The organism is Phytomonospora endophytica, assembly GCF_014202425.1.
GTDB classification, from domain to species: Bacteria; Actinomycetota; Actinomycetes; order Mycobacteriales; family Micromonosporaceae; genus Phytomonospora; species Phytomonospora endophytica.
Genome location: NZ_JACHGT010000002.1, coordinates 338,849 through 394,486, shown reverse-complemented (window position 1 = coordinate 394,486; position 55,638 = coordinate 338,849). Strand labels below are relative to the sequence as shown.

56 protein-coding genes and 2 pseudogenes (1 of these 58 running past the window's edge) are annotated in these 55,638 nt (G+C 71.1%); 30 read left to right on the top strand and 28 right to left on the bottom strand.

Annotation, left to right across the window (positions count from 1 at the left end):
• The first annotated feature begins 71 nt into the window (after positions 1-71).
• The gene (locus HNR73_RS05075) at positions 72-1,256 is read left to right on the top strand and encodes a sensor histidine kinase (protein WP_184786080.1); all 1,185 of its coding nucleotides are present in this window, start codon (positions 72-74) and stop codon (positions 1,254-1,256) included.
• Positions 1,253-1,858, top strand: a complete 606-nt coding sequence (locus tag HNR73_RS05070) for a response regulator transcription factor (protein ID WP_184786079.1) — start codon at positions 1,253-1,255, stop codon at positions 1,856-1,858. The genes HNR73_RS05075 and HNR73_RS05070 overlap by 4 nt, the downstream gene beginning before the upstream one ends.
• A 73-nt stretch (positions 1,859-1,931) precedes the next feature.
• Here HNR73_RS05070 and HNR73_RS05065 read toward each other — a convergent pair whose 3' ends face one another.
• The 3 genes from HNR73_RS05065 to HNR73_RS05055 form a co-directional block, all read right to left on the bottom strand.
• The gene (locus HNR73_RS05065) at positions 1,932-3,674 is read right to left on the bottom strand and encodes a CDP-glycerol glycerophosphotransferase family protein (RefSeq protein WP_184786078.1); all 1,743 of its coding nucleotides are present in this window, start codon (positions 3,672-3,674) and stop codon (positions 1,932-1,934) included.
• A 62-nt stretch (positions 3,675-3,736) separates the two neighbouring features.
• Complete coding sequence (locus HNR73_RS05060; protein WP_184786077.1) at positions 3,737-4,444, bottom strand: SDR family NAD(P)-dependent oxidoreductase; 708 nt, start codon at positions 4,442-4,444, stop codon at positions 3,737-3,739.
• On the bottom strand, positions 4,437-5,120 hold the full coding sequence (locus tag HNR73_RS05055; protein ID WP_184786076.1) for an IspD/TarI family cytidylyltransferase: 684 nt from the start codon (positions 5,118-5,120) through the stop codon (positions 4,437-4,439). Before HNR73_RS05055 ends, HNR73_RS05060 begins: the two co-directional genes overlap by 8 nt.
• A gap of 342 nt (positions 5,121-5,462) precedes the next feature.
• Here HNR73_RS05055 and HNR73_RS05050 point away from each other — a divergent pair, with 342 nt between their 5' ends.
• Genes HNR73_RS05050 through HNR73_RS05040 form a run of 3 tightly spaced genes read left to right on the top strand, consistent with a single transcriptional unit; the run spans position 5,463 to position 8,677 of the window.
• Positions 5,463-6,203 carry an ABC transporter ATP-binding protein gene (locus tag HNR73_RS05050; RefSeq protein ID WP_203685954.1) on the top strand — a complete coding sequence of 247 codons (741 nt, stop codon included), beginning with the start codon at positions 5,463-5,465 and terminating at the stop codon, positions 6,201-6,203.
• Complete coding sequence (locus HNR73_RS05045; protein WP_203685952.1) at positions 6,200-8,257, top strand: DUF5941 domain-containing protein; 2,058 nt, start codon at positions 6,200-6,202, stop codon at positions 8,255-8,257. The genes HNR73_RS05050 and HNR73_RS05045 overlap by 4 nt, the downstream gene beginning before the upstream one ends.
• Positions 8,258-8,260: 3 nt before the next feature.
• Entirely contained in the window at positions 8,261-8,677 is a 417-nt protein-coding gene (locus HNR73_RS05040) for a thiol-disulfide oxidoreductase DCC family protein (RefSeq protein ID WP_184786073.1), read from the top strand.
• A gap of 31 nt (positions 8,678-8,708) precedes the next feature.
• Here the strand turns inward: HNR73_RS05040 and HNR73_RS05035 are convergent, their stop codons facing one another.
• From HNR73_RS05035 to HNR73_RS05025, 3 genes are all read right to left on the bottom strand, one after another.
• Positions 8,709-9,593, bottom strand: a complete 885-nt coding sequence (locus HNR73_RS05035) for an EamA family transporter (protein WP_184786072.1) — start codon at positions 9,591-9,593, stop codon at positions 8,709-8,711.
• Positions 9,594-9,659: 66 nt separating this feature from the next.
• Positions 9,660-10,538, bottom strand: a complete 879-nt coding sequence (locus HNR73_RS05030; RefSeq protein WP_239122026.1) for an HTTM domain-containing protein — start codon at positions 10,536-10,538, stop codon at positions 9,660-9,662.
• Positions 10,526-10,966, bottom strand: a complete 441-nt coding sequence (locus HNR73_RS05025; RefSeq protein ID WP_239122025.1) for a hypothetical protein — start codon at positions 10,964-10,966, stop codon at positions 10,526-10,528. The genes HNR73_RS05030 and HNR73_RS05025 overlap by 13 nt, the downstream gene beginning before the upstream one ends.
• Positions 10,967-11,066: 100 nt before the next feature.
• Between HNR73_RS05025 and HNR73_RS05020 the strand changes: the two genes are divergently transcribed.
• Genes HNR73_RS05020 through HNR73_RS05010 form a run of 3 tightly spaced genes read left to right on the top strand, consistent with a single transcriptional unit; the run spans position 11,067 to position 13,071 of the window.
• A complete protein-coding gene (locus tag HNR73_RS05020; RefSeq protein WP_184786071.1) occupies positions 11,067-11,702 on the top strand; it encodes a UdgX family uracil-DNA binding protein in 636 nt (211 codons plus the stop codon).
• Positions 11,703-11,755: 53 nt separating this feature from the next.
• The gene (locus HNR73_RS05015; protein WP_184786070.1) at positions 11,756-12,124 is read left to right on the top strand and encodes a BlaI/MecI/CopY family transcriptional regulator; all 369 of its coding nucleotides are present in this window, start codon (positions 11,756-11,758) and stop codon (positions 12,122-12,124) included.
• Positions 12,121-13,071 (top strand): M56 family metallopeptidase, encoded by a 951-nt coding sequence (locus tag HNR73_RS05010; protein ID WP_184786069.1) that lies wholly within the window; start codon positions 12,121-12,123, stop codon positions 13,069-13,071. Before HNR73_RS05015 ends, HNR73_RS05010 begins: the two co-directional genes overlap by 4 nt.
• Positions 13,072-13,161: 90 nt before the next feature.
• On the opposite strand, the gene HNR73_RS05005 is transcribed toward HNR73_RS05010, so the two are convergent.
• From HNR73_RS05005 to HNR73_RS04970, 8 genes are all read right to left on the bottom strand, one after another.
• Positions 13,162-14,256 (bottom strand): uroporphyrinogen-III synthase, encoded by a 1,095-nt coding sequence (locus HNR73_RS05005; RefSeq protein WP_184786068.1) that lies wholly within the window; start codon positions 14,254-14,256, stop codon positions 13,162-13,164.
• On the bottom strand, positions 14,253-14,585 hold the full coding sequence (nirD, locus tag HNR73_RS05000) for a nitrite reductase small subunit NirD (protein WP_239122024.1): 333 nt from the start codon (positions 14,583-14,585) through the stop codon (positions 14,253-14,255). Before nirD ends, HNR73_RS05005 begins: the two co-directional genes overlap by 4 nt.
• Complete coding sequence (gene nirB / locus HNR73_RS04995; protein WP_184786067.1) at positions 14,582-17,071, bottom strand: nitrite reductase large subunit NirB; 2,490 nt, start codon at positions 17,069-17,071, stop codon at positions 14,582-14,584. Before nirB ends, nirD begins: the two co-directional genes overlap by 4 nt.
• Positions 17,068-18,477 carry an FAD-dependent oxidoreductase gene (locus tag HNR73_RS04990; protein WP_184786066.1) on the bottom strand — a complete coding sequence of 470 codons (1,410 nt, stop codon included), beginning with the start codon at positions 18,475-18,477 and terminating at the stop codon, positions 17,068-17,070. Before HNR73_RS04990 ends, nirB begins: the two co-directional genes overlap by 4 nt.
• Positions 18,474-20,501 (bottom strand): molybdopterin oxidoreductase family protein, encoded by a 2,028-nt coding sequence (locus HNR73_RS04985; protein ID WP_184786065.1) that lies wholly within the window; start codon positions 20,499-20,501, stop codon positions 18,474-18,476. Before HNR73_RS04985 ends, HNR73_RS04990 begins: the two co-directional genes overlap by 4 nt.
• Before the next feature lie 96 nt (positions 20,502-20,597).
• Positions 20,598-21,944: an MFS transporter gene (locus tag HNR73_RS04980; protein WP_184786064.1), complete on the bottom strand. Its 1,347-nt coding sequence runs from the start codon at positions 21,942-21,944 to the stop codon at positions 20,598-20,600.
• 95 nt (positions 21,945-22,039) lie between these two features.
• The gene (locus HNR73_RS04975) at positions 22,040-22,573 is read right to left on the bottom strand and encodes a mycothiol transferase (RefSeq protein ID WP_203685950.1); all 534 of its coding nucleotides are present in this window, start codon (positions 22,571-22,573) and stop codon (positions 22,040-22,042) included.
• A gap of 450 nt (positions 22,574-23,023) precedes the next feature.
• Entirely contained in the window at positions 23,024-23,500 is a 477-nt protein-coding gene (locus HNR73_RS04970) for a MarR family winged helix-turn-helix transcriptional regulator (protein ID WP_203685948.1), read from the bottom strand.
• A gap of 63 nt (positions 23,501-23,563) precedes the next feature.
• Here HNR73_RS04970 and HNR73_RS04965 point away from each other — a divergent pair, with 63 nt between their 5' ends.
• From HNR73_RS04965 to HNR73_RS04945, 5 genes are all read left to right on the top strand, one after another.
• Positions 23,564-24,838, top strand: coding sequence for an amidohydrolase family protein (locus tag HNR73_RS04965; RefSeq protein WP_203685946.1), 1,275 nt, complete (start codon positions 23,564-23,566; stop codon positions 24,836-24,838).
• A gap of 52 nt (positions 24,839-24,890) precedes the next feature.
• Positions 24,891-25,316, top strand: a complete 426-nt coding sequence (locus HNR73_RS04960; RefSeq protein WP_184786062.1) for a winged helix-turn-helix transcriptional regulator — start codon at positions 24,891-24,893, stop codon at positions 25,314-25,316.
• 42 nt (positions 25,317-25,358) lie between these two features.
• Complete coding sequence (locus HNR73_RS04955; RefSeq protein WP_221330718.1) at positions 25,359-25,703, top strand: thioredoxin family protein; 345 nt, start codon at positions 25,359-25,361, stop codon at positions 25,701-25,703.
• On the top strand, positions 25,700-26,329 hold the full coding sequence (locus HNR73_RS04950; RefSeq protein WP_184786061.1) for an NADPH-dependent FMN reductase: 630 nt from the start codon (positions 25,700-25,702) through the stop codon (positions 26,327-26,329). Before HNR73_RS04955 ends, HNR73_RS04950 begins: the two co-directional genes overlap by 4 nt.
• A gap of 80 nt (positions 26,330-26,409) precedes the next feature.
• Entirely contained in the window at positions 26,410-26,766 is a 357-nt protein-coding gene (locus tag HNR73_RS04945) for a hypothetical protein (protein WP_184786060.1), read from the top strand.
• Here HNR73_RS04945 and HNR73_RS04940 read toward each other — a convergent pair.
• Positions 26,763-28,331, bottom strand: a complete 1,569-nt coding sequence (locus HNR73_RS04940; protein ID WP_184786059.1) for an MFS transporter — start codon at positions 28,329-28,331, stop codon at positions 26,763-26,765. The genes HNR73_RS04945 and HNR73_RS04940 overlap by 4 nt on opposite strands.
• A gap of 141 nt (positions 28,332-28,472) precedes the next feature.
• On the opposite strand from HNR73_RS04940, the gene HNR73_RS39485 reads away from it, so the two are divergent.
• Both HNR73_RS39485 and HNR73_RS04930 read left to right on the top strand, forming a co-directional pair.
• Positions 28,473-29,114, top strand: coding sequence for a TetR/AcrR family transcriptional regulator (locus HNR73_RS39485; protein WP_184786058.1), 642 nt, complete (start codon positions 28,473-28,475; stop codon positions 29,112-29,114).
• A 242-nt stretch (positions 29,115-29,356) separates the two neighbouring features.
• Positions 29,357-29,547: pseudogene (locus HNR73_RS04930) on the top strand (rRNA methyltransferase); the annotation flags it as partial.
• Positions 29,548-29,620: 73 nt separating this feature from the next.
• Here the strand turns inward: HNR73_RS04930 and HNR73_RS04925 are convergent.
• From HNR73_RS04925 to HNR73_RS04910, 4 genes are all read right to left on the bottom strand, one after another.
• Positions 29,621-30,259 (bottom strand): nucleotidyl transferase AbiEii/AbiGii toxin family protein, encoded by a 639-nt coding sequence (locus HNR73_RS04925; protein ID WP_184786057.1) that lies wholly within the window; start codon positions 30,257-30,259, stop codon positions 29,621-29,623.
• Positions 30,260-30,263: 4 nt separating this feature from the next.
• Positions 30,264-30,770: a helix-turn-helix transcriptional regulator gene (locus HNR73_RS04920; RefSeq protein ID WP_221330717.1), complete on the bottom strand. Its 507-nt coding sequence runs from the start codon at positions 30,768-30,770 to the stop codon at positions 30,264-30,266.
• A gap of 154 nt (positions 30,771-30,924) precedes the next feature.
• On the bottom strand, positions 30,925-31,176 hold the full coding sequence (locus tag HNR73_RS04915; RefSeq protein ID WP_184786056.1) for a hypothetical protein: 252 nt from the start codon (positions 31,174-31,176) through the stop codon (positions 30,925-30,927).
• Between the two features lie 84 nt (positions 31,177-31,260).
• A complete protein-coding gene (locus HNR73_RS04910; protein ID WP_184786055.1) occupies positions 31,261-32,349 on the bottom strand; it encodes a DUF4236 domain-containing protein in 1,089 nt (362 codons plus the stop codon).
• Between the two features lie 157 nt (positions 32,350-32,506).
• On the opposite strand from HNR73_RS04910, the gene HNR73_RS04905 reads away from it, so the two are divergent.
• From HNR73_RS04905 to HNR73_RS04880, 6 genes are all read left to right on the top strand, one after another.
• Complete coding sequence (locus HNR73_RS04905) at positions 32,507-33,142, top strand: TrmH family RNA methyltransferase (RefSeq protein ID WP_239122023.1); 636 nt, start codon at positions 32,507-32,509, stop codon at positions 33,140-33,142.
• A 318-nt stretch (positions 33,143-33,460) separates the two neighbouring features.
• Positions 33,461-33,619, top strand: coding sequence for a hypothetical protein (locus HNR73_RS04900; RefSeq protein WP_184786054.1), 159 nt, complete (start codon positions 33,461-33,463; stop codon positions 33,617-33,619).
• A 9-nt stretch (positions 33,620-33,628) separates the two neighbouring features.
• Complete coding sequence (locus HNR73_RS04895) at positions 33,629-34,426, top strand: PH domain-containing protein (RefSeq protein ID WP_184786053.1); 798 nt, start codon at positions 33,629-33,631, stop codon at positions 34,424-34,426.
• A gap of 175 nt (positions 34,427-34,601) precedes the next feature.
• Positions 34,602-35,144, top strand: a complete 543-nt coding sequence (locus HNR73_RS04890) for a SigE family RNA polymerase sigma factor (protein WP_184786052.1) — start codon at positions 34,602-34,604, stop codon at positions 35,142-35,144.
• A complete protein-coding gene (locus tag HNR73_RS04885) occupies positions 35,141-36,295 on the top strand; it encodes a hypothetical protein (protein ID WP_184786051.1) in 1,155 nt (384 codons plus the stop codon). Before HNR73_RS04890 ends, HNR73_RS04885 begins: the two co-directional genes overlap by 4 nt.
• Before the next feature lie 113 nt (positions 36,296-36,408).
• The gene (locus HNR73_RS04880) at positions 36,409-36,978 is read left to right on the top strand and encodes a MarC family protein (RefSeq protein WP_184786322.1); all 570 of its coding nucleotides are present in this window, start codon (positions 36,409-36,411) and stop codon (positions 36,976-36,978) included.
• A gap of 379 nt (positions 36,979-37,357) precedes the next feature.
• Here the strand turns inward: HNR73_RS04880 and HNR73_RS39480 are convergent.
• Positions 37,358-37,768, bottom strand: a pseudogene (locus HNR73_RS39480) (Fur family transcriptional regulator); the annotation flags it as partial.
• Positions 37,769-37,826: 58 nt separating this feature from the next.
• Between HNR73_RS39480 and HNR73_RS04870 the strand changes: the two are divergent.
• Together HNR73_RS04870 and HNR73_RS04865 are read left to right on the top strand one after the other, a co-directional pair.
• Entirely contained in the window at positions 37,827-38,468 is a 642-nt protein-coding gene (locus HNR73_RS04870) for a DUF2231 domain-containing protein (protein WP_184786050.1), read from the top strand.
• A gap of 1,714 nt (positions 38,469-40,182) precedes the next feature.
• Complete coding sequence (locus HNR73_RS04865; RefSeq protein ID WP_184786320.1) at positions 40,183-41,157, top strand: LacI family DNA-binding transcriptional regulator; 975 nt, start codon at positions 40,183-40,185, stop codon at positions 41,155-41,157.
• Here the strand turns inward: HNR73_RS04865 and HNR73_RS04860 are convergent.
• Positions 41,154-41,465 (bottom strand): translation initiation factor 2, encoded by a 312-nt coding sequence (locus HNR73_RS04860; RefSeq protein ID WP_184786049.1) that lies wholly within the window; start codon positions 41,463-41,465, stop codon positions 41,154-41,156. The two genes, HNR73_RS04865 and HNR73_RS04860, sit on opposite strands and share 4 nt — an antisense overlap.
• A gap of 13 nt (positions 41,466-41,478) precedes the next feature.
• Positions 41,479-43,065, bottom strand: coding sequence for a DEAD/DEAH box helicase (locus HNR73_RS04855; RefSeq protein ID WP_239122028.1), 1,587 nt, complete (start codon positions 43,063-43,065; stop codon positions 41,479-41,481).
• Between the two features lie 361 nt (positions 43,066-43,426).
• On the opposite strand from HNR73_RS04855, the gene HNR73_RS04850 reads away from it, so the two are divergent.
• Entirely contained in the window at positions 43,427-44,119 is a 693-nt protein-coding gene (locus HNR73_RS04850) for a ferritin-like fold-containing protein (protein WP_184786048.1), read from the top strand.
• A 51-nt stretch (positions 44,120-44,170) separates the two neighbouring features.
• Here the strand turns inward: HNR73_RS04850 and HNR73_RS04845 are convergent, their stop codons facing one another.
• Positions 44,171-44,398 carry a DUF3107 domain-containing protein gene (locus tag HNR73_RS04845; protein ID WP_184786047.1) on the bottom strand — a complete coding sequence of 76 codons (228 nt, stop codon included), beginning with the start codon at positions 44,396-44,398 and terminating at the stop codon, positions 44,171-44,173.
• A 57-nt stretch (positions 44,399-44,455) separates the two neighbouring features.
• The gene (locus HNR73_RS04840) at positions 44,456-45,103 is read right to left on the bottom strand and encodes a TetR/AcrR family transcriptional regulator (protein ID WP_184786046.1); all 648 of its coding nucleotides are present in this window, start codon (positions 45,101-45,103) and stop codon (positions 44,456-44,458) included.
• 207 nt (positions 45,104-45,310) lie between these two features.
• On the opposite strand from HNR73_RS04840, the gene HNR73_RS39475 reads away from it, so the two are divergent.
• The 4 genes from HNR73_RS39475 to HNR73_RS04820 all read left to right on the top strand — a co-directional run bounded on the left by HNR73_RS39475 (position 45,311) and on the right by HNR73_RS04820 (position 50,309).
• Positions 45,311-46,399 (top strand): hypothetical protein, encoded by a 1,089-nt coding sequence (locus HNR73_RS39475; RefSeq protein ID WP_184786045.1) that lies wholly within the window; start codon positions 45,311-45,313, stop codon positions 46,397-46,399.
• A complete protein-coding gene (locus HNR73_RS04830) occupies positions 46,396-47,415 on the top strand; it encodes an alpha/beta fold hydrolase (RefSeq protein WP_184786044.1) in 1,020 nt (339 codons plus the stop codon). Before HNR73_RS39475 ends, HNR73_RS04830 begins: the two co-directional genes overlap by 4 nt.
• Positions 47,357-48,187, top strand: coding sequence for a DUF3152 domain-containing protein (locus tag HNR73_RS04825; RefSeq protein ID WP_203685943.1), 831 nt, complete (start codon positions 47,357-47,359; stop codon positions 48,185-48,187). Before HNR73_RS04830 ends, HNR73_RS04825 begins: the two co-directional genes overlap by 59 nt.
• A 1,081-nt stretch (positions 48,188-49,268) precedes the next feature.
• Positions 49,269-50,309 (top strand): alpha/beta hydrolase, encoded by a 1,041-nt coding sequence (locus HNR73_RS04820; protein WP_260336935.1) that lies wholly within the window; start codon positions 49,269-49,271, stop codon positions 50,307-50,309.
• Positions 50,310-50,429: 120 nt separating this feature from the next.
• Here HNR73_RS04820 and moeZ read toward each other — a convergent pair whose 3' ends face one another.
• Entirely contained in the window at positions 50,430-51,608 is a 1,179-nt protein-coding gene (gene moeZ / locus HNR73_RS04815; protein ID WP_184786043.1) for an adenylyltransferase/sulfurtransferase MoeZ, read from the bottom strand.
• A 196-nt stretch (positions 51,609-51,804) separates the two neighbouring features.
• Between moeZ and HNR73_RS04810 the strand changes: the two genes are divergently transcribed.
• Both HNR73_RS04810 and HNR73_RS04805 read left to right on the top strand, forming a co-directional pair.
• Complete coding sequence (locus HNR73_RS04810) at positions 51,805-52,728, top strand: EamA family transporter (protein WP_184786042.1); 924 nt, start codon at positions 51,805-51,807, stop codon at positions 52,726-52,728.
• 2 nt (positions 52,729-52,730) lie between these two features.
• Positions 52,731-53,603, top strand: a complete 873-nt coding sequence (locus HNR73_RS04805; RefSeq protein WP_184786041.1) for an NAD(P)H-binding protein — start codon at positions 52,731-52,733, stop codon at positions 53,601-53,603.
• Between the two features lie 263 nt (positions 53,604-53,866).
• Here HNR73_RS04805 and ehuA read toward each other — a convergent pair whose 3' ends face one another.
• The 3 genes in view from ehuA to ehuC are tightly spaced (each overlapping or abutting the next) and all read right to left on the bottom strand, a layout consistent with a single transcriptional unit that may run on beyond the window.
• Positions 53,867-54,691 (bottom strand): ectoine/hydroxyectoine ABC transporter ATP-binding protein EhuA, encoded by an 825-nt coding sequence (gene ehuA, locus HNR73_RS04800; protein WP_184786040.1) that lies wholly within the window; start codon positions 54,689-54,691, stop codon positions 53,867-53,869.
• The gene (gene ehuD, locus HNR73_RS04795) at positions 54,681-55,340 is read right to left on the bottom strand and encodes an ectoine/hydroxyectoine ABC transporter permease subunit EhuD (protein WP_184786039.1); all 660 of its coding nucleotides are present in this window, start codon (positions 55,338-55,340) and stop codon (positions 54,681-54,683) included. The genes ehuA and ehuD overlap by 11 nt, the downstream gene beginning before the upstream one ends.
• A protein-coding gene (ehuC, locus tag HNR73_RS04790) for an ectoine/hydroxyectoine ABC transporter permease subunit EhuC (protein WP_184786038.1) crosses the window boundary here: on the bottom strand, positions 55,337-55,638 show its final stretch. It continues 427 nt past the right edge of the window; only the last 302 of its 729 coding nucleotides appear in the window; the start codon falls outside the window, past its right edge; the stop codon is at positions 55,337-55,339. Before ehuC ends, ehuD begins: the two co-directional genes overlap by 4 nt.

Here is a 55,638-nt window from a genome sequence, read left to right as displayed (position 1 = left end):
ATCTGTCATGAGGCGGCCTCCGCGCTCCCTGAGCCGTTTCCGGCGTGGCCGGGCGCTGCCACAATGGCCCGATGACCGAGCAGGACGCGGTGGCCACGGCCGGACTGGGCAAACTGCGCCGCTTCACGTGGCTGACACTCGTGGCCAGCGTCGTGCTCACCCTCGTCGGCGTCCTCGGCTGGCGCCAGTTCCGCGCCGAGACGCCGACCTGGTCGGGCGCCGTCGGGCTCGTCGCCCTGGCCGTCGTCTCCGTCGCGTGCACGATGGCGTTCCAGCGCCGGGTCGCCTTCACCCCCACCGTGCGCGCCCACCCGTCACCGCCGGTCGCGTGGCTGGCCGCCGGTGGTGTCGCCGCCGTCGTCCTCGCCGCCCTCGTCCTCGCCGTCGACCCCGGCGACGAGGCCTGGTGCGTCGCCCCGGCCTCGATGGTCACCGTCATCGCGATGTTCCTGCCACGGACCGCCCGCCGCGCGCTCATCTCCGTCGCGATCATCGTGGCCGTCGCCGTCGAGATGATCCCCGCCGTGGCCGCCGGGGACGACCCCTACACCGGGATCCTGCTCGCCCCCGGGATCGTCGCCTTCACCGTCTGGATGGTCTTCGGCCTGCTGTGGGCCTGGGACGTCGCCGAACGTCTCGACACCGCCCGCGGCCTCGCCGGGGACCTCGCCGTCGCGCGGGAACGCCTGCGCTTCGCCGCCGACCTGCACGACATCCAGGGCCACCACCTCCAGGTCATCGCCCTCAAGAGCGAACTCGCCGCCCGGCTGTCCGCCGCCGACCCCGAGCGCGCCGCCGCCGAGATGCGCGAGGTGCGCGGGATGGCCACCGACGCCATCCGCGACACCAAGGCCGTCGTGCAGGGTTACCGCCGCACCACCCTCGACGAGGAGATCGCCAACGCGGGCCGCGTCCTCGCCGCCGCCGACATCGAGGTCCGCGTCGGCGTCGACGGCGCCGAAGACCTCCCCGAACCGGCCCGGCACCTGCTGGGGCTCGTCGTGCGCGAGGCGACCACCAACGTCCTGCGCCACAGCAGCGCCCGCAGCGCCGAGGTCGACTTCACCGTCGACGGCGGCCGCGCCCGCCTGCGCGTCGGCAACGACGGCGCCGCCCCGCCCGGGTCGGCCGCCGGGACCGGACTGCGCGGCCTCGCCGAACGCCTCGACGGCGCCGGCGGGGAACTGACCTGGGAACGCGAGGGGGACCGCTTCACCGTGGCCGCCTCCCTGCCGCTGCCGATGGAGAGCCGATGATCCGCCTGCTGATCGCCGACGACGAGGACCTGCTGCGGGGCGCGCTGGCCGCGCTGCTGGAACTGGAGGACGACCTCACCGTCGTCGGTGAGGCCTCGACGTCGACGGGTGCGGTGCGGCTGGCCCGCGAGCACCGGCCCGACATCGCCGTCCTCGACCTGGAGATGCCCCCGGCCGACGGTCTCGCCGCCGCCGAGGAGATCCGCGCGGAGAACCCGGAGATCCGCGTCGTGCTGGTCACCCGCCACGCCCGGCCCGGCGTGCTGCGGCGGGCGCTGACGGCGGGCGTGAGCGGCTTCGTGCCGAAGACGACGGCCGCCGAGAGGCTCGCCGAGATCATCCGCGAGGTCGCCGGCGGGCGGCGGTACGTCGACCCCGACATCGCCGCCTCCGCGCTCACCGAGGACCGGTGCCCGCTGACCGCGCGGGAGCTGGAGGTCCTGCGCGCCGCCAGGGGCGGCGGCTCGGTGCGCGACATCGCCGCCGAGGTCCACCTCGCGCCGGGGACGGTACGCAACTACCTGTCGGCGGCCATGGCGAAGCTGGGTGTGAACTCACGCCACGCGGCGGCGCACCGGGCGTGGGAGGAGGGCTGGATCTGATGCTTCGCCCGCCCCGAGCCCCACGAAAAACCGGCCCCGCGCGAAGCGCGAGGCCGGTCCCGACGGTCGACGATCACTCGTCCCCGTCGTCGTCATCTCTTAAAGCCGCGGCCGTCTGGTGCTGTTTCGGCGCCTCGGCCGAGTCGAAGCCCGGCTTGCCGAGCAGGTCCTCGCGCACGGCGCCGAGGAAGCCCTCGACGTACGAGCCGGGGAAGTCGCCCAGGTAGTACGTCTTCATGTCCCGGCGGCGGTCGGACAGCGGGTCGCGCTTGAGCAGGTTGTCGAGCACCTCGTCGATGTTCGAGGCGTCGGAACGCACCACGTACGCGGCCTGCGACAGCGGGAAGCTCTTCCCAAAGCGCTCACCCTCGTCGAGCATGTCGGTGATCGCGAACGGCTTCTCCGAGTACAGCCAGTCGGAGGCCACCGCGGTCACGTCGGAGACCATCGCGTCGCAGGCGTTCATGCACTCGAACAGCGACATGTCCTTCGTGGTCGTCTTCCCCCACTTGTGCTCGCGGCCCGACTTGGCCGTGTCGTCGGCCAGCAACTGCTCGACGCGCGCCATCTGGCGGGCCGAGGCCGGGTTGCGGGCCGTGTAGGGGTGGGGACGGAACACGATCGTGGCACCACGCGCGATCAGTCCGCCGAGGATCTTCTCGGCGATCGACAGCGAGCAGTAGTTCGTGTCGGTGAACCAGCCCGACCAGGTCGGCGCGTAGAACACCGTCGGCGCGGTCGCGTCGGCGATCGGCGCGTTCACGATCTCCACCTCGGAGACCTGTGGCCGCCCGACGATGGTGAACTTCTCGGCCGGGATCAACACGTTGTTGTCCTTGTACCGGTCGATGCCGGCCTGGCCCGCGACGTAGATCTTGTCGAACATCGCCGTCACCGGGTTGTAGCTCGACGCCTTGTCGGAGTCGCCGTGCAGCAGCTGGATGTGCGTCAGCTGCGAGAAACGGATCGACTGGACGTTCTTCATGCCGTTGTTGACGTAGAACGCCGCCTTCAGCGAAGGCACGATCACCTGCTCCAGCTGCCCCATGCTCGGGGCGACCACGACGGGCGCCTTCGTCAGCTTCGACATCGCGCCCAGTGCGCGTCCCTCGCGGAGCACCACCATGTAAGGCACCTTCAGCGCCTCCAGGTACGGAAGCCACATGCCCACGTGGTACTCGGTGCCGGGAGGAGCCGAGTAGTGGACCATGAACTTCGGTGCGTGCTTCTCCAGCGCGTCCCACACGGCCTGGTCGCCGTTGTGGCCGTGCGTGCTCGACCGGCGCTCGCGCCAGGCGCTCAGGACCGCGCTGAAGTTCACCACCGCGACGACGCCGAGGCCCGCCAGGACCGGCCACGCCGGCCAGCCGAGACCGACGCTCACGCCGTAGAGCGCCAGCAGCCCGAAGTGGGCCAGGTAGGGCCATTTCGGCGCGAAGAACTTCTCCCGCTTCGAACGCGCGAGCTTGAGGTTGCGCGAATCGAGGCGGCCCACGTTGAGCGACTGGCGCAGCAGCGGCTCGTAGAGGGTCACCAGCAGCAGGAGCACACCGCAGCCGAGGTTGAGCAGCTCACCCGAGCCGTTCTCCGACTTCACCGCCCAGACCATGAAGGCCGCGGTGAGCAGGGCCCGGTCCGGCAGCGACTTGCCAAGGCCGTCGGCGCGGTTGTTCCACCACAGATAGGCCACGGCGAGCGCGGCCACCCCGAAGCCGAGCCATGGCCAGTCGGTGAGAGCGAAGGCGGCCAGGGCGAAGACGCCCAAACCTGCCGGGGCGAGCTTCCCGGCGACCTTCTTGATCGTGGCTTTGTCCATTATTGGGTCGTCCCGGTTGTCGTGGTGGTCAACTGTCGACGGGAAGGGGTGCGTTCGCGCCGCTACATGCGGACGACGAGGTTGCGGCTGTCGACGAAGCGGCCGACGTCGGAGGCCAGCATGTCGATGACGCCCGCGACGTGCTCGGGCTGCATGATCGTCGTCGGGTCCTCGTCGGGCGCGAGGGTCTTGCGCAGGTCCGTGGCGCAGCGTCCGGGGGAGATGCACACGACACGGGTGCCGTAGATGGCGAGCTCCTCCTTCATCACCTCGCTCATGGTGATGACCGCGGCCTTCGAGGCCGAGTAGGTCAGCCAGCCGGGACGGCCGTTCATGCCCGCGGTGGAGGCGATGTTGACGATCAGCTCGAAGGTGTTGCCGTTGTGCAGCAGCTCCTGGACGATCGTGAACGGCGCGTAGAGGTTGACGCCGATGGTGCGCTCGAAGTCGGCGAACTCGATCTGCTGGATCGACATCGGCGAGGTGTAACCGGCGTTGTTGACCAGCAGGTCGACCTTGCCGTGGGTCGCCATGACGTCCTTCATCAGCCCGACGGTCCGCGCGCGGTCGGCCAGGTCGATGTTGTAGGAGGTGACCTTCTTGCCGTGCGGGTTGTCGGCGGCGAGTTTGTCCAGGAAAGCCGAGAACGCCTCCGACTCGCGGGCGAGCAGGATGAAGTCGTCGACCTCGTTGTCGGCATAGAAGAAGCGCTCGACGGTGGCCGCGCCGATGCCTTTCGAGGCGCCGGTGACCATTAGGGACTTACTCATCGTCGTCTTCTCCTCCCAGCAAGAAGCCGGCCAGTCGTACGTCGGTGGGTGTGGTGACCTTGAAGTTGCGGTCGGTGCCGTCGATGAAGTACACGTCGTACCCGGCGACCGTGGCGAGGGTGCCGTCCTCGTTGAAGACGACGCCTTCGCGGACGGCCCACTCGTGGGCGCCGGCCAGGTCGGTCTTGCGGTACTTCTGCGGCAGCTGCACGTTGCGCAGCTTGTCGCGGTCGAGAGAGCCGGTGACCTTGCCGGTCTCGGGCTCCACCGGCGCGACGGTGAATGGGATCGGCAGCATGAAGCTGACGTTGTCGTGCGGGTCGGCGATCAGGCGGCGGATGTCGGCGGCGCTGATCAGGGGACGGGCCGTCTCGTGCAGGACGATGTGCTCGTTCTTGCAGTGCGGGAGCAGGTTCCGGACCGACTCGTGGCGCGTGGCGCCGGCCGGCACGTAGGTGACGGGCTTCTTGATCGCGTAGTCGATGACGAGCTTCTCGACGTCCTCGCGCCACCCCTCGGGGTAGTTGACGATGATCTCGTCGATCTCGTCGACGGCGTCCGCGGCCACCAGTGAGTACACGATGATCGGGATCCCGTTGACCCGGATGAACTGCTTCGGCTGGCCCGCCGCGACTCGGCTGCCGATACCGCCATTGAGAAGAACCAGGCTATACATCAATTACCCCTTGTGAACAGCGTTGCCGCGTGTGGTCTGCATATATGCGTGTTTGGCGCGGTAAGCAGCATCTGACGGTAACGCTCTCCAGTGGTCGTGGTCGACGACGACACCCGCGCCGATCCGGCCCAGGGGGCCCTGGGTCGTCCGGGAGGTGAATGGCGAATGACGCCATGGTTAGCCTACGTCGTCGAGTTGGCCACGGATGTTACCCCATTGCGACCTGCCCGCAGGCTGCGAGGCTACCTGGGGTTTCACCCCCGGGCAGCGCAAGGTGGGGACCGGAAAGGCGCATCGGTAACATGTGCCACTGATCCCCCACCGCCCCGCCGAGGAGCCCGTGTGAGCAAGCCGATCATCGAGGCGCGAGACCTCGGTATCCGGTTCGTGCGCAGCCGTAAGCGCAAGCTGAAACTGCGCGACATGATCATTCACCGCGGCGGTCGCCAGCCGAGCGCCGAATACTTCTGGCCCCTGCGCAACGTCACGTTCGGGATCGGTGAGGGCGAGGCCGTCGGCGTCATCGGCTCCAACGGCACCGGCAAGTCGACCCTCCTGCGCCTCATCTCCGGCGCCCTGGTGCCCGACGAGGGCAGCGTGCACTGCCGCGGCAAGGTCGCGCCGCTGCTCCAGCTGTCGGCGGGCTTCTCCGGCGACCTCACCGGCCGCGAGAACGTCTACATGGTCGCCGGCATGCACGGCATGACCCGCAAACAGATCCGGGACAAGTTCGACGAGATCGTCGCCTTCTCCGAGATCGAGAAGTTCATCGACACGCCCGTCACGCACTACTCCTCCGGCATGAAGGTGCGCCTCGGCTTCTCCGTGGTCACCCAGCTCGGCCACCCGATCCTGCTGGTCGACGAGGCCCTCGCCGTCGGCGACAAGCGCTTCCGCGCCAAGTGCTACAAGAAGATGGAGTCGATGCTGGCCGAAGGCCGCACCCTCTTCCTCGTCTCGCACTCCGAGGGCGACCTCAAGCGCTTCTGCACCCGCGGCCTCTACCTCGACGCCGGCCAGCTCGAAGTCGACGGCACCCTCGACGAGGCCCTCGACGCCTACAACGTGGCGACCGGCTCATGACCCGGGTGGCCTTGCTAGCCACTACCCCCGGCGCCATCTCGGTCGTCAACGGCGAACTCCTCGCCGCCCGCCTCGACCGTCAGCTCGCCTCACTCGGCGCCCGCATCGTCATCGTGGCGCGCCCGGAACTCGCCGGACCGCTGCGCGACCTCGACCGGCGCGTGATCCTCTCCGACAGCGTCGACGCCGACCTGGCCGCGCTCGCCGAGCTGGCCGCACACTCCGTCGCCGACGGCATACCCCTGGTCATCTGCGCCGCCGACCTGTTGACACCCGACTCGGCTCTGCGCGGAGTCCTCGGCGACTCGATTCCGCGTGTCGGGGCCCTCGTCGGTCCCGACGACGTCGGCGAACCGGTGCGCGTCGAGCGCGGCCGCGTCGTCGGCGTGGCGACGTCCTTCCACCAGCTCGACGAGCCCAACGCGGGCCTGCGCGGGCTGGTGCGGGTCGGCGAGCCGTTCTGCGCCGACTTCATCACCGTCCTGGAGCGGCTGCGCGAGGACGGCGTCCCGGGGCTGGCGCCGGAGGCCGACGCGATCGGCCTGGCCGCGCTGGGTTTGGCGCGCTCCGGCGAGTCGGTCACGGCATACCAGGTCAAGGGCCTGCCCTACCGCCGCGTCGACTCCGACGAGGACGCCGCGCAGGCGTGGGCGTACTCGTCGAGCGTCGACGAGAAGGCCCTGCGCTACAAGCTGGCCCGCAAGGAGCACGACGACCTCTTCGCGACCTTCTTCGTGCTGCCGCTGGCGCCGAGGGTCATGCTGCTGGCCAAGAAGCTCAAGTTCACGCCGACGGGCGTCACGTGGATCTCGATCCTCGTCGCGCTGGTCGCCGCGGGCCTGTTCGCGTGGGCGACGCGTCCGGCGCTGATCGTCGGCGCCGTACTGCTCTATGTGAGCTTCCTGCTCGACTGCGTCGACGGTGAACTCGCCCGCTACACGCAGAAGTTCAGCCGCTTCGGCGGCTGGCTGGACATGATCGCCGACCGTTTCAAGGAGTTCCTGGTCTACGCCGGGCTCGCCGTGGGCGCGGTCGCCGGTGGTCACGAGAACGCGTGGTGGCTGGCGATCGTGGCGCTGATGATGCTGTCGTGCCGTCACATGGTCGACACCTGGTACGGCACGATGCGCGACCACGACGTGCTGCGCCGGGCGACGGCGCCGTTCACGCGGGCCGCGGACCCGTTCCGGGTCGGTGAGAAGCCCGCGGAACCGGCCGACGGTCTCGCGAAGGCCGGTGGCGCCCTCGGCAAGGCCGCCACCGACTTCGGCGCCCGCAAGGGCAGCCTCAAGTACTGGTTCAAGCGGACCGCGGCCTTCCCGGTCGGGGACCGCTGGTTCGTGCTCGGTTTCTTCGCCGCGGTCTGGGACGGGCAGGTCGCGCTGGCCGCGTTCCTGATCTGCGCGACGGGCTCGGCGCTGTACATCATGGCCGGGCGCGTGCTCCAGTCGTTCTCGGTGCGGGCGCCGGTCTTCGAGGTCGCCGACAAGTCCACGCATCGCGACGACGGGCCGATCCCGCGCCTGGTGTCGCTGTTCAAGCTCCCCGGCGTGGCGCCCCTGCTGAACCTCGGCGGGGTCCTGGTGGTCCTGCTGGCGGCGGTCCTGACGACGCCGTGGACGGCGGACGCCGCTCCCTGGACGGTCGTCATCGCCTTCCTGGTGCTGCTGACCTTGGCGTTCACCGCCCGGCACGCCCACGACGGCGCGCTCGACTGGCTCGTCCCGGCGGGGATGCGTGCCGCGGAGTACCTGTTCATCCTGTTCGTCGGCCGCACCTACGGCGTGCCGCTGCCGCTGATCTTCGCGACCCTTGGCGTCCTGGCCGTGTACCACTACGACCTGGCCGCACGGATCGACAAGGCCGCGTCGCCGCTGTCGATCCGCTGGGCCGGGCTGGGCTGGGACGGCCGCGCGCTGCTGCTGACCGTCGGCGCCCTGTTCGGCCTGGTCCCGCTGTTCATGTGGATCCTGCTGGTGGGCATCGGCGCGGTCTTCGTGGTGGGTTCGGTCACCGGAACCTTGGGGCAGCGGCGTCGCCCGGCCAATACTTGACCCATGACAGCGGTGTTCCTGTACGACGGCGACTGCGCGTTCTGCTCCAGCTGCGCGCGTTTCGTCGAGAAGCGGATCCCGACCCGTGCCGACGTCGCCGCCTGGCAGTTCCGTGACATCGCGGCGCTGGGCCTGACCGAGGCCGAGGTCGACGCCGCCGTGCAGTGGGTGGAGCTCGACGACGCCGGCCGCCCGGACGGGCGCCCGGTCCTGGCCGGCCCGGCCGCGATCGCCGCGCTCCTGCGCGACGCCGGGGGCGTGTGGCGGCCGATGGGCGCGCTCCTGCGCCTGCGGCCGGTGCTGGCCGTGGCGTGGCCGCTGTACCGGTGGGTCGCGCGCAACCGCGACAAGATGCCCGGCGGAACGGCGGCGTGCGCGCTGCCGCAGGCGCAGCGCGACAGCGCGCGCGAGACGGACTGAACGGGCGGGCGCCTTCGGGCGCCCGCCTTCGTCATTCGGGCGCGCGGGAGCCGCGCGTCGCGCCGGCCGACGCGGCCACCACGCACAGGACCGCGATCCACTGCGTGAAATGCAGCGACTCCCCGAGCACGACGAGGCCGATGAGGGCCGCCATGGCCGGTTCGAGGCTCATCAGGATCCCGAACACGCGTGGCGGCATCCGGCGCAGCGCCTCCAGGTCGAGCGTGTACGGGATCACCGACGACAGCAGCGCCACACCGAGCCCGGCGACCAGGACCCACGGCTGGAGCAGCGCCGTCCCGCTGTCGGCCACGCCGAAGGGCACGGCGACCAGCGCGGCGACGGCCATGCCGAGCGCGAGGCCGTTGCCTTCGGTGGTGTGGCGGCCCAGTGCCGCGCCGAGCAGGATGTACAGGCCCCAGAACACGCCCGCGCCCAGGGCGAAGAGGAAACCGGCGAGGTTGAGGTCGCCGCGACCCTCCATCAGCAGGACCACGCCACCGGCGGCGAGGACGACCCAGACGGTGTCCAGCCAGCGCCTCGACCCGGCGAGGGCGACCGCGAGCGGCCCGAGGAACTCGATGGTCACCGCGATCCCGAGCGGGATCCGGGCCAGCGCCAGGTAGAAGGACAGGTTCATCAGCGCGAGGATCACGCCGTAGGCGAGCACGACGGTCCACGCGCGCCGGTTCATGCGCGTCCTCGGGCGCCACAGCAGCATCAGGACCGCGGCGGCGAAGAACAGCCGCAGCGCGACCGTCCCGAAGCTGCCGACCTCGCCGAACAGCTGCTTGGCCACGGCCGAGCCGAGCTGGACGCTGACGATGCCGAGCATGACCAGCGCCGTCGGCGGGACCGCGCCGAAGACCCGCTCGGCCCGCGTGCGCGCGGGGGACGTGCCGTGTTCGGTGTTCATGGGAGCCACGCCTGGATCGTCGACGACCGGGCGCGGCCGGTCACGCGGTTTTCCATGCCCGGCGGGTCAGGCCGCGCTCTTTGCGGGTTCGCGCGGCCCGCGCAGCCGCTTCGCCCACTCCACCGGCCGCACCTTTTCGAGCGGCAGGAACGCCGCCATCGCCACCAGGTGCGGCAGGAAGGAGATCGTGATCGTGCTGAACACGACCACGTGGAAGACGTAGAAGCCGCCGATCGCCCAGACCCGCCACCGCTCCTTGAGGAAGAAGATCAGCGGGCTCGCCAGCTCGAACAGCACGATTCCCCACTGTGCCGCGACCAGCAGCCCCGGCACGTCGAGCAGGAGCCGCGCGGCCCACGTCCCCCGGCGCAGGACCGCCCGGGTGAGCGTCGCGCCGGACAGCCAGGCGATCCCGCCGAAGCGGAGTTTCGCCCAGGAGGCGAGGAAGTAGGTCGCGATGACCGCGATCTGCGTGCAGCGCAGGGCCCAGCCGCCCGACTCCGAGCGGGTCGCGTCACCGTGACGGGCGCGGCCGACGGTCGGCAGGACGGCCAGCGCCACGAGGAAGCCGACGCGGTCGTGGTCGACCTTGCCGTAGCTCATCGCGATGATCATCCACTCCAGGTAGAGCAGGAACACCGGCCAGCCGAGCAGCCTCGGCGCGCGGCCCGTCGCGGCGAGCAGCGCCAGGACGATCAGCGCGACGTAGATCCCGTTGATCAGCAGCGGCGTCGGCGTCGGCAGCGGCAGGATCCGGCCGATCGCGAGGGGCTGGTAGAGCGAGCCGGGCACGGAGGCGTGACTGCGGACCCAGTTGGTGAAGACCATCAGGTCGGCGACGACGAAGAGATAACAGAGTGTGCGGAAGGCCGCGACCCGCCCGAGCGGGACCGCCTCGTAGAACCAGCCGCCGACCTTCGCGGCCACGGACCTCACGGACGCCACGTCGCCACCACCTCGTCGACGACGACGCCGGTGACGCTCCCGCCGGACAGTTCGTGATGCTCGACGACGACCTCGATCAGCACCAGCGCGGGCGCGCCCGGGTTGTGCTCGGTGTAGGCGGCGGCGATGGCCGCGACCAGCTCCGGGTCGGCCTTCAGCGCGGCCATCTGGCCCTCCACCTCGGCCCGGCGGACGCCGCTGTTGCGCTCGGTCAGTTCGAAGCGCGCGCCGGTGACGTCGACGGCGTCGACGCGGGCGATGTCGACGGGCTTGTTCGGGTCGTCGGTGGTGGAGAACATGCGGAACGGGGCGAGGGGGAACCAGTCGTCCTGTCCGTACAGGGTGCCCGCCGCCAGGGCGGCCATGCCCGCCAGGGCGACGAGGACACGGACCAGCCGGCCCGTGGGGGAGAGACGCGCGATTGCCACGAGGGAAGGCTAGCGGCTGACCGCATACCGGGTTTGCCGGACGGACCGGGAGACCTCCCCCTTGCGTTTCCGCCGCCGCCGTGCGGGTATTCCATCGGGTATGGCCGACGGAGCCGCACGATTCCTGCCCGCCGCGCGCGACCTCGACGCGTTGCGTGAGGCCGCGGCCGGCTGCCGCGGCTGCGAGCTCCACCGCGACGCCACACAGACCGTCTTCGGTGCCGGACCCGGCAACGCGCGGCTCCTGATCGTCGGCGAGCAGCCCGGCGACAGTGAGGACAAGCGCGGCAGGCCCTTCGTCGGCCCGGCGGGCGGGCTGCTCGACCGGGCACTCCTCGCCGCCGGCATCGACCGCGACGACGTGTGGCTCACCAACGCCGTCAAGCACTTCAAGTTCAAGGTCGCCGCGGACAGCCGCCGGCGCCTGCACGACAAGCCCGACCGCTCCGAGGTCGCCGCGTGCAAGCCGTGGCTGCTCGCCGAGATCGCCGCCGTCGAACCCGAACTCGTCGTCTGCCTCGGCGCCACCGCCGCCCAGGACCTGCTCGGCGGCGACTTCCGCGTCACGAAGCGGCGCGGGGAGATCCTCACCATGGAGAAGCCGAAAGGGCTGCGCGTCATGGCGACGGTGCACCCGTCGGCGGTCCTGCGCACGCCCGGCGACCGGCGTGAGGAGGCCTTCGACGCGCTCGTCGCCGACCTCTCCATCGCCGCGCGGGAGTTGTCGGCGGCCTGACTAACATCAAGCTGACGACGACGACCGGGGTTGAGGAGAGGTGGCGGAGACCAGTGCGCGGCTTCGGCGAGCTTGAGGCGGTGATCATGGAACGGCTGTGGGCCGCCGAGGGGTGGCGTACGGTCCGTGAGGTGCTCACCGAGCTGCTGGAACAGCGCCAGCTCGCCTACACCACGGTCATGACGGTGCTGGACAACCTGCACAAGAAGGGCTGGCTGCGCAAGGAGTCGGCGGGCAAGGCCAACCGCTACACGCCGGTCATGACGAAAGAGGAGTACGGCGCCGCGCAGATGCGCCGCGCCCTGTCCGACAGCGGCGACCCGGCCGTGGCGCTGCTGAAGTTCGTCGGGCAGATGTCGCCGGAGGAGGCCGCCGGACTGCGCGCGGCCCTCGACGCCCACGAAGGGCGCGACGCCCGGTGACCGCCGCGCTGATCCTCATCGCCTACTCGCTGGCGCTGACCACGCTGGCCCCCAGGATCCTGCGCGACCCCGCCCGGCTCGCCCGCGCGCCACGGCTCGGCGTCGCCGTCTGGTACTCCGTGGTCGCCTCGGCCGCGCTCGGTCTCGCCGCCGCCGCCGCGCTGCTCGTCGCCACGCCCGAGCACAGCTGGGAGAAGCTGTGCCACCTCGTGCGACTGTGCGTCGAGGCGCTCCAGGGCGCCCACGACTGGTTCGGCATGATCGCCGCCCTGGCCGCGGTCGCCGGTGCCACGGTCGCGGCCGTCCGCCTCACCATCGCCGCCTACCGCACCGTCGCCGCGTCCGCGCGCGGGCGACTGCGCCAGGCCCGGCTCGTCGGCCGCGCCGGACGCCGCCTGCCCGGCACCGACGCCACGATCGTCGACGACCAGGTCGCCGCCGCCTACCTCGTACCGGGCCGCCACGCCACCATCGTCGTGACGAGCGCCGCTGTCGACGCCCTCAGCGGGCCCGAACTCGCCGCCGTCATCGCCCACGAGCGGGGGCACCACTCCGGCCGGCACCACCTGCTCGTCGACGGGATGCGCGTCCTCACCCGCGCCTTCCCCCGCAGCCGCATGCTGGCCCGCGCGCACGGACAGGTCGCCCTGCTCGTCGAGATCTGCGCCGACGACGCCGCCGCCGTCCGCCACGACCGCCTCGACCTGGCCCGCGCACTCGTCACGATGGCCGAGGCGGCCTCGGCCTCACCCGCCGGAGCGCTCGCCGCCACCGGCGGCGACGCGGCCACCCGCGTCCGGCGGCTGCTGACCCCGCCCCGTCCGCTGCGGCGGGGGACGGCTCTCGTGGCCGCGGCCCTGCTCGGGGTGCTGGTCGTCGCGCCGGTCGTCATGGCGGTGGTCGCGACGGTGTGGCCGGCGCTGATGGACTGCCCGGGGCTGGGGTAGGCGGCCCGGTTCGAGGTCGGGCCCTCACGCGGTCATCTCGGCGTCCTTGCGGGCCCGCTTGGAGGGGCGGCTCGGTTCGGAATCGGGCCCTCACCCCACATTGATCCGGTACCCCCGCTTGATCACCGTCCGCACACACTCCCGCAGCCCCAGCCCATCCCGCAGCCGGTTCACCGCCATCTCCACGGCGTGACCGTCCGACCCGCGCGGCAGCACCGACAGCAGCCGTTCCCGCGACAGCACGCGCCCGCTCGCGGCGGCCAGCTCCCGCAGGACCGCCATCGGCGCGGGGGCCAGCGCGCGCGGCTCCCCGTCGACCAGCACGAGATGACCGCGCACGTCCAGACGCTCCCCTGTGGACAGATGCGCCACGACCGCGCGTTCGGGCAGGGCCGCCGCGACGGTCCGGACGAGCGCGCCCAGGCGGGGCCGATCCGGTTGCACGACGGGAATCCCGAGCCTCTCCAGCGGCGCGGCGGTGACCGGCCCGACGGCCGCGGCGATGACCCCGCCGTCGCGGAGGACCGCCGTGAGGTCCTCGGCCCTGTTCCCGGCGATGCGCAGCAGTGCCTTGGCGGCCGGCGCGCTGGTGAAGGTCACGGCGTCGACACGGCGGCCCCGCACCATGTCCGCGAGCTGCCGGGCGGCGGCGAGGTCGGTCGGGGGAGCGCAGCGGTAGACCGGGACCGTCACACCGGTCCCGCCCGCGGCCTCGATCGCGGGGAGGAGCTCGTTGAGCGGATCACCGTGGATCTGCACGGCGACGCGCTGTCCCGCGAGGTCTTCGCCGCGGAGGCGTTCGGCGATCTCCCAGCCGACCTCGCCCGGCGCCGACCACTCCTCGTCGAGTCCGGCGGCGCGGATCGCGCCGACGGCCTTGGGGCCGCGCGCCCACAGCCGTCCGCCGCCGAGGGCGGCGCGCAGCCGCTCGCCGAGACCCCAGCCCTCGGCGGTCTCCAGCCAGCCTCGGAAGCCGATTCCGGTGGTGGCGACGGTGATGTCGGGCGGGTGGGCGATGAGTTCCTCGGTGGCGGCGCGCAGCTCCCGGTCGTCGGGCAGCGGCACGATCCGCACGGTCGGCGCGGCGACGACCCTGGCGCCGCGCCGGACCAGCATCGCCGTCTGTTCGTCGGCGCGACGCTGCGCGGTGACCGCGACGGTGAAGCCGGTCAGCGGCCCCGTCACGCCGTCTCCGGCAGCAGCTCGACGTAGCCGGCGCGCAGCCGCACCGGATAGGCGCTGACGGCGACCTTCTCGTCGTCCAGGCAGCGTCCACTGTGGAGCGCGAAGACCTGCTTGTGCATGGGCGAGGCGACCGTGGCCACGCCGCCGCGGTCGCCGAGCACCCCGCGCGACAGGACCTGCGCGCCGCTGAAGGGATCGAGGTTGTCGAGGGCGAAGACCCGCCCGTCCGACAGCGGGAACAGCGCCGCCTGCCTGCCGTCGGGCAGCAGGGCGGCGGTGCCGCGTTCGGGGAGCAGGGCCGAGAATTCGCAGATGCGCAGCCAGTTCACGATCTCACCGCCGGGATGCCGAGGAGGACGGGGGAGGTGCGCGACTCGGGCACGGGCTGCCCGCGTTCGCGGATGAAACGGATCGACGGGTCGGGGGTCTCGGGCGCGTTGACGAAGGACGCGAAGCGGGCGAGTTTCACCGGGTCGTCGAGGACCCCGGCCCACTCGTCGGCGTAGCTCTCGACATGCCGCTCCATGGCCGCGTCGAGTTCGGCGCACACGCCGATGGCGTCGTCGACGATGACCTCGCGCAGATAGTCCAGACCGCCGTCGAGGGCCTCGATCCAGGCCGCCGTGCGCTGGAGCCGGTCGGCGGTGCGGACGTAGAACATCAGGAAGCGGTCGATCAGCCGGACCAGCGTCTCGGTGTCCACATCGGACGCGAACAGCCGCGCGTGCCGGGGCGTGAAGCCGCCGTTGCCGCCGAGATAGAGGTTCCAGCCGTTCTCGGTGGCGATCACCCCGAAGTCCTTGCCGCGCGCCTCGGCGCATTCGCGCGCGCAACCCGACACCCCGGCCTTGATCTTGTGCGGTGACCGCAGCCCTCGGTAGCGCAGTTCCAGGTCGACGGCCAGCCGGACCGAATCCTGTACGCCGTAGCGGCACCAGGTCGTGCCGACGCAGGACTTCACCGTCCGCAGCGCCTTCCCATAGGCGTGCCCGGACTCGAAACCGGCGTCGACGAGCCGCCGCCAGATCAGCGGCAGCTGATCGACGCGGGCGCCGAGCAGGTCGATGCGCTGCCCGCCCGTGATCTTGGTGTACAGGTCGAAGTCGCGCGCGACCTCGCCGATCACGATCAGTTTCTCCGGGGTGATCTCCCCGCCGGGAACGCGCGGCACGACCGAGTAACTGCCGTCGCGCTGGAGGTTCGCCAGGAAGTGGTCGTTGGTGTCCTGCAGCGACGCGCGTTCCGCTTCCAGGACATGTCCATTGTGGAGCGACGCCAGGATCGAGGCCGCGACCGGCTTGCACACGTCGCAGCCGCGACCGGTGCCGTGCCCGGCGATCAGCTCGCTGAAGGTCGTGATCCGGCGGACCCGGACGATGTCGAACAACTCGGCCCGCGAGTGCGCGAAGTGCTCGCAGAGCGCCTTCGCCTGCTCGACGCCCGACTCGTCCAGCAGCCGCTTCAGCAGGGGAACGCAGGACCCGCAGGTCGTTCCGGCGCGCGTGCACTTCTTCAGCGCGGTCACATCGTCGTGGCCGTCGGCGATCGCGCCGGTGATCGTGTCCTTGGTGACCGCGTTGCACGAACAGATCTGCGCCGAACCCGGCAGCTCCCGGCCCTCCCCGCCGTCCTTGGCCAGCAGATCCGCCAACCGTCCGGGCACCGGACCGCCGACCGCCGCCCGCAGCACCGGATAGGCGTCGGCATCGCCGACGAGGATCCCGCCGAGCAGCGTCGAGGCGTCGTCGGACAACACCAACCGCGCATAGACCCCTTCGGCCGGGTCGAGATAGTTCGCCTCCAGCGGCCCCTCCCGCACCCCGAACGAGGCGACGTCGACGCCGAGCAGTTTCAGCTTCGTCGCCGTGTCGGCGCCCGGGAAGACCGCCGTGCCGCCGGCGATCCCTTCGGCGGCCACCTCGGCCATCGCGTACCCGGGAGCCACCAGGCCGAAGCAGACGCCCTCCACGGCCGCGCATTCGCCGACCGCCCAGATCGCCGGATCGCTCGTCCGGCAGGAGGCGTCGACGAGCACGCCGCCGCGTTCACCGACGCCGAGCCCGGCCTCGCGGGCCAGCGCGTCGCGCGGGCGGATCCCGGCGGCGAAGACGACGAGGTCGGTGGTGAGCTCACCACCGTCGGAGGTCTTCAGCGACAGCCGGGGACCGGGGATCACCGCCGCCACGGCCGTTCCACAGTGGACGCCGATGCCAAGCCGGGTTATGTGATCGCGCAGAACCGCACCACCGGCGGCGTCGAGCTGCGCGGGCATGAGGTGCGGGGCGAACTCGACGACCTCGGCGTCGAGACCGAGGAGCAGCAGCGCGTTCGCCGCCTCAAGACCGAGCAGCCCACCACCGACGACGACGCCGTGCCGCCTGCCTTCGGCGAAGGCGCGCAGGGCCTCCAGGTCGTCGAGGGTCCGGTAGACGAAGCAGCCCGGCGCGTCGGCGCCCGGGATCGGTGGCACGAACGGAGACGAGCCGGTAGCCAGCACGAGATGGTCGTATTCGTAGGACCCGTGATCACCGTGGACGATCCGGCGGTCCCGGTCGATCCGCCGGGCCGGCTCACCGAGCCGCAGGTCGACACCCGGATCCGGTTCCCCCAGCCGCAGATCCTCGGCGGAGGCGCCGTCGAAGAACGCCGACAACCGCACCCGGTCGTACGCCGGACGCGACTCCTCGGCCAGCACCGTGATCCGCGCCGAAGGGTCCCGGCGGCGAAGCTCCTCGGTGAACCGCCGCCCGACCATGCCGTCACCGCAGACGACGACGCGTTTCGAGGCCGCGCCGGCCCCACCCAGGCCGCTCATGCCGCCACCTCCGTGAGTTCCGGGGCCTTCGCCGTTTCCCGCAGCCACCCGCAGATCGCCGCCACATCACCCGCGCAACCACCACAGCCGGTGGCCGCGAGGGTCGCCCGGGACAGCTCGGCCGGAGTGCGCGATCCTTTGGCGTACGCCCTGACAAGCGTTCCTTTGTGGACGGTGTTGCAGCGGCACACGACGGCGTCGTCGGGTTGCGCGGCCGGTGTCGCCGCGGCGGGCGGTTCACCGAAGGCGCGGCCAAGCAGGAGGCTGCGCCGGTCGGCGGGCACCGGATCGTCGTGGTCGAAGAGCTGCGTGACCTGCCCGGTCGTCGGGTTGTCGCCGAGCAGGACCGCGCCCGCCAGGCGGTCGGCGTCGATGACGAGTCGCACGTACGTGCCGCGCGCGGGGTCGGCGAAGGAGACGACCTCCTCGCCGTCAAGACTCCCCATCGCGGCGAGGTCGATGCCCCCGGCCTTGAGCCGGGTTACCGGGCGGACGCCCCGGTAGACCGCCGGTGTGCCGGTCAGGTTGCGCGCCACGACCTCGGCCTGCTCCCACGCCGGCGCCACGAGGCCGAGGTTTCGGCCCTCGAACTCCGCGCAGTCGCCGATGGCGTAGATGTCGGGATCGCCGGTGGCGCAACGCTCATCGATCACCACGCCCCGGCCGACGGCGAGCCCGGCGGCCTCGGCGAGCGCCGTGCGCGGCCGGACACCGCAGGACACGACGAGCAGGTCGCCGTCGGCGTGGCCGCCGTCGCCGAAGCGCAGCCGGACGCCTTCGGTGGTCTCTTCGACGGCCTTGACGTCCACATTGGTCAGCACCGTGACGCCGAGCCCGGACAGGGTGCGGGCGAGCAGATCCCCGGCGACGGTGTCGAGCTGGCGTTCCATGAGGTGCCCGGCGGCGTGCACGACGGTGACGTCCAGGCCGCGCCCGGCGAGGCCGCGGGCGGCTTCGAGCCCGAGGAGGCCGCCGCCGAGGACGAGCGCGCGACGTCGGCGCGGCACGCCGGGTCCGTCGGTGGCGTCGAGGATGGCGCGGCAGTCGGCGAGCGAACGAAAGACGGTCGCCCTGGGGGAGTGGCGATCCAGGCCCGGAATCGGCGGCAGCGCGGCCTCGGCGCCGGTGGCCAGGACGAGCGCGTCGTAGGCGATCCCGTTGACCCGCTTGGCTTCCCGGTCGATGGTCGTGACGGGTTCGCCGAGCCGGAGTTCGACGTGCGCGGGCGGCGCGGGCAGCCGCAGGTCCTCTTCGGCGTGCGTCCCGGCGAGCAGACCCGGTAGCAGCACGCGGTTGTAGGCGGGTTCGGTCTCGGCGCCCAGGACGGTGACCTGGACACCGTGCCGCCCGAGTTCACGGGCGAGGCGGGCCCCCGCCATGCCGTATCCGGCGATGACGACCTTCATGGTGTCTCCTCGTGGGGTCGGATGCGGACCGCGCAGACCTTGAACTCGGGCATGCGCGATATCGGGTCGAGGGCGTCGTTGACCGCGTTGTTGGCGCCCGGCCAGTGGAAGGGCGCGAAGACGGTGTCGGCGCGCATCGTGTCGTCGAGTCGCGCGGGTGCGGTGAACTGGCCGCGCCGGCTGGTGACCAGGACCGGTGCGCCGTCGGTGATCCCGTGGCGGGCGGCGGTGTCGGGGTGGAGCTGGAGGAAGGGTTCGCCGGGCAGGGAACTGCGGCGGGTCTGGGCGCCGGACTGGTACTGGGTGAGGACACGTCCGGTGGTCAGGTAGAGCGGATATTCGCCGTCGCGTGGTTCGGCCGGTCCGTGGTGTTCGACGGGGATGAAGCGCGCTTTGCCGTCGGGGGTGTGGAAGCGGCCGTCGGTGAACAGGCGCGGGGTGCCGTCGTGATCGGTGTCGGGGCATGGCCAGTGCAGGCGCCGCCCGGCGTCGAGGCGCTCGTAGGTGATGCCGTGGTAGTCGGCCGTGCCGCCTCGGCTGGCCCGCCGCAGCTCCTCGAAGACCCTGCCGGGCAGGGGATCGAAGCCTTCGGTGAGGCCGAGCCGGGTGGCGAGTCCGGACAGGACTTCCAGGTCGGAGCGCACGCCCACCGGCGGGGGGCGGAGGGCGCGGCGGCGGATGACCTTGCCTTCGAGATCGGTCATCGTGCCCTCTTCCTCGGCCCACTGCGTGACGGGCAGGACGACATCGGCGAACCGCGCGGTCTCCGAGGGCAGGAAGTCGCACACGACCAGCAGGTCCAATGCGGACAGTCGTTCGTGGACGCCGAGGGAGCGTGGCGCCGAGACGGCGGGATTGGATCCGAAGACCAGCAGGGCCTTGATCTCGTCGCCGAGCATGCCGAGCAGCTCCACCGCCGAGGGACCCGGTCCGGGCAGCGTCGCCGGGTCGACGCCCCATACTCCCGCGACGTGTTCGCGCGCGACGGGGTCGTCGATGCGGCGGTAGCCCGGCAGCTGGTCGGCCTTCTGCCCGTGTTCGCGGCCGCCCTGCCCGTTGCCCTGCCCGGTGAGCGTGCCGAAGCCGCTCGACTCGCGGCCGGGCAGGCCGAGCGCGAGCGCGAGGTTGATCCACGCGCTGACCGTGTCGACGCCTTTGGCGTGCTGTTCGGCGCCCCGGGCGGTGAGGATGACGCGCCGCCCGCCGGCGAGGAGGTCGGCGGCCCGGTAGAGATCGGCTGCCGCGACGCCGGTGATGCGCTCGACGCGCGCGGGCCAGTAGCCGGCGACCGTCGCGGCGAGTTCGGCGAAACCGGTGGTGCGGCCGTCGATGTAGGCGCGGTCGAGGTGGCCGCGTTCGGCGGCGATGTGCAGGATCCCGTTGGCCAGGGCCAGATCCGTGCCGGGTGCGGTCCGCAGGTGCAGGTGCGCCTGGCGGGCGGTGGCGGTCGCGCGCGGGTCGACGACGATGAGCCGCTTCCCGGCGAGGTGGCGCATGAAGGGCGGCATCGTCTCGGCCGGGTTCGCCCCGGCCAGCAGGACCGTGTCGGCCTCGGCGAGATCGCTTGCGGGAAAGGGCATCCCGCGATCGACGCCGAAGGCGCGCAGACCCGCCGCGGCGGCCGAGGACATGCAGAAGCGGCCGTTGTAGTCGATGTTCGGGGTGCGCAGGGCGACCCGCGCGAACTTGCCGAGCAGGTAGGCCTTCTCGTTGGTCAGGCCCCCGCCGCCGAAGACGGCGACGGCACCCGGTCCGTACTCCGCCTGCAACGCACGGATCCTGCCGGCGACCAGGTCGAGCGCGGCGGTCCAGCCGGTGGGCCGCCCGCCGACCAGCGGTGTCGTGATCCGGTCGGGGTGGGCGAGTAGTTCGGGCGACGTCCAGCCCTTCTGGCACAGGCCGCCGCCGCGAGGCGCGACGGTGACGGTGTCGTCGCGTTCGCGGGTGAGGGTCATCCCGCATTGGAGCGCGCAGTACGGGCAGTGGGTGTCCACCGCCCGTACCGTTCGCTCGTCCGCATCCATGTGCATCACGGTCGGCCCCGGGCGTTTCGATCACGCGGCCCGCATGTTTCGGGCCGGAAAAGTCGCCCGCACACGCCCCGGCCGCAGCGCGAAGGTCTACACCGCCGGGGCGCCGGGTTTGCGCTGGTAGCTCCACCAGGTCAGGGCGAGGCAGGCGGCGTAGGCGGCGAGGAAGACCCACAGCGCGGTGTCGATCGAGCCGGTGGCGGCCAGGGAGGAGCCGAAACCGCGTGGGATGAGGAAGCCGCCGAGGGCGCCGATCGCCGACGCGAAGCCGATCACCGCCGCCGCCCGGGCGCGCGCCCGGGCCAGCGCGGCCTCCGTCGGCGCCGACCCGGCCTCGGCCCGGAACACCGCGGGGATCATGCGGAAGGTCGAGCCGTTCCCCGCGCCGCTGAACACGAACAGCAGCAGGAACGCGCCGAAGAACAGGGGGAAGGAGCCCGCCGCCAGACCGAACATCGCCGCGAGCGTCCCCAGACCCATCGCCGCGAAGGAGAAGGACGTGACACGGGCGCCGCCGAGACGGTCCGACAGCCACCCGCCGACGGGCCGCGAGGCCGAGCCGACGAGCGGGCCGAGCGCGGCGAGCCACGTCGCCGCCATGTCGGGGAACTCGGCCCTGATGACCAGCGGGAAGGCCGCCGAGTAGCCGATGAAGGAGCCGAACGTGCCGATGTAGAGCGCGGCGATGATCCAGGCGTGTCGGCTGCGGAGAGCCTGGACCTGCTGCCGCAGTGGGGTTCTGGCCGTCGAGAGGTTGTCCATGAAGGCCCACGCGCAGATCGTCGCCGCCACGACCGGGACGACCCACAGGAGTGGCGCGTTGTGCAGCCACAAGCCCTCGCCCTGCGCCGCCCCGAGTACGCCGACGCCGATCACGGCGGGCACGGCGAACTGCACGACCGCGACCCCGACGTTGCCGCCGGCGGCGTTGAGCCCGAGCGCCAGTCCCTTGGCGCGTTCGGGGAAGAAGTAGGAGATCGAGGCCATCGAGGAGGCGAAGTTCCCGCCGCCGAGGCCCGCGGTCACGGCGGCGGCCAGGAAGACCCAGTAGGGCGTGCCCGGCGTCGCGATCGCGTAGGTGAGCAGCCCGAGCGGCACCAGCAGGAGGACGCTGGAGACGACCGTCCACTGTCGACCGCCGAAGCGCGCGACGGCCGTCGTATAGGGGATCCGCATCAGCCCGCCGACCAGGTTCGGGATGGCCACCAGCCAGAACAGCTGGTCGACGGTGAAGGCGAAACCCGCGGCGGGCAGGCTCACCGCGACCGCCGACATCAGCAGCCACACCGAGAACGCGAGATGTTCCGAGAAGATCGAGAACACGAGGTTGCGCACGGCGACGCGACGCCCGTGCTCGCGCCAGAAGGACGGGTCGTCGGGGCGCCAGTCGGTGATCCAGCGGCGTCGGCTCGGTGCGGTGCGAAGAGTCGTCGTCATGCCCCGACGGTGGGGGCGCGGGATTGCCGGGGCGTTCGGCGCTCGTGCCCGCCCGGTGACAAAGGGATCACGGGGCGGGTGCGCCCCCGTGAGGCCTACTCGCCGACGCGACCGTCGACCCGCTCGCGCAACAGGTCGGCGTGGCCGATGTGCCGCGCGTACTCGTCGATCAGGTGGACGAGGACCTCCCGCAGTGCGATCGGTGTCTCGCCGCCCTTGCTCATGGTCCCCATGTCCTCGACCCCGGCCGTGAAGCGCTCGGCGTGGCCGAGCTCGGTACGCCACTGCTCCCAGGCCCTGGCCACGACGGCCTCGTCGGCCACCGCCCCCTCGAACGCGTCGTCGCCGGGACGCACCGCCCCGATCTCCTCACCGGCGAGGACACGCCGAAACCAGTGCCGCTCGGCATCCGCGAGGTGCCGCAGCAACCCCAGCAGGGACAACGACGACGGCGGCACCGCCCGTCGCGCGAGCCCCTCGGCGTCGAGACCGGAGCACTTCATCTCGAAGGTCAGGCGACGGTCGCGCAGGGAACCGAGCAGCGTCGCGCGCTCACCCTCCCAGCCGCCGTGCTCGCGGGGGTCCTGGTCGGCGGGCAGGAACATCAGGAACTCGTCCGTGTCGGGCATGTGCGGGAGCCTGGCAGAGGGGTGCGACAGGATGGAGTGGGCAGGGGGGATCTGCGATCGTTCGGTCCTACGTGGACACTCCGGACGGGCGGCATCGTGAAGGAACGCATCGAGGTGGACCTCGACGGGGTGAGGATCTCGTGCGCCGTCGGCGGGACCCAGGGCGCGCCGTTCCCCGCCGGGCGGACGCGACAAGCGACTGGAACAGGATCGTGGCGGCGCTTCACCGTCTGGAGGCGGCGGGGATCATTCCCGTCACGCGGTTGCGCGTCTTGAACACCGGACACTTCGTCCACCGTGACCAGCCATCCGAATATCTCGCCGAACTCCGAAGCTTCTTCGACGGCCACCCGATGGACGGCTGAGACGCGGCCACACCGCCGCCCCGAGTGTGAGCACCGGCTTCGGCGCTCGACGGTCAAGCGGGCTTCGGGCACCGACGCCGCGCCCCTACCCCCCGAACACCCGCCGCAACGCCCCCGCCGCCGCGTCCATGTCCTCGGCCGGCACTCCCGCGAAGACCTTCGCGTGTGCGGCCGTGTTCGCCAGCACGGCGCGTTCGGCCAGTGCGACGCCCTCCGCGGTCAGCTCGATCCATGTGCTGCGGGCGTCGGCGGGGTCGGCGATGCGGCGGACGAGGCCCTGCGATTCGAGCTGGTTCACCGCGTTGCTCGTGCCGCCGGTGGACAGGAGCAGCGAGCGCGCGAGTTCGTTGGGCTTGAGCCGGTGGGGTTTCCCCGCCCGCCGGAGCCCGACGACGATGTCGAACCCGGCGATGGTCAGCCCCAGCGACGGCAGCAGTTCACGTGTGGCGCGTTCGAGGCGGGCGCCGAGGATCATGATCCGTTTGCTCAGCTCGGAGGCCGGGCCGAGGGCTTCGGGCAGCTCGCTGCGCCAGGTCGCGATGAGGGCGTCGACGGGATCCACGCTTGCAGTCTAGATAGCTTTCCTGATACCTTTCTCGAAAGCTTTCCCCTGAAGGAGTTTGTCTTGCGCACCCTCATCCGCAACGGCACCGTCATCGACACCGACCCCGTCGCCGTCCACCCCGCCACCGACGTCCTCATCGACGGTGACCGCATCGCCGCCGTCGGCCGCGCCCTCCCCACCGGCGACGCCCACGTCATCGACGCCACCGGCCGCTACGTCCTCCCCGGCCTCGTCGACACCCACCGCCACACCTGGCAGACCGCCCTGCGCGGCATCGCCGCCGACCACGACCTCGGCGCCTACCTCACCCGCGTCCTAGGCGACATCGGCGGCCGCGTCAGCCCCGCCGACATCGCCGTCGGCACCCTCGCCGGGGCCCTCGAAGCCCTCGACGCCGGCGTCACCACCCTCCAGGACTTCTCCCACGCCCTCCGCACCCCCGAACACGCCGACGCCGCCGTCGGCGCCCTCCGCTCGGCGGGCGTCCGCGCGCTCTTCGGCTACGGCAACCCCGTGTTCGGTGGCGGCGACCTCACCGACGCCCGCCGCGTCCACGCCAGCACCGGCGGCCTGCTCACCATGGCCCTCGCCCCGCACGGCCCGTCCTACTCGCCGATCGAGACCGTCGCCGCCGACTGGGCGCTCGCCCGCGACCTCGACGTCCCGCTCGTCGTCCACGTCGGCTCCGGCCCGGTCGCCGAACGCCCGGTGGAGACCCTCCGCGCGCACGGCCTGCTGCGCCCCGGCACGGTCTACGTCCACGGCAACTCCCTGCCCGACGCCGAACTGAAGCTGATCGCCGACTCCGGCGGCACCGCCTCGGTCGCGCCCGCCGTCGAGGCCCGCATGGGCCACGGCGCCCCCGTCCTCGCGCGCTTCCGGGGCGCCGGAGTGCCGACGGGCCTGGGCGTCGACGTCGTCACGACCGTCGCCGGGGACATGTTCACGCTCATGCGCGCCGCCATGCTCAGCCTCGACGCGTCCGGCGGCCCGCGCCTGTCGACCGCCGACGCGCTGCGCATGGCCACCATCGAGGGGGCGGCCGTGCTCGGCATGGCCGACCGCGTCGGCTCGCTGGCCGCCGGGAAACAGGCCGACGTGATCCTCCTGCGCGCCGACGACCCGAACCTGCTCGGCGCCGCCGATCCGGTCGCGGCCGTGGTCACCTCGGCGCACCCGGGCAACGTCGAGACCGTCCTGGTCGCCGGGCGTGTCGTGAAGCGCGACGGCCGGCTCCTCGACGTCGACCGCTCCCGCCTCGCCGGTGAGCTGCGGGAGTCGACGCGACGGCTGGCGGAATACCCGGGCTCGACCGGAGCCGCCACCCCCGTGTGACGCCCGCAACGTTTGATCCACGCACCTGAGTCCAAAGTCTAGACTCTGCACCGTGGATGACAAGATGGCCGAAGTCCTCGGGATCGTCGGCGACCGGTGGGCGCTGCTCATCGTGCGCGAGGTCGCGGTCGGGCTGCGTCGCTTCGACGAACTGCAGACGACGATCGGCGCGCCCCGCCAGGTGCTGTCGAACCGCCTCCAGCGCCTGACCGCGGCGGGTCTGCTCGACACCCGCCCGTACCAGGTGCCGGGCCGCCGCTCGCGCAACGAGTACGTCCTCACCGACGCCGGGATCGACCTGCTCCCCGTCCTGTCGGCGCTGTCCGACTGGGGCGAACACCACCTCGCCGAGGGCGCGATGCCCGAGATCGTCTACCGGCACAGCCGGTGCGGCGGCCGGGTCACCGCGAAGCTCCACTGCGAGTGCGGCGAGGAGGCCGACCCGCACGAGCGGGTCATCGCCGAGGTCCGCCGCTGACGCCGTCGGCATCCACGTAGTCCTCTTACCGAAGGAGCGCATGTGTCTCTCACCATGACCACCGACGCGGCTTTCGCCGACGACGTGCTCGCGGAATCCCTTCCCGTGCTGGTCGAGTTCACCGCCGAATGGTGCCCGCCCTGCCACCGGCTCAAGCCGGTGCTGGAGCAGATCGCCGAGAGCGAGAAGTCCCGGATGCGGGTGGTGGCCCTCGACGTCGACACCGATCCCCAGACGGCGATGAAGTACCAGGTCCTCGGCATGCCGACGCTGGCCCTGTTCGTGGGCGGCGAGATCGTCGCCCGCTTCACCGGCGCCCGCCCGCGCGCGGCGATCATGCGCGAGCTGGAGCCGCACCTGGGCGCGTCGGCGGGAGTCGCGCGTTGAGGCTCCACGTGATCGTGGCCAGCACGCGGCCGACGCGCTCGGCCGACCGCGTCGCGCCCTGGGTGGCGAGGCGCGCGAGCGAGCACGCCGACTTCGACGTCGAGGTGCTCGATCTGCGCGACTGGCCGCTGCCGTTCTTCCAGGAGCACTTCGGCAGCCTCGGCGACCCGGCCGATCCGTCCTATTCGGACCCGGCGGTGAAACGCTGGGTCGGCAAGATCGCCGAGGCCGACGCCTACCTCGTGGTCACCCCGGAGTACAACCGCAGCGTCCCGGCGACGTTGAAGAACGCCTTCGACAGCGTCTTCGCGTCCTCGGCCTTCCGGAACAAGCCGATCGCGGCGGTCGGGTACAGCACCGGCGTCGCGGGCGGGTCGCGCGCGGTGGAGCACCTGGCGCAGATCGCGATCGCGGCGGAGATGGCGCCGCTTCGGTCGTCGGTGGTGATCCCGTCGGTGCTCACCGCCTTCACCGACGGCGAGCCGCGCGAGCCGATGGCCGAGGCGAGCCTCACGGTGCTGCTCGACGACCTGGCGTGGTGGTCGTCGACGCTGAAACGTGCCCGTGACGAGGGCGAACTGCCCTTGGCCGTCATGCGGGTACAGGCCGCTCTGGCCGCGAACTGACGCCGAGAGCCGCCCGGGTCGACCGGGCGGCTCAAGGTCGGCTCAAGGCCTCCGCTTCGCGTCGGCGCTAACTTCGCGTCATGCAACTGCGCACCCAGGACGGTCCGTGGAGCGACGAGGCCGACGAGTTCGGCATCGAATGCGTGCTCGCCGACGGGTTCCGGCACGACTCGGCCTGCGAATCCGGATGTCCCGACGATCACCTGCTCGACCGCTACGTCATCCTCGCCCGCGAGCGCGGGCACTTCGTCCAGGCGGCGCTGGTCACCGCCGATCCGGCGCGGTTCACCGTCGAGTACCGGGCCGGGGGCGGGACGCCGATGGTGCTTCACCGGATCACCGAACCCATCGGGTACCACCAGGTGCGCGAACTGCTGGAGGCGTACCTCCACGAGGCGCCGGACTGGAACGCGCGGTACGCGTGGGAGCCGGTTTAGGCCCCGCGGCCGCGGTCCCTTCCGGCGAACAGCGCCACCAGGCCTCCGGCGGCCGCGACGATCGACGCGACCACGAGGCTGTGGGCGAAGCCGGACATGAAGGCGGCGTGGCTGCCGTCGGTGATCGCGTCGATCAGCCCCGGCGGCGTCCCCTCCTGGACGGGTGCGACGCCCTGCGCGACGTAGCTCTTGGCGGTCTCGAACCCGGCCGCGACCTCGGCCGGGACCCCGGCGGCGGTGAGTTCGCCGGTCAGAGTGTCGCCGACGCGGTTGGCCAGCAGGACGCCGAGCACGCTCGTGCCGAGCACGCCGCCGATCTGGGCCGCGGTCTGCTGCAGGCCACCGGCGATACCGGCCAGCCGCGCGGGGACGTTGTCGAGGATGACCTCGGTCGTCGAGACCATGAGCAGCCCGAAGCCGACCCCGAGCAGCGCCAGCCACGGCCACATCCGCGAGTAAGGGGTGTCGACCTCGAAGCGTGCGATCGAGAACAGCGCCCCGGCCATGGCGAGCATGCCGCCGACGAGCGCGGGCCGCGTACCGAAACGCTGGGTCAGCGCGCCCGCGGCGGGTGAGGCGACGAGCATCGCGCCGGTCATCGGCAGGACGCGCACACCGGCGTCGAGGGGGCTCATGCCGTGGACGTTCTGCAGGAACAGCATCAGGAAGAACATGCCGCCGAACATGGCGAAGTAGGCGCCGATCCGCAGCAGCATGCCCATCGACAGCGGGAAGGAACGGAACAGGGCCAGCGGCAGCAGCGGTTCACGCGCCCTGGTCTCCCGCAGGACGAACAGCGCTCCGAGGACGATGGTCGCGCCGAAGGACACCAGCGGAGTGGCCTCGCCGAAGCCGTTGTCCTGCGCCTTGATCAGGCCCCAGACCAGGCCGAACATGGCCGCGACCAGCAGTGCGACGCCCACGACGTCGAAGGAGCGGCCGGCCTGGTCGTCCTTCGACTCGCGGATGACGCGGGCGCCGAGGACGAGGCCGACGAGGGCCACCGGCGCGTTGATGAAGAAGACCGACTCCCAGCCGGCGCTCTCGACGAGCAGGCCGCCGATGACGGGCCCGCTGGCGATGGACAGGCCGACGACCGCGCTGAACAGGCCGATCGCCATCTTGAGGCGTTCGGCCGGAAAGGTGCTGCGGATGATCGCCAGCGAGGCCGGTTGCAGCATGGCCCCGCCGAGGCCCTGCAGGACGCGCCAGGCGATGAGCTGGCCGATCGAGCCGGACAGGCCGACGCCGATCGAGGCGACGGTGAAGACGAGCAGGCCGATCATGAAGATCCGCTTGCGCCCGAAACGGTCGGCGAGCCGCCCCGCCGGGATCAGTGACACGGCGAGGGCGAGCAGGTAGCCGTTGGTGACCCACTGGAGCGCGGCGAGGTCGGCGTGCAGGTCGGCGGCGATGTCGGGGTTGGCGATCGTGACGACGGTGGTGTCGAGACCGACGACCATCATCGCGGTCGCCACGGCGAGCAGGGTCAGCCACGGATGGCCGTGGCCGGGGCGCCGGCGTGCGGGCGACGCGGGCGCCCTGTCGAGTACAGCGGTGGTCATGGCGGGCCTTTCGGTGGGGTGGGTCGGGACTGGCTCGCACAAACTGTCAGAGACTGACAGTTGTCGTCAACTGTCAAACGTCATTGTGTGTCAGTAGTCACCGGCTGCCGTTAAAGCCGCCCCCGGCGATAGACTCCGCTCATGACGACGACGGGCACGGAGGCGCGCGGACTGCGGGAGCGCAAGAAGCACCGCACCCGCGAGGCGCTCATCGACGCCGCCTACGAGCTCTTCGCCGGGCAGGGTTACGAGGCCACGACGATCGACCAGATCGCCGAGGCCGTCGAGGTGTCGCCGCGAACCTTCTTCAGGTACTTCGGCTCCAAGGAGGACGTCGCGCTGCACTTGCAGGACAGCGTCTGGAACGAGGTTCTCGCCGCCTACGCCGACCAGCCCCGCAAGTACCCGCTGCTGGTCGCGACGCGCCGGGCCGTCGCCGACGTCCTCGCCCGCATCGAGGACGGCTCACTTGGCATCGACCTCGACCGCCTGACCTGCATGCACGAGGTGATCCACGAGAACGAGAAACTCGGCGGCGCCGCCCGCCAGCGCGAACTGCGGCAGTCGGAGACCTTCCTGCGCGTCACCGCCGAACGCCTCGGCGCCGACCCCGCCGTCGACCCGCGCCCGGCGATCGTGACGGGGCTGGTCGTCGCGGCGATCCAGCTCGCAATGCACTCGCCGGTCCTGCTGGCGCAGGGGGTGCCGCTGCTGGAGCGGATCGACCGGTGCCTGGCATACCTGGAGGAAGGCGTGAACTACCCGGGGGTCGAGGGGGGCTGAGCGGCGGGCGGGTTCACGGGGTGCGGCTCGGACCTCCCCGGACGATCACCTCGGACAGATCGGTTACCGCGCCCTGTCGAGCAGCGGGGTCCATGCGGCTCTGACATCTCGTGGCAGGACCAGGGCGTCCCGCAGGTCTCGCAGGACGAGATCGTCCGCCATCGCCACCTGGTATCCGATCGGATACTTCCGGTGGTGGTCGTCGCGTCGGTGCCTCCGAGCGCTCCGCCTAGGCTCCGTCTGTGACTGAACATCTGGAAGAGATCGGCGTCGGTCCCTGGCGTGGGGAGTGGCCGACCGACGAGCGCTACGACCCCGAACTCCTCGCCCACGGCGACCGCCGCAACGTCGGCGACCAGTACCGCTACTGGACCGCGAGGCCATCGTCGCCGACCTCGACACCAGGCGCTTCGCCTACCACGTCGCCATCGAGAAGTCGCGGAACGGAGATCCTGGAAACCGTCGGCCGGGTACGACCACGCGGTTGATGGGCCATCCGGATTGGTTCAGCCTTCAGTCGCGTCGAGTTCCCGCGCCCAGTCGCTGAAGTACGTGCGGAGTTCGGTTGGGCTGATTCCGTCGACCGGGAGTTCCGCATCGGTGAACCTGTCGAGGGTTCGCATCATCGACGCGAGAACGTGCCGGTCGAATCCATTGTCGATCTCGGCGGCACGGGCGAGCAGGATTTCGCGCCCGAAGCGCTCTGCGAGTTGGTGAACGTCGGTGAAGTCGCGGGCCTCGGCTCGGTCGAACAGGGCGATCGTCTTGCGTCCGGCGAGTTCCTCCGGAGCGAAACTCGGGCCGAGGTCGGTGCTGATCGTGGCATGAGCGGGGGCGACGTCGATGGCGAGATCCACGAGGAGGATTTCTTCCATGCCCGCCACCTTGAGACGGCAGAAGGTTTCGGCGTCCTGGATTCGGTCGACCTGCCATCCGCGTGAGGCGGCCGCGTGTTCGACGGCGTCCCTGGCGGCGGGAACGGAGGCGGTCCCTGGCGCGGAGAAGAAGTCGAGATCGTGGGTTGGTCGCTTCGTCAGTTTCTGAGCGACCAGCGCCGCGCCGCCGGCGAGAAGAAATCCGGAGCTCTCGGGCAGCGCGAAGAACATGCGCAGTGTTTCGATTTGGAGCGGAGTGAGCACGGACATCGATCTACCGCACGTGCCTGGTGAGCAGGGGGGTCCAAGCGGTACGGACGTCGCGGGGCAACACCAGCTCGTCCCAGAGATCCGCCAGCAGGGCGCCGTCGACGTACGTGACGATGTCGACCGGGGTTCCCTCACGCAGGACGATCTCATAGACGCGTGCGCGCTGACGGCGGTCGGCCAACTCGAAGACCCGGGCGGGCTCCGACCAGTTCAGGTGCAGAGGGAGGACGACCGTCGCGAATGCTTCACGTACTTCCAGGCGCGGCAGGTGATCGGGGACGTGGATGACGTGGCCTCGCGCGGTCGCGGTCACGGTGAATTCGAGTCGGGGACGAAGGGTCAGCTCGAAACCGGCGGCCTCGATGATCCGTTCTGCGGTGGCGAGCGTCGGTGACTTCTGCCCGTGCTCATATGCCGAGAGTGTCGGGCGTGAAGTGCCCGAGAGTGTGGCGAGCGCGGTCTGGCTGAGACCGGCGGCGTTTCGGGCGCGCAAGACGAGATCTGTCGACATCACGACCTCCAGATGTATCCGATCGGATACTACCATGCGAGGTGTCTTGACGCTCGGCTGAACGAACGGCACTGACGTGGCGGGAATCGCTTCCCTCGAAGTCCTACGCTGGAGATCCTGGAACCCGCTCCAGTACGCCGTTCGCGCCGGGCCGTCAGACCCAGGGATCGCCAGGCATCCCCGGGTAGCAGTTGCTGCATCGCCGCTCGGCTTTCAGTCCACGGTCGCCCTCGGTGGCCACGAGCGGCGTCGTTGTCGTGATGGAGTTCCACATCTCCTTGGTGGCGTCGGGAACCCAGCCCCACTTGGGCTTCTGCTCGCCCGGCCTGGTCCAGGAGAGATGGCCGCACTGTGGCACGTGGGCGAGTCCGGACTCGCTGATCATGATCTTCCCGATCGTGTCCATCGGTCGATAGTGCTCAGTCGGCGCAACTCGGTCGGTCGTGGTCGGCTCGGGGACTCCCACAGGACCGTCTTGGCCCCTGCTTCCTCATTCGGTGAGACTTTCGAAGTCGACCGCCGAGATCAGCGACGCTAGATCCGGGTTGGTGGTGAGGTCGAGCGGCAGCAGTTCCTTGACCACGCCCTTTGTGCGGTAGGTGAGTTCACTACCCGCGTCGTTCGTGATCATCACGGAGTCGGCTCGCCCCCAGTCGATCCCTTCGAGCTTCGCCCGCTCGAAGCGCACGGTGAGTACGACCTCGGGATGCTGGTTCCCATAGGAGTCGAGAGGGGATAGACGGACGGCGGCGATGCGGGCGGAGCGCACGCTCGGCGCGACGGCGAAGCACTCCTTGACCGTGACCAGCGCGTACCCACAGAGCATCTCCATGTAGAGCTCGGCGAGTTCGCGTTTGGTGATCTTCTTCAAGGTCAGGTTGCCGCTGGGCGTCAGGTCGGGTTTGCGCTCGGGTATGGCATCGCTTGACGGCACGATCACGATGAGAGAGACCTCATCGCCGTCCAGACCGACGGCCGCCGCCGCGGCCTGGTTGTCCCCGAACGCGGCGCCGAGAGTTTCGAGCACGACGTCGGGGTCGTTCGCGATGAGAGCCTCCCACCAGGAGTCAAGATCGCTCTGAAGTACGGCGGCCTCCGCCCGGGCCTTGTCCTCCATGGACACGATCTCCTCCTCCGCACGGAGATCGGCCCCGGCCACCGCCTCCCGCCGCTTGGACCGGGCGAAGATGCCGATGCCTTTCGTCGCCTCGGCGCGATGCCGGGCGATGACGGCCTTGCGGTCCACGGGAATCGGCTCGGGTGCTGTGGGCGGGGCGGCCTCTGGGAACTCCTCCCGGTGGAGCTCGAAGATGCCGACGAGGATCTCCGCCAGTCGGCGCGCTTCGATCTCCTTCACGCTGGCGGCGCTTCCGTAGGAACCCAACGCGCGATTCACGGACGCGGTCCCTCGCCCACCGCTGAGGGTCGTGGAGTAGGTGACCGGTCCGAAGCCCGACGAGATCGCGGTGCGGCCGCCGCCGATGTGCAACCGTGCTCCTCGCGGGCCGAGACTGGTCCGCACGCCGCGGCTGGAGACCCGAACCCGGACGCCGGGCGAGAGTTTGATCGAGAACCCCATGGTGGTGCCCCTTCGGAGACGTGCCTTGGAGCCTATGGTCGTCATCGAGTGCCGGAAATCCGCCGGAAAGATGAGTTCATTGATCTTCGCCCGGTTGGTGACCATGGATTCGAAGGGCTTCGGCCGGTCGGTGAACTCCCGGCATACCCTCATCCCCGTGACCTCCCAAGACGACCGCCCCGACCCCTACCTCGAAGAGATCGGCGTCGGCCCCTGGCCGGGCGAGCACCCCGCCGACGAGCGCTACGACCCCGAACTCCTCGCCCACGGCGACCGCCGCAACGTCGGCGACCAGTACCGCTACTGGACCCGCGAGGCCATCGTCGCCGACCTCGACACCAAGCGCTTCGCCTACCACGTCGCCATCGAGAACTGGCAGCACGACTTCAACATCGGCACCGTCGTCCGTAACGCCAACGCCTTCCTGGCCTCGGCCGTCCACATCGTCGGGCGGCGGCGCTGGAACCGGCGGGGCGCCATGGTCACCGACCGGTACCAGCACGTCGTGCACCACGCCACCATCGAGGAGTTCTGCGCCTGGGCGGCGGGGGAGGGGCTCGCCGTCGTCGGCATCGACAACCTGCCGGGGTCGGTGCCCCTGGAGACCACGCCCCTGCCCGAGGCGTGCGTCCTCCTCTTCGGCCAGGAGGGGCCGGGGCTGTCCCCGCCGGCGCGGGAGGCGGCCGCGCTGGTCTGCTCCATCGCCCAGTACGGCTCGACGCGCTCCATCAACGCGGGCGTCGCCAGCGGCATCGCGATGCACGCCTGGGTCCGCCAGCACGTCTGGGGCTGACGTCTTGCCGACAGTTCAGGCGTCGATCCACTTCGGATGATGCGACTGTCCGTACCCCGGCGGAAACCTCCGGTAGCGTGACTCTTGGCTGTGACCAGGGATGTCTACGGTGCTTGGAGGCGCACAGAGGGGTTATCCTGGATCCGGCCATAAGGGATACGACGGACGTCGACAGCCCTTAGCCGCACAAGCGGTAAGAGTTTCAACATCACCTGAAAAGCTGTACGCTCTAAGTGCCCGAGGCCGATGCGACTCGCAGCCGCAGACTGCGTGGGCAACGAGCCGAAGTGCGGCACCGTGGGAGGGGGCTCGCCCGACATGATTAAGAAGATTCTGACCTGGGGTGGCTTGGCATTCCTGGTCTTCTTCATCGCATACCGCCCGAAGGAAGCATCCGGCATCGTCGGCCAGATAGCCAGTGGCATCGGCGACGCCGCAATGGGCCTCGGCGACTTCATCTCCGGCGTGGTCATGTGATTGATCCTGATGAGCCCCGCTGAGTTTGGCCGATCGGGCGATCGGGACGACCGCGACGAGGAGCCCCTGGACGACACGCTCCTCGACGCCGACCTCTTCGACTCGCCCGATCTGGACCCCCCTAGCCCCCGGCGGCCCGTCGACTCCTCAACTCCCCCCCTTGAGGTAGCCGATGAGGATCTCGACGGTCTGCGCTACGACGCCGCCGGCATGCCGGTCGGGCCCCGCCGGGTCCTTCCGCTCCCCGACGAGCCGTCGCCGCTGGCGGCGCGCTACCTCTTCCCCACCGAGAAGTACCGGGGAGAGTGGCGCCGGCACTGGATCCACCTGATGCCCGAGTTCGTCATCGGCGTCCTCGCGACCTTCATCATGGGCTACGTCTCCGGCATGCTCGCCAGCAACGGCTCCGAGCCCGCCACGGCGGCCGTCGTCGTCGGCTGGCTGCTCGTCCTCGGCTGGGTCGGCTGGCGCGTGATGGACTGGTTCTTCGACCGCTTCATCCTCACCAACAAGCGGGTCATGGTCGTCTCCGGCGTCGTCACGCGCAAGGTCGCGATGATGCCGCTGCTGCGGGTCACCGACATGAAGTACGAACAGTCCCCGATGGGCCGCATGCTCAACTACGGGACCTTCGTCCTGGAGTCGGCGGGCCAGGACCAGGCCCTGCGCGAGATCAAGCACCTCCCCGACCCCAACGAGCTCTACCTCCAGGTCGTGGAGGAGATGTACGAGCCCGACGCCGTCCAGGCGCGCGTCGAAGGCGAAGAGGAGACGGCTTCGTCGCCCAGCGCGGTCAACGACGCCTGACCCCCCTACGTCGACAACCCCGCACCACACCGGTGCGGGGCTTTTTCACGCCACGGCGAGCCCGCGACCCGACCGCCTGGGCGAACGCCGTGAACCGGCCCGGAAATTTTCTGATCTCCTCAGCAACCCCCACCACCCTCCACCGCGTTTACCTTTGCGGACCCCCGGGAGACGAGTGGAATCGAAGACGAAGATCGAGGCCGACTTCCGTGACTTCGTCACGGCACGGTCGGCCGCCCTGCACCGGTCGGCGTACCTGCTGACCGGTAACTGGGCGACGGCCGAGGACCTGGTGCAGACCGCTTTGACGAAGACCTACCTCGCCTGGCGGCGCATCGGCGACATCGGCTCGGTCGAGGCCTACGCCAGACGAGTCCTGTACACGACCAACGTCAGCTGGTGGCGGCGGATGTGGCGCAACGAGCATCCGACCGAACAGATGCCCGAGACGCCGGGCACCGACCACACCGACGCCCACGTCGAACGCGACCTCATGTGGCGCTTCGTGTGCAAGCTGCCCCCGAAACAGCGGGCCGTGCTCGTCTTGAGGTTCTACGAGGACATGTCCGAATCCGAGACGGCGAGCCTGCTGGGCATCGCCGCGGGCACGGTGAAGAGCCAATGCTCCCGGGCACTGGCGAACCTGCGGAACCAGCTGGCGGTCGCCGGCATCGAAATGCAGGCCACGGATCGACGCGGAAGGAGGCCGGCGGCGTGACGAGGGAGCTTGAGCGCGTACTCCGCGCGACCTTCGAGGACCGTTCACGACCGGTCCCACCGCAGACCGACGGCCTCGCCGACACCGTCATCGGCCGCGCCCGGGGCGTACGCCGCCGACGCGTCATGGCTGGCGGCGCCTCGGCGCTCGCCGTCGTCGTGCTCGCCGGGCTCGCGCTGGTCTTCGGCCGCGGTGTCTCCCCGAGCGAGGACATCCCGACCGGCGACAACCTGCCGATCCCCGTCATCGCGGGTCTCGACGTCGCGGTGCCGAACCCGTCGGACAAGTCCGGCCCCTACCTCCAGGCGGGCGACGGCACCCGCGTCTCGCTGCCGCCCGGCGAGGAGCTGACCGACGCCGTCCGCGTCGACGGCGGCTTCTTCGCCATCACCACCAGGGAAGAGAACAGCCACCTCGCCTTCTACCCGCTGTCCGGCCCGAGCCAGCCGATCGCCGACGGCAGGAAGCTCGCGATGGCGGTCGACGCCAACTACGAGCTCGTCGCCGTGACCCGCGTCGACGGCAGGGGTGTGCGCCTCGACGTGTACGGGTTCGACGGCTCGATCGTCGGCGAAGGGCGTCAGCTCGGCCCCGACGCCGTGCTCGGCGGCTGGAGCAACAGCCTGGTCATGTACGAGGACGGCGACCAGTTCCTCCAGGCGTGGAATCCCACCGAGGGCATCCACTTCGCGTCGCGGCCGGAGAAGGCCATGCGGTTCATGGGCCCGACGACCGACTGGAGCACCTACGTCACCTACCAGGACCCGGCCGAGGGCGGCCCCTGCCTGGGATCCGTGGAGCCCTTCGACGACTTCAGGGTCCTCAAGCGGTTCTGCTACCGCGAACTCCCATCGGAGGCGATCACGGTGTCCCCGAACGGGGAGTGGTTCGTCGCGCGCGGATACCTCGCCCCCGACCAGTACCGCTTCTCCAGCACCCACCTGTCCCAGGACCTGGGGTCCGACACGGGAAGCATGCAACCGCTGCCGGGCTTCGAGGTGAAGGCGTGGATGTGGCTCAGTGACCAGGAGCTGGTCTACGAGTCCGAGGGCACCTGGTACCGGTTCAACCTCTACACGATGGCCGCGGATACCCTGCCGATCCCGGCCGACTCCTCGGCGACACCGGTGACCATCGCGTTCAAGGCGTGACCGGCGTCGCCACAGACCGCCGTTCCGCCACTTCGGCGTGATCGCGGTGCTATCCATATGTCGTGAATGGAATCGGACTCGTCGGCGAGGCGTTCGTGACGCTCTTCGTCATCATGGACCCTCCCGGCGTCGTGCCGATCTTCCTCGCCCTGACCGGCGCGATGGACGCTAAGGCGCGCAGCAAGGCCGCCTTCCAGGCGACACTGCTGTCCCTGGGCGTGATCAGCCTCTTCGCGCTCGCGGGCAAGCAGATCCTGCACTACCTGGGCGTGGACCTGCCCGCGCTCCAGGGCGCCGGGGGCCTGCTGCTCCTGCTCGTCGCGCTTGAGCTGCTGACGGGCAAGGCCGACGACCCGTCGTCGTCGGGGGCGTCCAATGTGGCGCTGGTGCCGCTGGGCACGCCGCTGCTGGCCGGGCCGGGTGCGATCGTCGCGGTCATCCTCTTCGTGCAGGACGCCGACAACGCGGGCGGGTACGGCGGCTACATCGCGGTCGCGCTGGCGATTCTGGGCGTGCACATCGGGATCTACCTGGCGATGCGCTTCTCGTCAGTGATCGTGCGCGTCATCAAGCGCGGCGGCATCGAGGTTCTCACCCGCATCGCGGGTCTTCTTCTCGCGGCCATCGCCGTCCAGCTCATCGCCGCTTCGATCTTCGGCTACATCGAGCTTTTCAAGAGTTGAGGTGCGGCGGCGGTAGATGACCGCGACGCCGGACTCCAGGTCGATGCGGTCCATCTGCATGCCGTTGCCGATGTCCTCCCGCATGTTCTCCTGCTCCTGGATGAGCTCGGTCTGCTTGCGGCGCGCGGGCTGCACGAAACCTTCGAGCTCGGCGAGACCGGCCGACATCGCCGCCACACTCGAATCGTTGTCGTCGCCTCCACGCAACCAGCGCAGTAGACCCATCGTTCGCTCCTCCCAGCAGGTACAGATCGATTGTGACACCTGCGGGCGCACCTTGACCCCTTCCGAGGGGCGTGAAGACGGAAGGGGGGTACGCGGCGGCGCCGGAGAGTGGCGTGCGAAGAGGGAGGAACGGTACGGAACGGGCCGCTAACGACCGGCTGCGCTGGCAGTTGGGGCACAGGCCCCAGTAGGTCACTTCGGCCTCTTCGACCTTGAAGCCCTGCGCGAGCGCCGGTTCGAGGCAGGGCGCGTCGCCTTCGGCGATGTCGACGTCGCAGACCTCGCCGCACTGGCGGCACACGAGGTGGTGGTGGCTGTCGCCGACGCGGGCCTCGTAGCGGGTGTGGCTGCCGGCGGGCTCGATGCGTCTGGCGAGGCCGACGTCGGTGAGGGCGTTGAGGACGTCGTAGGCGGCCTGCGTCGACAGGGAACTCACCCTGCGGCGGGCCCTGGTGATGATCTCGTCGACTTCGGGATGCCCGCCCTCTTGGAGCACGTCGAGCACCGCGAGTCGCTGCCGGGTGACTCGCAATCCATGGGATCGCAGTAGACGCTCGCTTTGCACGTTACCCACGTTTTCACGCGGGCTGGAAGGGGTCAAATGGAAATGGGACCTTACCGGCGTGATCAGGGACACCGAAACGGCCGCAACCGGCCCGCGCGCTCAGATGGTGTTGAATGGGTCGATGCCCGATACAGTCGACGGCCTGCCCCTTCATCCACTTCTCGTCCACTTCCCGCTCGTCCTGGTGCCGCTGCTGGTTCTGCTGGTGTTCTTGTACGTGCTCATTCCGCCGCTGCGCAAACGCGTCGGCTGGGCCGTGCTCGCCTTGGCGGTGTTGGCGCCGGTCGCGGTGTTCTTCGCCCGCTGGGCCGGGAAGTCATTCGCTGATTCAGTGCTGGCGGCGCTGCCCGCCGGCGCGACCGAGACCGACGCGAAAGCCGACGCGATCGCCGAGCACGAGATGTTCGGCGACTGGCTGCTCTGGCTGACGGTCGGGCTGCTGCCGCTGTTCTTGTTGTTCGGCGCGCTTGAACGCGGACGCCGAAGCGCCCTGGCCCGCGCGACCGACCGCCCCTTCGCCGCGAAGAAGGACGCCGACGCCGACGCGCCCACCCCACCGAAGCCGAACGACGACCCGGCGGCGGGCGGCCGCAAGCTCGTGATGGTGATCTTCGGCGTGCTGATGCTGGCGACGGCCGCGGCTGTCGCGTACACGGCGTTCAAGTCGGGCCACACGGGCGCGAAGATGCACTGGGGGTGAGACGGCGGCTCGCGGCCCGCGGCCTGCGGACCGCGCTCGGTGGGTGGGGGCGCCGGGCGCGGTTCGTGGGTGGGGTCTTGCCGGGAGGCTTCCGCGTGAGTGCCGCTTCGCGGCTCCCCGTGCGCAGGGAGCCCCGGCCGTAGCCTCCTCACTTCGGGGCCCGGAACCCGAGACATGGCCGGCGAGGGCGAGCGCCGCTTCGCCTGCCGCCCACTCCGGTGACGCGACTTCGTGAGCGAGGGTGCGACTTCGCGACTCGCTCACGCCGGGAACCTCAGACACGGCCCGGCGAGCGCGTGCCTACGTTTCGCGGGTTCCCGCACGCCGGGGACCCGGGCCGCAGTGATCCGGGTGAGGGAGCCTCACCCGCCCACACTGGGGACGCGGGCCGCAGCGATCTCGTGTTCGGCGCGTCTCGCTCGCCCACACCGGGGACCGAGGACACGGCCCCGCGAGCGCGGGCCGCGCCGCGCGCGCCGCCCCGCCGCAGGCTTGCCTCAGGCACGGCGAGTTCGGCCCGACGCCTCCCACCAGCACGGGAACTTGGCCGCAGTCATCGCGAGGGGCGCGTCTCGCTTCGCCCGCCCGTCCACGCCGGAAACCCGGCGCGGTAGCAGGCAAGCGCGCGTCTCGCTTCGCTCGTCCGCCCACGCCGGGGACCCAGGACACGGCCCCGCGAGCGCATGCCGCGCCGCGCGGGCCGCCCCGCCGCAGACGTGCCTCGGGCGCCGTGGGTCTGGCCTCACGCCTCCCCATCCAGCACGAGAACTCGGCCGTAGCCGTCCCGAGACGCGAGTCCCGCTCCGCTCGCCCGCCCACGCCAGAAACCCCGCCCAGCAACCCGGCAACCGCAAGTCCCGCTTCCCGCCCCCCGGGAACCCGCCCACGACCCCGCGAGCGCACGTCCCGCCGCAGACTTGCATCAGGCGCCGTGAATCAGGCCTCACGCCTCCCACCCAGCACGGGAACTTGGCCGCAGCCGTCGCGAGGCGGGTGTCTCGCTTCGCTCGCCCGTCCACTCCGGGGACCGAGGACACGGTCTCGCGAGCGCGGGCCGCGGCGCTTGCCGTCCCGCCGCAGACGTGCCTCGGGCGGCGTGGGTCTGGCCTCACGCCTCCCACCCAGCATGGGAACTCGGCCGCAGCCGTCGCGAGGCGCGGGTCTCGCTTCGCTCGCCCCTGCGAGCCGGAAACCCGGCGCGGTAACTCGGCAACTGCGAGTCTCGCCTCGCTCGTCCGCCCACGCCGGGGACCCAGGACCCGACCCCGCGAGCGCATGCCGCCCCGCGCGCCCCGCCCCCCGCAGACCTCCCCCCGGACACCGCTAGTCCGACCCCACCCCTCCCCACCCAGCACGAGAACTCGGCCGCAGCCGTGTCCCGAGGCGCGAGTCCCGCTCCGCTGGCCCGCCCACGCCAGAAACCCCGCGCAGCAACCCGGCAAACGCAAGTCCTCCCGGGAACCCGCCCACAGCGACCCCACCAAGCGCGACCCACGCGTCCCTCACCCACCCGCACCGGCACCAAACCGAGCCAAGCCCAGCCGAGCCCGATCCCCACCCCCCAAGCGGTCTCGTCAGCCCCACCCGAACCCACCCACCCGCCCCAACCCCCGCTCCCCCTGGCACAGTTGTCCTGTCACAACCTCCAGTCGAGGGATTTCGCACCGTGAGCAGCTTTGTCCCGTCCGGTGGTTCGCGCGTGAAGCGGCCGACGATGGTCGATGTCGCGCGGCATGCCGGGGTGAGTTTGAAGACCGTGTCGCGGGTGGTGAACGCGGAGCCGACGGTGAACGCCGAGTTGGTCGACCGGGTGCTGGCTTCGGTGGCCGCGTTGGGTTTTCAGCGGAATCAGCTGGCGAGTACGTTGCGGGCGGGTCGCCGGACGGCGACGGTCGGTCTGGTGATCGAGGAGTTGGCGAATCCGTTCTATTCGACGATCGCGTCGGTGGCGGCGGAGGTGGCGGCGCGGCACGACACGATGTTGATCACGGCCAGTTCGGAGGAGGACCCGGAGGCGGAGCGGCGCCTGGTCTTCGACCTCTGTTCGCGGCGGGTGGACGGGTTGCTCGTCGTGCCGGCGGGTTCGGACCATTCGTTCCTGCGGCCGGAGGTCGAGATGGGCGTCCAGGTGGTCTTCCTGGATCGCCCCAGCGGCGGCCTGCCCGCCGACACCGTCCTCATCGACAATCGAGGTGGGGCGCGGGAGGCGGTGGCGGCGCTCCTGGCGGCGGGCCATCGGCGGATCGCGGTGCTGCTCGACTCGGTCGCGGTCTACACGATGCGGGAGCGGCTGGACGGTGTGCGCGACGCTCTCGACGACGCGGGTCTGCCGCCGGAGGTCGCGCGGATCGCCGAGGGCGTCGCGGATCCTTCGGGCGCGGCGGAGACGGTCGGTGCGCTGCTGGACGGCCCGAATCCGCCGACGGCCTTCTTCGCGGTCAACAACCGCATCACGGTCGGCGCCGTGCAGGAGCTGTGGCGGCGGGGGAGCGGCGCGGAGCTGGTCGGTTTCGACGACTTCGAGCTCTCGCACCTGATGCCGCGCCCGCTGACGGTCGTCGCCTACGACACCGCCGCGATGGCGCGGCGGGCGACGGAGATGCTCTTCGACCGGATCAAGGGCGACCGGTCGCCGCCGCGCACCGAGGTCCTCGGCACGAAGCTCGTCTGGCGCGGCGTCCGCCGTTAGGCGACGGCGCGGATGACGACGAAGAGCAACAGGATCAGCATGACCGACCCGGCGACGATCCCGAGTCCGACGCTGAAGGTCTTCGCGGAGCGCTCGACGGCCTCGGCGGTGCCGGCGTCCTGCGCGGGCATCCGCCGGGGCGGAGCGGCGTTGACGACGACCGGCACGCGCCAGCCCCGCGGGGGCGGCGTGGCGCGTGGGGGACCGTCGTAGTGAGGTGACGGCGCCGCGGGCGGCACCACCACCTCCATGTTCCCGGCGTCGCCGCCTTGAGCGGGGCGACGCCATACCGCGTCTGGATCGGTCACGGTGTCGATGGTATTACTCGGCCGCGCCTTCACCGGCGGGCCGACGGCGGCGACGGCGACGCGGGCGCGCCGGACCTTCGGCCGCGGAGGCCTGCGGAGTGCTGTCGCCGGTGGCGGCGGCGGGGCTGTCCCCGGTCACCTTCCGGCGCGTGCGGGCACGGCGCGGTTTCTGCTCACCGTCGGACGACTCGGCCGTGGCCTGCGACGAGGACTGCGGACGTTCGCCGCCGCGCTCACCGGAAGGCTTGCCGCGGCCACCGCCGCCACCGCCCGCACCACGACGGCGCTTGTTGCGTCCACCGGCGTGCTTGCCGCCCTCGACGTCGATGTTCGCCTCCGCCGACAGGCCCTCGCGCTGACGCTCCTTGGTGGGGAGCTCGCCGGTGACGTCGGTGGGGATGTCGAGATCGGTGTAGAGGTGCTCGGAGGTGTGGTAGGTCTCCTGCGGCGAGGGCAGGTCGAGGTTGAGCGTCTTGTCGATGATCTTCCAGCGGGGAGTGTCCTCCCAGTTGATGAAGGTCACCGCGACACCGGTCGCCCCGGCCCGGCCGGTACGGCCGATGCGGTGGACGTAGGTGTCGGCGTCGTCGGGGCTGTCGTAGTTGATGACGTGCGTGACGTCGCTGACGTCGAGGCCGCGGGCGGCCACGTCGGTGGCGACGAGCACGTCGATCTTCCCGCTGCGGAAGGCCCGCAGGGCCCGCTCGCGGGCGCTCTGGCCCAGGTCGCCGTGGACGGCGGCGACCGCGAAGCCGCGGAAGTCGAGGTCGTCGGCGATGCGCTGGGTGTGGCGCTTGGTGCGGGAGAAGACGATCGTCAGACCGCGTTCCTTCGCCTGGAGGATCCGGGCGAGGACCTCGATCTTGTTGAGGGAGTGGGTGAGGTAGGCCAGCTGCTTCACCTGACCGCTGGGCGCGGTGTCGACGGCCACGTCGGCGTGGATCGTCACGGGCTGGTGCTGGTAGCGGCGGGCGAGGGCCACGATGGCGTCGGGCATCGTCGCGGAGAACAGCATCGTCTGGCGCTGCTCGGGGAGCTGCTTGAGGAGCTTCTCCACGTCGTCGGCGAAGCCGAGGTCGAGCATGCGGTCGGCCTCGTCGAGGACGACCACGCCGACGCCGTCGAGGCGCAGGTGCTTGGACTTCATCAGGTCGATGAGCCGGCCGGGCGTGCCGACGACGATCTCGACGCCGTTGCGCAGCGCGTCGATCTGCGGCTCGTAGGCGCGGCCGCCGTAGACGGGCAGCACGCGGATACCGCGGAGTTTGCCGGCGATCTCGATGTCGCGCGAGACCTGGAGGCCGAGTTCACGGGTGGGGACGACGACGAGCGCCTGCGGGCGGCCGTCGGTGCCCTCCTCCGGTCCGAGCACGCGCTCCAGGATCGGGATGCCGAAGCCGAGGGTCTTGCCGGTGCCGGTGGGCGCGCGACCGATGACGTCGGCGCCGCGCATCGCGATCGGGATCGCGTACTCCTGGATGGCGAACGCGCGGCTGATGCCGACGGCGTTCAGCGCCTCGACCGTCTCGGCGCGGACGCCCAGCTCGGCGAGGGTCGGGCTGTCCTCACGTACGGTCGCGACCGGGGCCAGTGCCTCGATCGCGGCGTCGTTGTCGCCCGGGGGTTGGGTTTCTGTATCGCTGTACAGTGCAGAATTCCTAACTGATTTTCGGCCCCGCCGAAAGTGCTCGACCTCGGGTCGGTTCCCTCGGCGTCACGGGCCGTTTGACACCCGGGGGCACCCCGGGCGGCTGGTGATCCGGCGTTCACGCGGATCTAAACTCCTCCATGGTACGTGCTCCGGCGAAAATAGCCACCTTGCGCAGGTGTGGGGGGTAATGGGGTTCACTCGCCGCGGGCCTGGTCAGGCGGGCGAGCGCGACCGCGGCGCGCGTGTCCCCGGCGCGAAGGCGGCTTCGCCGGCGCCTCCGAAGCGCCCCCGCAACCGATAGCCTTCCACCGTGTCCACACCTGCACCCGAACCCACCCCCGAACCCACCCCCGCCGAGCCGCCTTCCACCGAGGCCGTCACGGATCTCCTCGGGGCGCTCGCGTACGGCTCGCTGGTCGCGTTCGATCGCATGGCGGCCGACGCGCGGCTCGCGCCGGACCTGCGCCGCCGGGCGGCGCTGTCGACGATGGCGGGCGCCGAGATCGCCAACTACCGGCGGCTGGTCGCGCGTCTGGAGGAACTCGGCGCCGACGCGGCCGGGGCGATGGAGCCCTTCGTCGCCGCGCTCGACGACTTCCACGAGGCGACGGCCCCGCGCGACTGGCTGGAGGGCCTGACCAAGGCCTACGTCGGCGACGGCATCGCCGACGACTTCTACCGCGAGATCGCCAACTTCCTCGAACCCGGTGACCGTTCGCTCGTGCTGGAGGTCCTGCACGACACGGCCTACACCGAGTTCGCCGTCGCCGAGATCCGCGCGGCCCTCGCCGCCGACCCGAAACTCGCCAACCGGCTCGCGCTGTGGGCGCGCCGGCTCGTCGGGGAGGCCATGACGCAGGCGCAGCGGGTCGCGGCCGAACGCGACGGCCTCACCGACCTCGTGGTCAGCGGCAGCGGTGACCTCGCCGGCATCGGCGCGCTCTTCCGCCGCCTCACGCAGGCCCACACCGACCGCATGGGCGCCGTCGGCCTCAACACCTAGCCGGGCACGCATACGGCCGGGGAGCGCGCTCCCCGGCCGTGATGACGGGCCTTAGCTGACGGTGAAGCCGACCGGGCGCTGCGTCTGCTCGCTGATCTCCACGTAGGCGATCTTGCCGACGGCGACGAAGACCTGCTTGCCGCTCTTGTCGGTCAGGCTCAGCACGCCGTTGTCCTCACTGAGGGCCTGCGAGACGGCCTTGGCCACCTCGTCGGCCGACTGGTCGCTGTCGAGAACCAGTTCACGCGGCGCGTACTGCACGCCGATCTTGACCTCCACGGGCCCCTCCTTTGATCGTCCGGGACAAAGGCTAGCCGCCCGGGGCGCCTCACGGCCTCACCGGCCGGTGTTGTCCTCATCGCGCGTGTCTTCGGGAATGTGCAGCGGGAAACGTGAAATGCCCCGCCACGACAGGGTGGCCATCAACTCGACGGCCTCCTCCTTCGGCACGGCCCGCTTCGACGCCAGCCAGTAGCGCGCGGCGATCTCGGCGGCGCCGGTGAGCCCGACGGCCAGTAGTTCGGCGCGCTGCCGGGTCGCGCCGGTGTCGGCCATGATGGTCTCGGCGATCGCCGAGGAGCAGCCGCGCTCCACCGACTCCATGCGCTCGGCGACCGCGGGGTCGTTGCGCAGGTCGGACTCGAAGACGAGACGGAACGCCTCGCCCTGGGCGTCGACGAAGTCGAAGTACGCCTGCATTGCGCGGTGCACGCGGTCCTTGTTCTCCGAGGTCGTCGCCATCGCATTGCGCACGGTCGACACGAGGGCCTCGCCGTGCACGTCGAGGAGCGCCAGGTACAGGTCGAGTTTGCTGGGGAAGTGCTGGTAGAGAACGGGCTTGCTCACCCCGGCGCGTTCGGCGATGTCGTCCATCGCGGCGGCGTGATAGCCGCGCGCCACGAACACCTCCTGGGCCGCCTCCAGCAGCTGGCGACGCCGCTCGGGTCGGGGCATGCGGACACTGCGGCCGTCAGTGAGCGCCATATGTGGTCGGCGGTCCCGGTCCTTCGCGGGATGCGCCTCCTCCTCTCGGCCCTTAACGGTAGCCGCAAGCCATGATCTGGGGGAGGGTCGCGGTGGTGTCGTTGTCCATGCCCGCGTCTCGCTCCCGAAGACCCTCCCCACCACGCTCGGTTAGCGCGGGCGGCACGTTGGCGGTAACCTGCTGACAGGCCGGGCGAGGAGAATGTCGTGTACGAACAGGATCGGCGTGATTCCGACATGGGTCGCGACCTGGACGAGAAGGCGACCGTGGCACCGCGGCGCAGGTACGAGGCGTCACGGCGGTCGGCCGAGCCCGAACTCGCCGACGACACGCCGCTCGCGCCCGCCCCCGTGCCCGACCTGGTCTCGCCGAGGCCCCCGCGCCGCCGCCGCTACGCCGACGAGGACCCGCCCCCCTCGTCCCGTCCCGCCGACATGCCGACGATCCCCGTTCTCGCGCCGGAACCCGAGGTGGACCGCGCCCAGCTCAACCGGATAGCGCAGTTCTTCCGCGGCGCCGAGACCGAGAAGGCCAAGGACAAGCCGAAGACCGAACCGGTCCCCGCCCCCCGCGAGAGCGCCTCGGTCTGGAACACGCAGGCCACCCAGGAGATCAGGCCCTACATCCCCGAGCAGACCGGCGAGTCGCGCGTCAACGGCAGCGCCCAGGTCGAAGACGACGAGGCCGTCCTCATCGCGGTCCGCGAACTCACCGGCGTGCACGACGCCGAGCTCTACACCGACCCGACCGGCGCCCGCCGTCTCCGCCTCGACCTCGACACCGCCGCCGACCCCGACGCCGTCTCCGCCAAGGCGACCCGCCTGCTCGCCGACCGGCTTGGCGTGCGAGCGCAGCCCCGTACGACGCAGGCCTACCACTTCCCGCGCCCCGCCGGCCCCGGCGGCGCACAGACGCGCGCGGTCGTCGAGCAGGTCCAGGTGTCGACCTCGGGCTTCGAGACGACCGTCGAGGTCGGCCTCAACGTCGAAGGCCACCGCGCGATCGGCCGCGCCACCGGCCCCGCCGTCGACTGGCACGTGCTGCGCACGACCGCCGACGCGACCATCGACGCCGTCGCGTCCCTCCTGGGCAACCGCGGCCGCTGCGTCGTCGAGCACGCCTCGGTCGTGCCCGCGGGCGCGCTGCGCGTCGCGGTCGTCGTCGTCCTCCTGCTCACCGAGGCCGGTGCCGAGCAGCTCGCCGGCGCCGCCCCCGTCGCCGGGGACAACCGCCAGGCCATGGTCCACGCGACCATGTCCGCCCTCAACCGCCGGCTGGAGGTGCTGCTGCCGTGAAGCGTGCCGTGATCGCGCCCGACGCGAACGTGCCGCCCATCGAGGTGCAGCACGAACCCTGGCCCGGTCGCGACCACCTCATCGACGGCGCGCACACCTACGTCCGCGAGACGCCCGGGCGCGGCGAGGGGGCCGAACCCGCCCTCTACGTCCACGGCCTCGGCGGGTCGGCGCAGAACTGGACCGACCTCGCCGACGTCCTCGCCGACCGCCTCGACGGGCAGGCCATCGACCTGCCCGGCTTCGGCCGCAGCGAACCCAGCCGCCGGTACACGATCCCCGCGATGGCCGATCGCGTCATCAGCTGGATCGAGTACGCCGGGCGCGGGCCCGTCCACCTCTTCGGCAACTCCCTCGGCGGGGCCGTGTCGGTCTACGTCGCCGGGAAACGCCCCGAACTCGTCCGCACGCTGACGCTCATCTCGCCGGCCATGCCCTTCGTCGACCCCCGGCGTTCCCGCCACGGGCGGCTCGTGCCGCTGCTGGCGATTCCCCGCGCCGACCGGCTCGCCGTGCGCGCGCTGGCGCGGATGACGCCGAGCCAGCTCGTCGACCAGGTGATCGAGAACTGCTGGGCCGACCCGTCGACGGTGACCGAGTTGCGCCGCGCCGAGGCCGTCGCCGAACTCGAATACCGGATGAGCCTGCCGTGGCACGCCGACGCCTACGTGCGCAGTTTCCGCGGGCTGGTGTCGAGTTTCATTCGGGCGTATCTGCCCGGTTCGGGTTCGCTGTGGCGGCTCGCCGCGCACGTCACCGCGCCGACCCTGGTCGTGTGGGGCAAGCAGGACAAACTCGTCGACGTCCGGCTCGCGCCGCAGGTGGCGCGCACGATCCCGGATTCGCGGCTGCTGATCTTGGACAAGGTCGGCCATCTGGGACAGATGGAGGCGCCACGCGCGGTCGCGCGTGCGGTAGTCGGCATGCTCGACGAGATAGCCCCCTATATTGGAGCCGATGTCGACGACACGCCGAGCGGTGCGACCCCAGCCACGGCCGAGCCGCAGCCAGGTTAGGCGGGCGCGGAGGCGGCGTGCGCGTCTGCGCCGCACGGCCCTGCTGGCCATCACCCTGGCCAGCGTCGTCCTGCTGACCATCGCGGTGTTCCGTTCCGGTGACGACGAGCCGACCGAGAACGACGCCGCTCCGGCCGTGCCGACCCCGGCCGTCGTCGAGAGCTCGATCGCGCCCCCGATGAGCGAGGCGCCGCTCGCACCGCCCGAGGTCGTCGAAAAGGGCGACGGGAAATGGACCTACGCGCCCGGTGACGGCGAGCGCCACGGTAAGGCCGGGCAGCTGATGCGGTATCGCGTCGCCGTCGAGGGCGGGATCGAACAGGACATCGAGGAGTTCACCGCGGCCGTCGAAGGGGTCTTCGCCGACGAGCGCGGCTGGACCGCCGGGAAACAGTGGCGGTTGCAGCGGGTGGGGAAGGGCGAGAGCCACGACTTCACGGTGTACCTGGCGTCGCCGAAGACGAGGACGGTGCTGTGCGCCTCGGATGACACGTTCACGTCGTGCCGGAACGGCGAGAAGGTCGTGATCAACCTGGCGCGGTGGCTGCTGGGGATCGAGGACTACGGGGCCGGGCTGGACGTGTACCGGCAGTATGTGATCAACCACGAGAGCGGGCACGCCCTGGGGCACGGGCACGAGCTGTGCCCGAAGAAGGGCGAGCAGGCGCCGGTGATGCAGCAGCAGACGCTGGGGATGCACGGGTGCGAGGCGAACGCCTGGCCGTACCCGGACGGGAAGAAGTACTACAGCGGGCCGCAGGGGGAGTACTAGGGGGTGCCGCAGGGCTGCGCTTCAGGGCTCGGGCCTCGCGCCGGACGGCTCAGCGTGTGACGCGTACAGGGTGCTCGCGCCACACGGCTCGCAGCGCACACCTCGCGCCGCATACCTCGCCCCTCACGGCTTCCGCCCCGCAGCGCACACTCGCGCCCCGCAGCGCAGACCTCCCGCCTCCACGGCTCCGCCTCGCGCCGGACGGCTCGCCGCATGCCGCGCACAGGGCATCTCGCGCTTCCCGCCTCACGGCTCCGCCTCCCGTCTCCCGCCGCACGCCTGCCTCGCTCCGCTCGCACCCCACGGCTCCCGCCTCACGGCTCGGCCTCGCGCTTGAGGGCCCGCGCCTCGTGCCTCGTGCCTCGCGCCGGACGGCTCGCCGCATGCCGCGCACACGGCATCTCGCGCTTCCCACCTCACGGCTCCGCCTCCCGCCTCCCGCCGCACGCCCGCCTCGCTCCGCTCGCACCCCACGGCTCGGCCTCGCGCCGGACGCCTCGTGCCTCGCGCTTGAGTGCTCGCGCCTCCCGCCGCACGCCCGCCTCGCTCCGCTCGCACCCCACGGCTCGGCCTCGCGCCGGACGCCTCGTGCCTCGCGCTTGAGTGCTCGCGCCTCGTGCTTCGTGCTTCGTGCCTCGCGCCGGACGGCTCGCCGCATGCCGCGCACAGGGCATCTCGCGCTTCCCGCCTCACGGCTCGGCCTCGCGCCTCGCGCCGCACACCTCCCGCCGCACACCTCGCCCCTCACGGCTCCGCCGCCCGCCTCGCTCCGCTCGCACCCCACGACTCGTGGAAATGTCACACCTCGCCCGTATCGTGATTTTTGGGGCCCCTTTGGGGCATGCGGGGGAGTGCGAGTTTCGCACGGCCGTCCGCTCCTGAGGCGTGCCCGAAAACGCCCGGCGTCAGCCGCGTCGCCCGTCGCGGCCCGAGCCTGAACCCGGCCTCGCATCGCGCCCCACCGTCGTGGGCCTGGCCTTCGCGCGTCCTGAACTGCGCCTTCGCCCGCTCCCGCCCCCCTCTCAGTACGCCGTACGAAGTCCGGCTACAATATCCGTACGCCGTACGAACAAGGAGCCGCATGACCCGTCCCCGCCTCATCTCGGCGCTCGCCCTCCTCGCGATCGCCGTCCCCCTCCTCGCCGCCGCCCCCGCGTCGGCGACCCCGACCGAGAGCACCCCCACGAACACCACCCCCACGAACACCACCCCCGCCACCTGCCGCGAGCGAACCGTTCCCGTCGCCCTCACCCCCGGCGCCCCCGCCGACCAGACCGTTGCCGGAACCCTGTGCTCGCCGCGAGGCGCCCACCCGGACACCGTCCAGCTCCTCCTCCCCGGCGGCACCTACGACCGCTCCTACTGGACGATGCGCGGCGACCCGCGCGGCCCGTCCTACGTCGAGTACATGTCCCGCGCGGGTCACGCCACCTTCGCCATGGACCGCCTCGGCACCGGCGCCTCGGCGGCCCCGCACAGTTCCCGTTTCGCCCCCGACAGCCACCGTGACTCCGTCCACCAGGTCGTCCTGGAGCTGCGGCGGACCTACGCCCGGGTCGTCCTCGTCGGCAACTCGCTCGGCTCGACGCTCGCCCGGATGGTCGCCGAGGAGTGGCCCGGCGACGTCGACGGCCTCGTCCTCACCGGCGAATCCAGCACCCCGAACTGGGACGCCTTCGCCGAACTCGGCGCCGCCTACGTCCCCGCCTCGCGTGATCCCCGCGTCGCCGGACGGGGCCTCGACGACGGCTACACCTCGCTGCCGATCGGCGGCAAGTCGGCGTGGATGTACCACCGTCCGACGGCATCACCGCTGGTCATGGCCTTCGACGAGCTCACCGGTGAACCCGACGTCTTCGCCATGGGCGACGCCGGGGTCGGCGGCGACATCGACGTCCCGGTGTACGTGATCGTCGGCGAGTTCGACAGGTTCCTGTGCGGGCCGGGCGCCACCGACTGCTCCTCGTCGGCGGCCCTGCTCGCGGGCGAGCGCCCGCACTATCCGGCCGACGCGAAGCTGGAGGCGCTCGTCGTCGCCGACACCGGCCACGTGCTGAACCTGCACCGCACGGCCGCGACCTGGTTCGCCGAGGTCGACGACTGGCTCGACCGCAACATCTGACCGACGAGAAACGGCCCGCACCCTCAACAGGGTGCGGGCCGTTTCGCCGGACAGCTGGAAAGTCGGACGGGTCCCCGCCCGACCCCCCACCGACTCTCCCGCGCAGCGGGCGAAGCGCGCCTAGTAACTCGGCAGCGCCGGGTCGATCTGGTTGATCCAGGCCAGTACCCCGCCCTGGACGTGCACGGCGTTGGAGATACCCGCCGCGTGCACGGCGGCGAGGGCCTCGGCCGAGCGCACGCCGGCCTTGCAGTACAGCACGACCTGCTTGTCGGTCGGGATCTGCGACAGCGCCTCACCCGAGACGATGTCGCCCTTCGGGATCAGCGTCGAGCCCGGGATCTTGACGATCGCGTACTCGGCGGGCTCGCGCACGTCGATCAGCGCGATGTCCTTGCCCGCGTCCTGCCAGTCCTTCAGTTCGGTCGCGGTGATGGTGGATCCGGCCGCAGCCATGCTCGCCTCCTCGGAGACCACGCCGCAGAAGTCGTCGTAGTCGATCAGTTCAGTGATGGTCGCGTTCTCGCCGCAGATGGCGCAGTTGGGATCCTTGCGCACTTTGATGTCGCGCCAGCTCATTTCGAGCGCGTCGAAGACCATCAATCGTCCGACGAGCGGCTCGCCGGTCCCGGTGAGGACCTTGATCGCCTCGTTGACCTGCACGGATCCGATGGACGCGCACAGCACGCCGAGTACGCCGCCCTCGGCGCAGCTCGGCACCATTCCGGGCGGGGGCGGCTCGGGGTAGAGGCAGCGGTAGCAGGGTCCGTGCTCGGACCAGAACACCGAGGACTGGCCGTCGTAGCGGAAGATCGAGCCCCACACGTACGGCTTGTTCAGCAGCACGCAGGCGTCGTTGACCATGTACCGCGTGGCGAAGTTGTCGGTCCCGTCGACGATGAGGTCGTACTGGGAGAACAGCTCCATGACGTTGTCGTTGTCAAGGGCCTCGGTGTGCACGTTGACCTGGATCAGCGGGTTGATCTCGCGGATGCTCGCGGCGGCCGACTCGGCCTTCGGGCGTCCGATGTCGGAGACACCGTGGATGACCTGCCGCTGGAGGTTGGACTCGTCGACGACGTCGAAGTCGACGACACCGAGCGTGCCCACACCGGCGGCGGCCAGGTAGAGGAGGGCCGGCGAGCCGAGCCCACCGGCGCCCACGCACAGGACGCGGGCGTTCTTGAGCCGTTTCTGGCCGTCCATCGCGAAGTCGGGGATGATCAGGTGCCGCGAGTAGCGGCGGACCTCTTCGACGGACAGTGACTCTGCGGGTTCCACAAGCGGCGGTAGTGGCATGGGTCCCATTGTTGTCCGGCGCGGTAGGAATTGGCAGGGGGGTGGGTGTGATGTTGCCCGGATCCTGCTGGGTGGGACGGGTGAGGGCTCGCGGGGTGGGGACTCCGCAGAAGCCTTAGCGCTGAGAGATTTGACAGTGGCCTCGATGCGGCCTAATCTCCTTAACTCTAAGTATCTTAGCGCTAAGGAGTTGGCCATGGTGCAGGCACCGGCCCGGACGACCGCCCCCGGCGGCACCCTCGCGGTCACCGCCCTGACCGCGGCCGTACCCGCCGCCTGGGGCACGACCTACCTGGTCACCACCGAGTTCCTCCCGCCCGGCTACCCGCTCGTCTCCGGCGTCCTCCGCGCCCTCCCCGCCGGGCTCGTCCTGCTCGCCGTCACCCGGCGGCTCCCGCGCGGGGTATGGCTCTGGCGGTCGCTCGTCCTCGGCACCCTCAACATCGGCGCCCTCTTCGCGCTGCTGTTCGTCGCCGCCTACCGCCTCCCCGGCGGCGTCGCGGCGACCCTCACCGCCGTCCAGCCCCTGTTCGTCGTCGGCCTGGCCTTCGCCGTGTTCGGTGAAAAACCGACCCGCTGGCGCCTCGGCTGGGGACTGACCGGCGTGGTCGGCGTCGGACTCATCGTCCTGCGCGGCCGACTCGACTTCGACGCCCTCGGCGTGGCCGCCGGACTCGCCGCCGCGGCCGTCATGGCCGCCGGGATCGTGCTGACGAAACGCTGGGGACGACCCGAAGGCGTCGGCCCGACGACGCTGGCCGGCTGGCAGCTCACCGCCGGCGGCCTTGTCCTCCTCCCGCTCGCGCTCGCCGTCGAAGGTCTCCCGCCCGCACTGGACCTCCCCGCGCTCGGCGGCTACGCCTGGCTGGCCGTCGTCGGCGCCGGACTCTCCTACCCGATCTGGTTCCGCGGCATCGGGCGGCTGCCCGTCGTCGCCGTCTCCTTCCTCGCCCTGCTGTCCCCGGTGGTCGCGACCGTCCTCGGCTGGGTGTTCCTCGGCCAGTCGCTCACCGCGTGGCAGGGCGCCGGCTTCGTGCTCGCCCTCAGCGCCATCTCCGCCGCCCAGCTCACGCCCGAGGCCGCCCGCGGCCTGTTCGGCCTCGCCCCGAAAGGAAACTGACCATGTCCCGCACCGTCCTGATCACCGGAGCCTCCGGCACCGTCTCCACCGCGCTGATGGACGCCCTCGAAGGCGCCGACGTGAAACTCCGCGCCCTCGCCTACAGCGAATCCGGCATCGACGCGCTGCGCGAACGCGGCACCGACGTCGTCACCGGCGACCTCGGCGACCCCCGCACACTCCCGCCCGCCTTCGAAGGCGTCGACGACGTCTGGCTGCTCACCCCCAACGGCCCCCGCGCGCCGGAGAACAGCATGAACGCGCTGTGGGCCGCGCGGGAGGCCGGCGTCGAGCGGGTCGTGCGCCTGTCGGCGATCGACGCCGCCCACGACGCGCCCAACCGCAGCGGCCGCCTGCACGCCCTGTCCGACCGCGAGATCGAGCGCTCCGGACTGCGCTGGACGATCCTGAAACCGCACTGGTTCATGCAGAACCTGCTCAACGAGGCCGGCGAGGTCGCCACGACCGGCGGCTTCTCGCTCAACATGGCCGCCGCCGAGCTCGCGATGATCGACGCCCGCGACATCGCCGACGTCGCCGCCCGCGTCCTCCTCGACGACCCCGGCGAGCACCACGGTGAGACCTACACCCTCAGCGGCCCGCGGCTGCTCAGCTTCGACGACGTCGCCGGCGAACTCGGCCGCGCGCTCGGCCGCGACGTCGGCTACCGGCCCGTCAGCGACGAGGCCAAACGCGAGGCGATGCTCGGACACGGCGTGCCCGGATGGATCGTCGACATGGTCGAGGAGTACGCCCAGGCTTACGCCGCGGGCTGGGGGCGCTACACGACCGGGACCGTCGCCGAGCTGCTCGGGCGCCCACCGAGGGACATCGCCGAGTTCGCGCGGGACCACGCGGAGGCCTTCGGCGGATGACGACACGGGGACGGCGGACGGCCCCCCCCCCCCCGCCCCGGCCCCCCCCCCCCCCCCCGCCCCCCCCCCCCCCCCCCCCAACCCCCCCAGGGAAGTAGGCGGCCCCGCCAAGCGGGGCGCGCGGGACCAACGCGCGGGGGTGCCCACGGGGGCACAGCGCCGTTGGCGGGGGGCCCCCGGGGGCGGCCTTGGGGGTTTCCCCACCGGGGGCGGGGGGCCGCCCCGCCCCCCCGGGCGGGGCCCGTCCGCCGAGTCAAGGCGCCTCAGCGCCCTTCCAGCACCGCCCGCAGGAACTTCTGCGTCCGCTCCTCGCGGGGCTCGCTGAACAACCGCTCGGGAGTGCCCTCCTCGATGATCTTCCCCTTGTCGAACATCAGCACCCGCTGCGACACGTCCCGCGCGAAGTGCATCTCGTGCGTCACGATCAGCATCGTGATGTCGGTCGACGAGGCGATGTCACGCAGCACGTTCTGCACGTCGGCGACCAGTTCCGGGTCGAGCGCCGAGGTCACCTCGTCGAGCAGCAGGATGTCGGGCCGCATGGCCAGCGCCCGCGCGATCGCGACTCGCTGCTGCTGCCCACCCGACAGCTTCGACGGATGCGCGTTCTCCTTGTCGGACAGCCCCACCAGTTCGAGCAGCTCCCGCGCCCGCACCGCGGCCTCGTCCTTGCTCAGGCCCAGCACGTGCACCGGCGCCTCGGTGATGTTGCGCAGCACGTTCATGTTCGGGAACAGGTTGAACTGCTGGAACACCATCCCGATCCGCTTGCGCATCTGCCGCAGGTACGCCTCGTTGGCGGGCACGAGCTCCCCACCGGAGTCGCGCATGTGCGACAGGGGCTCGCCCTCGACCCAGATCACGCCGTCGGTGACCTTCTCCAAGGTCATCAGCAGCCGCAGGATCGTGGTCTTGCCCGAACCGGACGGACCGATGAGGGTCACGCGCTCGCCGGGCTTCACCGAGAAGTCGAGCTCGTCGAGCACGGTGAGCTCGCCGTAGCGCTTGACCACCTTGTCGAAGTTGACGACCGGGCCGAGAGCCTGCGTGTCGGTCTCGACCTGCGCCGCCGTGGTGTCAGTTGCCAAGACGCACCTCCAGTTTCCGCATGAGCAGTGAGGTCGGATAGCTCGCCACCAGGTAGATGAGCCCGGCGATGGTGAAGGCCTCGATGTAGAAGGCGAAGTGGTCGGAGGTGTACTCCTTGCCGACGCGGACCATCTCGGTCACCGCGATCGCCGACAGGACCGGCACCTCCTTGAACAGGATGATCACGTTGTTGCCCAGCGAGGGCAGCACGCGGCGGATCGCCTGCGGCAGGATCACGCCGAACCAGGCGCGGCCCTGCGGCAGCGACAAGGCGGTGACCGCCTCCCACTGCCCCTTCGGCACGCCTTCGATGCCGGCGCGGTAGATCTCGGCGTTGTAGGTCGCGTAGTGCACGCCGAGGACGACGATGCCGACGGTCAGCGCGTCGACGCCGATCCCGAGGTTCGGCCGGATCACGTAGTAGGCGAAGAACAGCTGCGCGATCGGCGGGGTGAAGCGGATGAACTGCAGCACCCAGCCCAGCGGGCGGCGGATGTACTCCGGTGCGGTCCGGTCGATGAAGGCGAAGACCAGGCCGAGCGTCAGCGCCAGCAGCGAGCCGAGCAGCGTCGCCAGCAGGGTGATCCGGAAGCCTTCGAGCAGCAGCGGGAAGAGTTCCAGCGCCGCCTGGTTGTTCCACCAGCTCACACGGCACCTCCCTGGTCGGCGCGGACCGGCTGCAGGAGCCGTTTACGCGGTACCGGCCGGCCGAGTTTGGCCTTGGCGTGGCCCTCCCAGGCACGCATGCCGGTGTTGAGCAGCCAGGCCAGCACGAAGTAGAGGACGAGACTGATGGAGAACGCCGCCGTCGCCTCGGTGGCGTTGGTCAGGCGGATCTTCTCGGCCTCGAAGGACAGGTCGGCGATACCGACCAGCACGACCAGCGAACTGGCCTTGAGCAGCTGGATCAGCAGGTTGCCGAACGGCGGGATCATCTCGGCCATCG

What these genes read in the sequence shown, in the direction of transcription:
- HNR73_RS05075 (WP_184786080.1), top strand. Translation starts at nt 72, where the DNA reads ATGACCGAGCAGGACGCGGTGGCCACGGCCGGACTGGGCAAACTGCGC.
- HNR73_RS05070 (WP_184786079.1), top strand. Translation starts at nt 1,253, where the DNA reads ATGATCCGCCTGCTGATCGCCGACGACGAGGACCTGCTGCGGGGCGCG.
- HNR73_RS05065 (WP_184786078.1), bottom strand. Translation starts at nt 3,674, where the DNA reads ATGGACAAAGCCACGATCAAGAAGGTCGCCGGGAAGCTCGCCCCGGCA.
- HNR73_RS05060 (WP_184786077.1), bottom strand. Translation starts at nt 4,444, where the DNA reads ATGAGTAAGTCCCTAATGGTCACCGGCGCCTCGAAAGGCATCGGCGCG.
- HNR73_RS05055 (WP_184786076.1), bottom strand. Translation starts at nt 5,120, where the DNA reads ATGTATAGCCTGGTTCTTCTCAATGGCGGTATCGGCAGCCGAGTCGCG.
- HNR73_RS05045 (WP_203685952.1), top strand. Translation starts at nt 6,200, where the DNA reads ATGACCCGGGTGGCCTTGCTAGCCACTACCCCCGGCGCCATCTCGGTC.
- HNR73_RS05040 (WP_184786073.1), top strand. Translation starts at nt 8,261, where the DNA reads ATGACAGCGGTGTTCCTGTACGACGGCGACTGCGCGTTCTGCTCCAGC.
- HNR73_RS05035 (WP_184786072.1), bottom strand. Translation starts at nt 9,593, where the DNA reads ATGAACACCGAACACGGCACGTCCCCCGCGCGCACGCGGGCCGAGCGG.
- HNR73_RS05020 (WP_184786071.1), top strand. Translation starts at nt 11,067, where the DNA reads ATGGCCGACGGAGCCGCACGATTCCTGCCCGCCGCGCGCGACCTCGAC.
- nirB (WP_184786067.1), bottom strand. Translation starts at nt 17,071, where the DNA reads ATGAGCGGCCTGGGTGGGGCCGGCGCGGCCTCGAAACGCGTCGTCGTC.
- HNR73_RS04990 (WP_184786066.1), bottom strand. Translation starts at nt 18,477, where the DNA reads ATGAAGGTCGTCATCGCCGGATACGGCATGGCGGGGGCCCGCCTCGCC.
- HNR73_RS04985 (WP_184786065.1), bottom strand. Translation starts at nt 20,501, where the DNA reads ATGGATGCGGACGAGCGAACGGTACGGGCGGTGGACACCCACTGCCCG.
- HNR73_RS04980 (WP_184786064.1), bottom strand. Translation starts at nt 21,944, where the DNA reads ATGACGACGACTCTTCGCACCGCACCGAGCCGACGCCGCTGGATCACC.
- HNR73_RS04975 (WP_203685950.1), bottom strand. Translation starts at nt 22,573, where the DNA reads ATGCCCGACACGGACGAGTTCCTGATGTTCCTGCCCGCCGACCAGGAC.
- HNR73_RS04945 (WP_184786060.1), top strand. Translation starts at nt 26,410, where the DNA reads ATGCAACTGCGCACCCAGGACGGTCCGTGGAGCGACGAGGCCGACGAG.
- HNR73_RS04940 (WP_184786059.1), bottom strand. Translation starts at nt 28,331, where the DNA reads ATGACCACCGCTGTACTCGACAGGGCGCCCGCGTCGCCCGCACGCCGG.
- HNR73_RS39485 (WP_184786058.1), top strand. Translation starts at nt 28,473, where the DNA reads ATGACGACGACGGGCACGGAGGCGCGCGGACTGCGGGAGCGCAAGAAG.
- HNR73_RS04925 (WP_184786057.1), bottom strand. Translation starts at nt 30,259, where the DNA reads ATGTCCGTGCTCACTCCGCTCCAAATCGAAACACTGCGCATGTTCTTC.
- HNR73_RS04920 (WP_221330717.1), bottom strand. Translation starts at nt 30,770, where the DNA reads ATGTCGACAGATCTCGTCTTGCGCGCCCGAAACGCCGCCGGTCTCAGC.
- HNR73_RS04915 (WP_184786056.1), bottom strand. Translation starts at nt 31,176, where the DNA reads ATGGACACGATCGGGAAGATCATGATCAGCGAGTCCGGACTCGCCCAC.
- HNR73_RS04910 (WP_184786055.1), bottom strand. Translation starts at nt 32,349, where the DNA reads ATGGGGTTCTCGATCAAACTCTCGCCCGGCGTCCGGGTTCGGGTCTCC.
- HNR73_RS04900 (WP_184786054.1), top strand. Translation starts at nt 33,461, where the DNA reads ATGATTAAGAAGATTCTGACCTGGGGTGGCTTGGCATTCCTGGTCTTC.
- HNR73_RS04895 (WP_184786053.1), top strand. Translation starts at nt 33,629, where the DNA reads ATGAGCCCCGCTGAGTTTGGCCGATCGGGCGATCGGGACGACCGCGAC.
- HNR73_RS04880 (WP_184786322.1), top strand. Translation starts at nt 36,409, where the DNA reads ATGGACCCTCCCGGCGTCGTGCCGATCTTCCTCGCCCTGACCGGCGCG.
- HNR73_RS04865 (WP_184786320.1), top strand. Translation starts at nt 40,183, where the DNA reads ATGGTCGATGTCGCGCGGCATGCCGGGGTGAGTTTGAAGACCGTGTCG.
- HNR73_RS04840 (WP_184786046.1), bottom strand. Translation starts at nt 45,103, where the DNA reads ATGGCGCTCACTGACGGCCGCAGTGTCCGCATGCCCCGACCCGAGCGG.
- HNR73_RS04825 (WP_203685943.1), top strand. Translation starts at nt 47,357, where the DNA reads ATGTCGACGACACGCCGAGCGGTGCGACCCCAGCCACGGCCGAGCCGC.
- HNR73_RS04820 (WP_260336935.1), top strand. Translation starts at nt 49,269, where the DNA reads ATGACCCGTCCCCGCCTCATCTCGGCGCTCGCCCTCCTCGCGATCGCC.
- moeZ (WP_184786043.1), bottom strand. Translation starts at nt 51,608, where the DNA reads ATGCCACTACCGCCGCTTGTGGAACCCGCAGAGTCACTGTCCGTCGAA.
- HNR73_RS04810 (WP_184786042.1), top strand. Translation starts at nt 51,805, where the DNA reads ATGGTGCAGGCACCGGCCCGGACGACCGCCCCCGGCGGCACCCTCGCG.
- HNR73_RS04805 (WP_184786041.1), top strand. Translation starts at nt 52,731, where the DNA reads ATGTCCCGCACCGTCCTGATCACCGGAGCCTCCGGCACCGTCTCCACC.